We start from the raw sequence: 54828 nt of genomic DNA, 5'->3' as shown, positions 1-54828 counted from the left end.
GCACCCGCCCCGCACCCGCCCCGCCCCCGCTCCGCCCCCTCCGCATTCCTCTGCGGAAGGGACTTGACGCGCTAGTTATTGAGTAATAACTTACTTCACATGGCAGCCCCCACGAACCCCGCAGCCGGCACCGTCCGAATGAGCGCCGACGAGCGTCGCGCCGCAGTCATCCGGGCCGCCGTCGCCGAGTTCGCCAAAGGCGGTCTGAACGGCACGTCCACCGCGGCGATCGCGAAGCGCGTCGGCGTCTCGCAGCCGTACCTGTTCCGCCTGTTCGACGACAAGAAGGCGCTCTTCCTCGCCACGGTCGACTACGGCTTCGGCCGGGTCGAGGAGCGCTTCCGCCGCGCCACCGAAGGCCTCACCGGATACCCGGCGATGCATGCGATGGCGCACGCCTACCAGGACTTCCTCGACAACGACTCCGAACTGCTGCGCATCCAGCTGCAGGCCTACGTCGCGGCCGAGGACCCCGATCTCCGACCCGAGATCCGCGCGTACTGGGACCGGCTCGACTCGCTGGTCCGCGAGATCACCGGCGGCGACGCCGAGGACCTCACCAACTTCTTCGCACGCGGCATGCTGTGCAATGTCGTCGCGTCGCTCGACCTGCCGCGCGAGCGGTACTTCGGCGACACGCTGTCCGCGGACGGCAAGCTGCTCAGCTGCGAACTCTGCGCGGACCCCGAGCGCTACGGGGAGTACGAGGGTCGCCGGCCCTGGCCGCACTGAGCGCCCAGTCCCCGCCTCGACACAGCCCCGCCCCGAAACACCTGCCGGACGACCTGCCCCACCTGTCCACCCCCCGTCCACCCCGCGCGGCCCCGAGCCGCGTCCGGGGGAGGACTCCGTCCGGCAAAGTTAGTCATCGATAACTAAATGCGCAGCCAAAAGTTAGTAAGCAATCACTTCTTTACCTGCTCGTTCCCCACGACCGCCACGGCACCCCCATAACCTCAAGGGACCCTCATGAGTCAGCAGCAGCAGGCCCGCCCCGCCACCGGATCGCGCACGGTCCTGTGGACCTTCCTCGCCTCGAGCTTCGCCCTCTTCATGGCCTCGCTCGACAACCTCGTCGTCACCACCGCCCTGCCGTCCATCCGCGACGACCTCGATGCCGGGATATCCGAACTCGAATGGACGGTGAACGCCTACACGCTCAGCTTCGCCGTCCTGCTCATGCTGGGCGCCGCGCTGGGCGACCGGTTCGGCCGCCGCCGCGTCTTCGCGTTCGGCATCGGCATCTTCACCGTCGCGTCGGCCCTCGCCGCGATCGCCCCGAACTCCGAGACCCTGATCGCCGCCCGCGCCATCCAGGGCGCCGGGGCCGCCGCGATCCTCCCGATCTCGCTGACCATCCTGACCCGGGCGGTCGCCCCCGAGAAGCGCCCGATGGCGCTCGGCCTGTGGGGCGGCATCAACGGCCTCGCGGTCGCGCTCGGCCCGCTCGTCGGCGGGGCCGTCGTCGAAGGCGGCTCGTGGCAGTGGATCTTCTGGCTGAACGTCCCGCTCGGCCTGATCCTGGTCCCGCTCACGCTGACCAAGGTGGACGAGAGCCACGGCCCCAACAGCCGCCTCGACCTGATCGGCACCATCCTGGTCAGCCTCGGCATGCTCGGCCTGGTCTTCGGCCTGGTCCGCGGCGAGAGCCACGGCTGGTCCAGCACCGGCGTGGTCGCGCCGATCGCCGCCGGTGCCGTCCTGATCGCCGCATTCGTCGCGTACGAGCGCCGCGCCGCGCAGCCGATGCTCCCGATGACCATGTTCCGCAACCGCGCCTTCACCGCCCTGACCTTCTCCGGGCTGCTCATGTTCGCGGGCGTCTTCGGTTCGATCTTCCTGCTCACCCAGTACTTCCAGGGTGTGCAGGGCTACTCGCCGCTCGGCGCCGGCCTGCGGATCCTGCCCTGGACGATGATGCCGGTCATCATCGCCCCGCTGGCCGGCCCGCTGGCCGCCCGGATCGGCGGCCGCCCGCTGGTCGTCGCCGGCCTCGCGCTGAGCGCGGCAGGCCTGGCCTGGTTCGCCCTGACCGCCTCGCCCGACGTCACCTACGCCGAGCAGATCCCCGCACTGATCCTGAGCGGCCTGGGCATGTCGCTGTACTTCATCCCGACCGCCAGCCTGCTGATGTCGGTGGTCCGCGCCGACCAGCAGGGCGTCGCGTCCGGCGCGAACAACGCGATGCGCGAGCTCGGCGGCGTCCTCGGCGTCGCGGTCCTCGCCTCGGTCTTCACGGCCAACGGCGGCTTCACCTCGTCGCAGCAGTTCGTCGACGGCCTCATCCCGGCCCTGTGGGTCGGCGTCGGCCTCGCCGGCATCGGCTCGGTCACCGCCGCGCTGATCCCGCGCGGCCGCACCGAGGCCGCCCCGGACTCGGCGATGGGCGCCCCCGTCCAGAAGGTCCCGGCCGGAGTCTGACCCCCGGCGGCACCACCGCCGACCATGACAACATCACGCCCGCGGGCGCGCCCTCTCCGGAGGCCGCGCCCGCGGGCGACTGCGCTCCAGGGGCGGACGGACGCGCACCCGACCACCGTGGGAATCCCCACGCTGCTCTCGGCGCCGCACCGGCCCTCTGCCCGCATCGGTCAATTCGCCAGCCAGGCGTCCACACCGGCGAGAAGCTTCTCCCGCACCCCGTCCGGCGCCGTCGACCCGCGGATCGACTGCCGGGCCAGCTCCGCCAGTTCGGCATCGCCGAAGGCGTGCTCGGTCCGCGCGATCTCGTACTGCGCGGCCAGCCGCGACCCGAACAGCAGCGGGTCGTCCGCCCCCAGCGCGATCGGCACGCCCGCCTCGAACAACCTCCGCAGCGGTACGTCCGCCGCCCGGTCGTAGACCCCCAGGGCGACGTTCGACGCCGGACACACCTCGCACACCACGCCGCGCCGTGCCAGTTCGGCCATGAGCAGCGGATCCTCCGCCGCCCGCACGCCGTGCCCGAGCCGCCGCGCACCCAGCACATCCACGCACTCCCGGACGCTGCGCGGACCGTCGAGCTCCCCGCCGTGCGGGTTCGCGAACAGCCCGGACCGCCGCGCGATCGCGAAAGCCCGCTCGAACTCGAGCGCCCGCCCCCGCCGTTCGTCGTTCGACAGGCCGAAGCCGACGACCCGGCCGCCGGCGTACCGGGCCGCGAGCCGGGCCAGCGTGCGGGCTTCGAGCTGGTGCTTCGTGCGGTTTGCGGCGATGACCACCGCGATGCCCACACCCGTGTCGCGCTCGGCCTCGTCGACCGCGTCCAGGATGATCTCGACGGCCGGCGTCAGCCCGCCCAGCCGGGGCGCGTAGGACGTCGGGTCGACCTGGATCTCCAGCCAGCCCGAGCCCTCCGCGGCGTCGTCCTCGGCGGCCTCGCGCACCAGCCGCCGCACGTCGTCCTCGCTGCGCACGCACGAACGCGCGATGTCGTACAGCCGTTGGAACCGGAACCAGCCGCGCTCGTCGGTGGCCCGCAGCCGCGGGGGAGTGCCCGAGGTCAGCGCCGACGGCAAGTGGACGCGGTACCGGTCGGCGAGCTCGAGCAGCGTCGAGGTCCGCATCGAACCGGTGAAGTGCAGGTGCAGGTGGGCCTTCGGAAGCGCGCGCACATCGCGGACGGGGTGATCCATCTCCCCGATCATGGCCCACCTGCGGCCCGCCCGGGCGAACTCCGCGCACTTTGCCCCGTCCGGATGACGCCGTACCCCGGAAACGCCGGTGGCCCGGTCCGGAGGATCCGGACCGGGCCACCGCAAGGCCACTGCTCAGCTGCGCAACCGCACAGCCACGCCGCTGCTTCGCTACTTCGCTTCGCCCAGCAGCTTCGCGATCCGCGAGACGCCCTCCACCAGGTCGTCGTCGCCCAGCGCGTACGAGAGCCGCAGGTAGCCCGGCGTGCCGAAGGCCTCGCCCGGGACCACCGCGACCTCGACCTCGTCCAGGATCAGGCTGGCCAGCTCGGCCGAGCTCTGCGGCACGCGGCTGCGGATCTCCTTGCCGATCACGCCCTTGACCGACGGGTACGCGTAGAACGCGCCCTTCGGCTCGGGGCACTCCACGCCCGGGATCTCGTTCAGCATCCGCACGATGGTCCGGCGGCGGCGGTCGAACGCCACCTTCATCTCGTCCACCGCCGACAGGTCGCCGGACACCGCGGCCAGCGCCGCCGCCTGCGCCACGTTGCACACGTTCGAGGTGGCGTGCGACTGCAGGTTCGCGGCCGCCTTGATGACGTCCTTCGGGCCGATGACCCACCCGACGCGCCAGCCCGTCATCGCATACGTCTTCGCCACACCGTTGACGATGATCGTCTTGTCGAGGAGCTCCGGGACCACCGTCGGCATCGACACGAACTCCGCGTCGTCGTACACCAGGTGCTCGTAGATCTCGTCGGTCAGCACCCACAGGCCGTGCTCGGCGGCCCAGCGGCCGATCTCCTCGACCTGCGCGCGCGTGTAGACCGCACCGGTCGGGTTCGACGGCGAGACGAACAGCAGCACCTTGGTGTTCGGCGTACGGGCCGCCTCGAGCTGCTCGACGGACACCAGGTAACCGGTGGTCTCGTCGGCCACGACCTCGACCGGCACACCGCCCGCGAGCTTGATCGACTCGGGGTAGGTGGTCCAGTACGGCGCCGGCACGATGACCTCGTCGCCCGGGTCCAGGATGGCCGCGAAGGCCTCGTAGATCGCCTGCTTGCCGCCGTTGGTGACGAGCACCTGCGCCGGGTCCACGGTCAGGCCCGAGTCGCGCAGCGTCTTCTCGGCGATCGCCGCCTTCAGCTCCGGCAGCCCCCCGGCCGGCGTGTAGCGGTGGAACTTCGGGTCGTGGCACGCGGCCACCGCGGCGTCCACGATGTACGGCGGCGTCGGGAAATCGGGTTCCCCGGCGCCGAAGCCGATGACCGGGCGGCCGGCCGCCTTGAGGGCCTTGGCCTTGGCGTCGACCGCGAGAGTCGCGGACTCGGCGATCGCGCCGATGCGCGCGGAGACGCGGCGCTCGGTGGGGGAGCTGGACTGGGGGCTGGAGGAAGCAGCGGTCATGCCGCCCATGGTCCCACTGCCCCGCAGGGCCGGGCACGCCGGTTTCGCGATATGAACGCGGACGAGTGCACCCGACCCCGGGCGACCGTGTCCCGGCCGTCCGCGACCGCACTTGCACCCCTCCTGCACTGCTCTGCGACGGCAGTTGTCCGCCACCTGTCCGGTACCTGCACTGCGGCGGACGAGTGCCCGTCCGCGGCGACGGGTTCGACCTGGCGACGCGCAACCCGTACACTCATCGACTGGCGGATCAAACCTGCTCGCCGTCCTGCCCGGAAACCCGATGGTTCCAGGCCGGTGCGTCGGCTAGGTTTGAGACCACTTGAAGGGCACTAGCTCAATTGGCAGAGCACCGGTCTCCAAAACCGGGGGTTGGGGGTTCAAGTCCCTCGTGCCCTGCGATGTGCGACCCCGATGCGGATCAGTGGATCCCGCGGGGTCCGCATGCAGTCAGCGCCAGTCAATCAGCGCCGACGACACCGTCGGTGATCCAGTCAGACCGGATCCAGGTGAGGACGAGTGACGGAGGCCCACGGCTCCACTGCCACGCCCGAGGATGAGCGCTCGGACGAGCTCGGCGTGGACGAGACCCCTCCCGGCGGCAGGAACCGCAAGGGACGCAGGGCCGAGGCCGAGAAGCCCGAGCCGAAGAAGAAGAGCATCTTCGCGCGCCTCGCGCTGTTCTACCGGCAGATCATCGCGGAACTCCGCAAGGTCGTCTGGCCCACGCGCAACGAGCTCGTCACGTACACGACCGTGGTGATCGTGTTCTGCCTGATCATCATCGGCATCGTCTACACGCTCGACCTCGGCTTTGCCCGGGCGGCGCTGGAAATCTTCGGCTGATCCGGCTCCCTGCCGGTTAATGTGGTGTCCGGGGCCGCCGTGCCCCGGGCCCTGCCGGGTCGCGCCGTGCCGGTGCACCGCCGGGCCCAACCGATTGATCCCCATTCAGGAAGAAGCAGCCACCGTGTCAGACCCGAACCTGTTCCCCGACGAGGACGAGGCCGTCGAGGAGACGGGCGCCGTGTCGGAGCAGGCTGAGGAAGCCTCCGACGTGGCCGCCGCCGACACCGCCGACGAGGCGTACGACGGCGACGAGGTCGACGAGGCTGCCGACAGCGACGAGGCTGCCGACGACGAGGCCGAGCCGGCCGCTGCCCCGGCCGAGTCGGTGGACACCCTCGAGGAGTTCCGCGACGCCCTGCGCCGGGCGCCCGGCGAGTGGTACGTCATCCACTCGTACGCGGGCTACGAGAACCGCGTGAAGGCCAACCTCGAATCCCGCACGACCTCCCTCAACATGGAGGAGTACATCTTCCAGGTCGAGGTGCCGATGGAAGAGGTCGTCGAGATCAAGAACGGTCAGCGCAAGACCGTCAAGCGCAACAAGTTCCCCGGATACGTGCTGGTCCGCATGGACCTGACCAACGAGTCCTGGGGCGCGGTCCGCAACACCCCCGGCGTCACCGGCTTCGTCGGCAACGCCCACGAGCCCTTCCCGCTCACCCTCGACGAGGTCGCCAAGATCCTCGCCCCCGAGGAGGAGCAGGCCGCGGCCGGCGGCGGCACCGCCAAGGCGCCCGCCGAGGTCAAGGTCCTCGACTTCGAGGTCGGCGACTCGGTCACCGTCATCGACGGCCCGTTCGCGACCCTGCAGGCCACGATCAACGAGATCAACCCGGACTCGCAGAAGGTCAAGGGCCTGGTCGAGATCTTCGGCCGGGAGACCCCGGTCGAGCTCTCGTTCAACCAGATCCAGAAGAACTGAGCAGCACCCCACAGGCTTCCGAGACCCGGGGCGGCGACGCCGCCCCGGGGAGCGGATTAGGGCGCCTTCGCAACGGTGGTTATCGTTGTGGGGGCGCCACGCCGCGTCTGCCCCCCGAGAGGGACGGCGGCACATGGCGCTACACGTCGCACGAATCGGCCTCGCAGGTCTCCTGCGGAGCCGTGCGTACCGTGCGGCGACAGGTGAGTACATCTCGTCGAAGGACCCGGAAACATGCCTCCCAAGAAGAAGCTTGCAGCGATCATCAAGCTGCAGATCAAGGCCGGCGCCGCCACCCCGGCCCCGCCGGTCGGTCCGGCGCTGGGCCAGCACGGCGTCAACATCATGGAGTTCTGCAAGGCCTACAACGCGGCGACCGAGTCGCAGCGTGGCGACATCGTGCCGGTGGAGATCTCGGTCTACGAAGACCGCTCCTTCACCTTCGTCACGAAGACGCCGCCGGCCGCGCGCCTGATCCTCAAGGCCGCCGGTGTCGAGAAGGGCTCGGGCGAGCCCCACAAGACCAAGGTCGCCAAGATCACCCGCGACCAGGTCCGCGGCATCGCCGAGACCAAGATGGCGGACCTCAACGCGAACGACCTCGACGCCGCCGAGAAGATCATCGCCGGCACCGCCCGCTCCATGGGCATCACGGTCGAGGGCTGAGCACCAGCACCCCCGCCCGCTGACTCGTCCCGAGTCCGGGCCCCTGGCAATCCCGTGGCAGGGCCGTGCGTCGGCCCGATCCCACCACGACTCCTTCCGTACTTTCAGGAGCAGAAGTGACGCAGCGCAGCAAGACGTACCGCGAGGGTGCGGCCCAGGTGGACAAGGAGCGGCTGTACGCCCCGCTCGAGGCCGTCCGCCTGGCCAAGGCCACCTCGAAGACCAAGTTCGACGCGACCGTCGAGGTCGCCCTGCGCCTGGGTGTCGACCCGCGCAAGGCCGACCAGATGGTCCGCAGCACCGTCATCCTCCCGCACGGCACCGGCAAGACCGCCCGGGTCCTGGTCTTCGCGACCGGTGAGCGTGCCGAGGCTGCCAAGGCTGCGGGCGCCGACATCGTCGGCTCCGACGAACTGATCGACGAGATCCTCAAGGGCAACCTGCTCAACGAGATCGACTCGGTCGTCGCCACCCCGGACCTCATGGGCAAGGTCGGCCGCCTCGGCCGCGTGCTCGGTCCGCGTGGCCTCATGCCGAACCCGAAGACCGGCACCGTGACCCCGGACGTGGCCAAGGCCGTGAACGAGATCAAGGGCGGCAAGATCGAGTTCCGCGTCGACAAGCACTCGAACCTGCACTTCATCATCGGCAAGACCTCGTTCACCGACGAGCAGCTGATCGAGAACTACGGTGCCGCGCTGGACGAGGTCCTGCGTGTCAAGCCGTCCGCCGCCAAGGGCCGCTACGTCAAGAAGGTCGCCTTCACGACGACCATGGGCCCCGGCATCCCGGTCGACCCGAACCGCACCCGCAACCTCCTCGTCGAGGAGGACCCGGCCGCCGTCTGATCCGCCGCTCCCCGGAGCCCGATCGGACGCTGCCAGGCAGCGAACTCCCGTGGCCCGTACGCCCCTTCCCAGGGGTGTACGGGCCACGGCCGTTCCCGCCGGGCGACGGATCCGGCGACCAGGGGCCCGGCCGAAGGGACTTGGCCGCACGGATTTGGCGGATACGCCATGCGTGTCGTACCTTGGACCGAAGCCAAAGACCGCCGGTCGGCGCAAGCGTGTCGTTCACCCGACAACGTAAGTGCCCGAAGGCTCCGCGACACACAGCGGACGACCTGCGCAGGTGCCAGTGAGGTTCCCGCCCGCTCTTCGTGAGCAGGCAGTTTCCGCCCCGTGCGCCTACGCCGGGGCGTTTTCGTTTGTCCGGGCCCGTTGCCCCGCCGGTGGTCGTCCAGGCATCCGGTCGGTCCCCGACCGATCGTCGATTCACACGCGGAAGGAGGCCCGTCCCATGGCGAGGCCCGACAAGGCAGCCGGCGTTGCCGAGCTTGCGGACAAGTTCCGCGGCTCGAACGCTGCCGTGCTGACCGAGTACCGCGGGCTCACCGTGGCGAAGCTCAAGGAGCTCCGCCGTTCCCTCGGTGAGAACGCAGAGTACGCCGTGGTGAAGAACACGCTCACCAAGATCGCTGCCAACGAGGCGGGCATCACCGAGCTGGACGACCTCCTTGTGGGTCCGTCCGCCGTGGCCTTCGTCTCCGGCGACCCGGTCGAGGCGGCCAAGAGCCTGCGTGACTTCGCCAAGGCGAACCCCCTTCTCGTCATCAAGGGCGGTGTCCTCGAGGGCAAGGCCCTCAGCGCTGACGAGATCAAGAAGCTCGCGGACCTCGAGTCCCGCGAGGTGCTGCTCGCCAAGCTGGCGGGTGCCATGAAGGCGTCGATGGCCAAGGCCGCCGCGACCTTCCAGGCCCCGCTCACGGAGTTCGTCCGCACTGCGGAAGCCCTCCGGGTCAAGCTCGAGGCCGAGCAGGGCGGTGCCGGCGAGCCGGCTCCCGCCGCCGAGGCCGCCGAGGAGGCCGCGGCCGAGTAACTCGGTCCGCAGCACCTCGCGACTCCGGTCGCCGGGGGCCCTGCCCCCGCCACTCACACCACCCGGCACCTGCCGAACAGACTAGGAAGGACCGCCACCATGGCGAAGCTCAGCAACGACGAGCTCATCGAGGCGTTCAAGGAAATGACCCTCATCGAGCTCTCCGACCTGGTGAAGCTCTTCGAGGAGACCTTCGACGTCAAGGCTGCCGCCCCGGCCGCCGTCGTCGCCGCGGCCGGCCCGGCCGCCGCCGAGGCCGAGGTCGAGACCAAGGACTCGTTCGACGTCATCCTCGAGTCGGCCGGCGACAAGAAGATCCAGGTCATCAAGGAGGTTCGTGCCCTCACGAACCTGGGCCTGAAGGAAGCCAAGGACCTGGTCGACGGCGCCCCGAAGCCGCTGCTCGAGGGTGTCAACCAGGAGGCCGCGGACAAGGCGAAGGCCGCCCTCGAGGGTGCCGGCGCCACCGTCTCGGTCAAGTAAGTCCCGCACTTACTGACTTCTGCTTCACCTGCTTCACCGCGTCAGGCGGTCGTCCCCACGGGGGCGGCCGCCTGACGGCTTTTCCGGCCCGCGCACCGCCGGGCCCGGCCCGGCCCCGCCCTCATGGGCCCTGCGTCCCGCCCAGCCCGCGTACGGCCGCCCTGACCGCCGGTACGCTGCCGATCCCGCTCTGCGACTCCCGCCCCTCATGTCCCGCCGGCCGGCACTCCCACACCGGCCTCCGGCGCCCGTCCTGCGGCAGGCGACTCCCACCACCCGCCCCAAGCGCCCGTCCCCTGCGTCCTCCACCCTGCGAAACTCTGCGACCCTGCGACCTCGCGGCTCCCACCGACCCCATCCGGTCTTACCCACCTCGGCATGCCTGCCAATCCCGCCGGGCCCGACCGACCGGAATCCGCGGTTCCGAGGCCGCCGTACACGTCGCCGGGGGCACCTCCCGCAGCACCCGCGGCCGGCCCCGCCGACGTGCGTTCCGCCACTCCGACAAGCACATGACCCACACACCCGAGGCACACCCGAGACACACCCGGGACACCCCCGCTTCACCATTTCGGCTTCACTCTCCCGAGTGATTCTTCCGCCACGCTGTGGCATCTGCCACACCGCTCCGCACCCCCCGAAAACGGCGTCCGCACACCCGTGCGGCGGCACCCAGGCGGGTGTCCGACAACCGCCCCTCGGCCCGTTCCCGCACCGGCCCGGACCCCGGCCCAGTACCGCGCGCAGGGCCGTGACCTGCGCATGCATAGCGGATTCCGGCCGTTTTGCAACGCGCCGCCCAGCGTGCGCCCGGCTGTCGGTCGGCTGTGCAAGAGTGGTGCCCACGTCGCCGCCTCTTGACGAACCGGACGCGGCGCGCAATTCTTCGGACGCGTCCCGAAGAGCACTTGCCGGGTGGCAGAAGCCCCCGAGATGGCGAGCGCCCGTTCCAGGCGCTGGACAGCGGTGTGCCGTGTGGCTACACTGACCCTTTGCGCTGCCTGTTGACCCGTCCGCGGTACTCCCACCGAGGCTGTCCGGCATGCGCACAGTGAGTCCGAGCCCTCGGAAGGACCCCTCTTGGCCGCCTCGCGCAACGCCACGAACGCTACGAACCCCGGCGCCGCCAGTACCGCCCCGCTCCGCATCTCCTTCGCAAAGATCCGCGAGCCTCTTGAGGTACCGAACCTTCTCGCGCTGCAAACCGAGAGCTTCGACTGGCTGCTCGGCAACAGCGTTTGGAAGGCCCGGGTCGAGGACGCGCTCGCGTCGGGAGCAGACGTCCCCACCAAGTCCGGCCTCGAGGAGATCTTCGAGGAGATCTCCCCGATCGAGGACTTCTCCGGGTCGATGTCGCTCACGTTCCGCGACCACCGCTTCGAGCCGCCGAAGAACTCGATCGAGGAGTGCAAGGAGCGCGACTTCACGTACTCCGCGCCGCTCTTCGTCACGGCGGAGTTCACCAACAACGAGACCGGCGAGATCAAGAGCCAGACGGTCTTCATGGGCGACTTCCCGCTCATGACCAACAAGGGCACGTTCATCATCAACGGCACCGAGCGTGTCGTGGTGTCGCAGCTCGTGCGCTCGCCCGGCGTCTACTTCGACAAGCAGATCGACAAGACGTCCGACAAGGACATCTTCAGTGCGAAGGTCATCCCGTCCCGGGGTGCCTGGCTCGAGCTGGAGATCGACAAGCGCGACACCGTCGGCGTCCGTATCGACCGCAAGCGCAAGCAGTCGGTCACGGTGCTGCTGAAGGCGCTCGGCTGGACCGACTCGCAGATCCTCGAGGAGTTCGGCGAGTACGAGTCGATGCGCCAGACCCTGGAGAAGGACCACACCCAGGGCCAGGACGACGCGCTGCTCGACATCTACCGCAAGCTGCGTCCGGGAGAGCCGCCGACCCGCGAGGCCGCGCAGACGCTTCTGGAGAACCTGTACTTCAACCCGAAGCGCTACGACCTGGCCAAGGTCGGCCGGTACAAGATCAACAAGAAGCTGGGCGTCGAGCGCCCGCTGGACGCGGGGACCCTCACCGTCGAGGACGTCATCGCGACCATCAAGTACCTGGTCAAGCTGCATGCCTCCGAGACCGAGATGACCGGCCTGGGCGGCCAGGAGCTCGTCGTCGAGGCGGACGACATCGACCACTTCGGCAACCGCCGCCTGCGCAACGTCGGCGAGCTGATCCAGAACCAGGTCCGCACCGGCCTCGCGCGCATGGAGCGCGTCGTCCGCGAGCGCATGACCACCCAGGACGTCGAGGCGATCACGCCGCAGACCCTGATCAACATCCGGCCGGTCGTCGCCTCCATCAAGGAGTTCTTCGGCACCAGCCAGCTGTCGCAGTTCATGGACCAGACGAACCCGCTGTCGGGCCTGACCCACAAGCGCCGTCTGTCCGCGCTGGGCCCCGGCGGTCTGTCCCGTGAGCGGGCCGGCTTCGAGGTCCGCGACGTGCACCCGTCGCACTACGGCCGCATGTGCCCGATCGAGACGCCCGAAGGCCCGAACATCGGTCTGATCGGCTCGCTCGCCTCCTACGGCCGGGTCAACGCGTTCGGCTTCGTCGAGACCCCGTACCGCAAGGTCGTCGAGGGCGTCGTCACCGACGACGTCGACTACCTGACCGCGGACGAAGAGGACCGCTTCGTCATCGCCCAGGCGAACGCGCCGCTGAACGCGGACAACACGTTCGCCGAGGCCCGCGCGCTCGTCCGGCGCCGCGGCGGCGAGATCGACTACCTGCCCGGCGACGAGATCGACTACATGGACGTCTCGCCGCGCCAGATGGTGTCGGTCGCGACCGCGATGATCCCGTTCCTCGAGCACGACGACGCCAACCGCGCGCTCATGGGCTCGAACATGATGCGCCAGGCCGTGCCGCTCCTGAAGGCCGAGTCGCCGCTGGTCGGCACCGGCATGGAGTACCGCGCGGCGGTCGACGCGGCGGACGTCATCTCGGCCGAGAAGGACGGCGTCGTCACCGACGTGTCCGCGGACTACGTCACCGTCATGAACGACGACGGCACCTACACGACCTACCGCGTGCAGAAGTTCATGCGCTCCAACCAGGGCACGAGCTTCAACCAGAAGGTCATCGTCGACGAGGGCGCCCGCGTCGAGGCCGGCCAGGTCCTCGCCGACGGCCCCTGCACCGACGAGGGCGAGATGGCCCTCGGCAAGAACCTCCTCGTGGCGTTCATGCCGTGGGAAGGCCACAACTACGAGGACGCGATCATCCTGTCGCAGCGCCTCGTGCAGGACGACGTCCTCTCCTCGATCCACATCGAGGAGCACGAGGTCGACGCCCGCGACACCAAGCTGGGCCCCGAGGAGATCACCCGGGACATCCCGAACGTCTCCGAAGAGGTGCTGGCCGACCTCGACGAGCGCGGCATCATCCGCATCGGTGCGGACGTCGTGCCCGGCGACATCCTGGTCGGCAAGGTCACGCCCAAGGGCGAGACCGAGCTCACCCCCGAGGAGCGCCTGCTCCGCGCGATCTTCGGCGAGAAGGCGCGCGAGGTCCGCGACACCTCGCTGAAGGTGCCGCACGGCGAGCAGGGCAAGGTCATCGGCGTCCGGGTCTTCGACCGCGAGGCCGGCGACGAGCTGCCCCCGGGCGTGAACCAGCTGGTCCGCGTCTACGTCGCGCAGAAGCGCAAGATCACCGACGGCGACAAGCTCGCCGGCCGGCACGGCAACAAGGGCGTCATCGCGAAGATCCTGCCGGTCGAGGACATGCCGTTCCTGGAGGACGGCACCCCGGTCGACATCATCCTCAACCCGCTCGGTGTGCCGTCCCGCATGAACCCGGGCCAGGTCCTCGAGACCCACCTCGGCTGGGTCGCCAGCCGCGGCTGGACCGTCGAGGGCGACGACGAGGACTGGAAGGGCCGCCTGCGCGCCATCGGCGCCGACGCGGCCGACCCCGGCACCAACGTCGCCACCCCGGTCTTCGACGGCGCGCGCGAGGAGGAGATCACGGGTCTGCTCGACTCGACGATCCCGAACCGCGACGGCGTCCGGATGATCGACGGGTCCGGCAAGGCGCGGCTGTTCGACGGCCGCTCCGGCGAGCCGTTCCCGCACCCGATCTCGGTCGGCTACATGTACATCCTGAAGCTGCACCACCTGGTCGACGACAAGCTGCACGCCCGTTCGACCGGCCCGTACTCGATGATCACGCAGCAGCCGCTGGGTGGTAAGGCGCAGTTCGGTGGCCAGCGCTTCGGTGAGATGGAGGTGTGGGCGCTCGAGGCGTACGGCGCCGCCTACGCCCTCCAGGAGCTGCTGACCATCAAGTCCGACGACGTGCTCGGCCGCGTGAAGGTCTACGAGGCCATCGTCAAGGGCGAGAACATCCCGGAGCCTGGCATCCCCGAGTCCTTCAAGGTGCTCATCAAGGAGATGCAGTCGCTCTGCCTCAACGTCGAGGTCCTCTCGAGCGACGGCATGTCGATCGAGATGCGCGACACCGACGAGGACGTCTTCCGCGCGGCGGAGGAGCTCGGTATCGACCTGTCCCGGCGCGAGCCGAGCAGCGTCGAAGAGGTCTGATGTCCGGCCCGGCACCTGGCCACCGCCCTAGTACGGCGGCCAGGTGCCGGGGACCCCGGACCACAGACCTGATGAAGACACCCCCGGCACGGCGGCCTACCCCAGCCGCCACCGCCGGGACCAAACCCCGAAAGAGGGATTGACGAAACAGTGCTCGACGTCAACTTCTTCGACGAGCTGCGTATCGGCCTCGCCACCGCCGACGACATCCGCACCTGGTCCCACGGCGAGGTCAAGAAGCCCGAGACCATCAACTACCGCACCCTGAAGCCGGAAAAGGACGGGCTCTTCTGCGAGAAGATCTTCGGTCCGACCCGGGACTGGGAGTGCTACTGCGGCAAGTACAAGCGCGTCCGCTTCAAGGGCATCATCTGCGAGCGCTGCGGCGTCGAGGTCACTCGCGCCAAGGTGCGTCGTGAGCGGATGGGCCACATCGAGCTTGCCGCGCCGGTCACCCACATCTGGTACTTCAAGGGTGTCCCGAGCCGGCTGGGCTACCTGCTCGACCTGGCTCCCAAGGACCTCGAGAAGGTCATCTACTTCGCGGCGTACATGATCACGTACGTCGACGACGAGCGCCGCCAGCGCGACCTGCCCTCGCTCGAGGCCAAGATCTCGGTCGAGCGCCAGCAGATCGAGCAGCGCCGCGACGCCTCCGTCGAGGAGCGCCAGAAGAAGCTCGAGGCCGACCTGGCCGAGCTCGAGGCCGAGGGCGCCAAGTCCGACGTGCGCCGCAAGGTGCGCGAGGGCGCCGAGCGCGAGATGAAGCAGCTGCGCGACCGCAACCAGCGCGAGCTCGACCGCCTCGAAGAGGTCTGGACCCGGTTCAAGAACCTGAAGGTCCAGGACCTCGAGGGCGACGAGATCCTGTTCCGCGAGATGCGGGACCGGTTCGGCACCTACTTCCTGGGCTCGATGGGCGCCCAGGCGCTGCAGAAGCGCCTGGAGTCCTTCGACCTCGAGGCCGAGGCCGAGAAGCTCCGCGAGATCATCCGCACCGGCAAGGGCCAGAAGAAGACCCGGGCGCTCAAGCGCCTCAAGGTCGTCTCGGCGTTCCTGCAGACCCGCAACAGCCCGACCGGCATGGTCCTGGACTGCGTCCCGGTCATCCCGCCGGACCTGCGTCCGATGGTGCAGCTGGACGGTGGCCGCTTCGCGACCTCCGACCTGAACGACCTGTACCGCCGCGTCATCAACCGCAACAACCGCCTGAAGCGGCTTCTCGACCTCGGCGCGCCCGAGATCATCGTGAACAACGAGAAGCGCATGCTGCAGGAAGCGGTCGACGCGCTGTTCGACAACGGCCGCCGCGGCCGCCCGGTCACGGGCCCCGGCAACCGTCCGCTCAAGTCGCTGTCCGACATGCTCAAGGGCAAGCAGGGCCGGTTCCGCCAGAACCTGCTCGGCAAGCGCGTCGACTACTCCGGCCGTTCGGTCATCGTCGTCGGCCCGCAGCTCAAGCTGCACCAGTGCGGTCTGCCCAAGCAGATGGCGCTGGAGCTCTTCAAGCCGTTCGTGATGAAGCGCCTGGTCGACCTGAACCACGCGCAGAACATCAAGTCGGCGAAGCGCATGGTCGAGCGTGCCCGCCCGGTCGTGTGGGACGTCCTCGAAGAGGTCATCGCCGAGCACCCGGTCCTCCTGAACCGTGCGCCGACGCTGCACCGCCTGGGCATCCAGGCCTTCGAGCCGCAGCTCGTCGAGGGCAAGGCCATCCAGATCCACCCGCTCGTCTGCACCGCGTTCAACGCGGACTTCGACGGCGACCAGATGGCCGTGCACCTCCCGCTGTCCGCGGAGGCCCAGGCCGAGGCCCGCATCCTGATGCTGTCCTCGAACAACATCCTCAAGCCCGCCGACGGCCGTCCCGTCACCATGCCCACCCAGGACATGGTGCTCGGCCTCTTCTTCCTGACCTCGGACCGCGAGGACATGAAGGGCGTGGGCCGGACGTTCTCCTCGGTCGCCGAGGCGATCATGGCGTTCGACGCCCGCGAGCTGGACCTGCAGGCGAAGATCGACCTGCGCCTGCCGGCCGGCACCGTGCCGCCGCGCGGCTGGGTCGCGCCGGACAACGGTCCGGAGGGTCTGAACTGGGAGCCGGGTCAGCCGCTGCGGCTGAACACCACCCTCGGCCGCGCGCTCTTCAACGAGCTGCTGCCGTCGGACTACCCGTTCATCGACACCGAGGTCGGCAAGAAGCAGCTCTCCGCGATCGTCAACGACCTCGCGGAGCGCTACCCCAAGGTCGAGGTCGCCGCGACCCTGGACAACCTCAAGTCCGCGGGCTTCCACTGGGCCACCCGTTCCGGTGTCACGGTGTCGATCTCCGACGTCGTGGTGCCGCCGAACAAGGCGCAGATCCTCGAGGGCTACGAGGCGCAGGCCGACAAGATCCAGAAGCAGTACGAGCGCGGCCTCATCACGAAGTCCGAGCGTGCGCTGGAGCAGATCCAGATCTGGACCAAGGCGACCAACGAGGTCGCCGAGGCGATGAACGCGAACTTCCCGAAGACGAACCCCATCTTCATGATGGTCGACTCGGGTGCGCGCGGAAACATGATGCAGATGCGTCAGATCGCGGGTATGCGCGGTCTGGTGTCGAACGCGAAGAACGAGACCATCCCGCGGCCGATCAAGGCGTCGTTCCGTGAGGGTCTGTCCGTGCTGGAGTACTTCATCTCCACGCACGGTGCCCGCAAGGGCCTCGCGGACACCGCCCTGCGTACCGCCGACTCGGGTTACCTGACCCGTCGTCTGGTGGACGTCTCGCAGGACGTCATCATCCGCGAGGAAGACTGCGGCACCGACCGCGGCCTGGCCCTCGACATCGCGGTCCGCGGCGCCGACGGCGTGCTGCGCAAGACCAACGACGTCGAGACCAGCGTGTACGCGCGCAGCCTGGCCGAGGACGTCACGGTGGACGGCAAGGTCGTCGCCCCCGCCGGCGCCGACCTGGGCGACGTCATCATCAACGCGCTCGTCGCCCACGGCGTCGAGCAGGTGAAGACCCGCTCCGTGCTGACCTGCGAGTCCAAGGTCGGCACCTGCGCGATGTGCTACGGCCGTTCGCTGGCCACCGGCAAGCTGGTCGACATCGGCGAGGCGGTCGGCATCATCGCCGCCCAGTCCATCGGTGAGCCCGGCACCCAGCTGACGATGCGTACCTTCCACACCGGTGGTGTGGCGGGTGACGACATCACGCAGGGTCTGCCGCGTGTCGTCGAGCTCTTCGAGGCCCGTACCCCCAAGGGTGTGGCCCCGATCAGCGAGGCGGCCGGCCGGGTCCGCATCGAGGACACCGACAAGACCCGCAAGGTCGTCGTGGTCCCGGACGACGGTACCGAGGAGCTGGCGTACGCCGTCTCCAAGCGCGTCAAGCTGATGGTCGAAGAGGGACAGCACGTCACCGTCGGCCAGAAGCTGACGCTGGGCGCCACCAACCCGCACGACGTGCTGCGCATCCTCGGTCAGCGCGCGGTCCAGGTCCACCTGGTCGCCGAGGTCCAGAAGGTGTACAACTCGCAGGGCGTGTCGATCCACGACAAGCACATCGAGATCATCATCCGGCAGATGCTGCGCCGCGTGACGATCATCGAGTCGGGCGACGCCGAGCTGCTTCCGGGCGAGCTCGTCGAGCGCGGCCGGTTCGAGAGCGAGAACCGCCGCGTGGTGTCCGAGGGCGGCCAGCCCGCCTCCGGCCGTCCGCAGCTGATGGGTATCACCAAGGCGTCGCTGGCCACCGAGTCGTGGCTGTCGGCGGCCTCCTTCCAGGAGACGACCCGGGTGCTCACCGACGCGGCGATCCACGCCAAGTCGGACCCGCTGCTCGGCCTGAAGGAGAACGTCATCATCGGCAAGCTGATCCCGGCCGGTACGGGCATGCCCCGCTACCGCAACATCCGGGTGGAGCCCACCGAGGAGGCGAAGGCCGCGATGTACTCGATGTCCGGGTACGACGAGGCGGACTACTCGGCGTTCGGCACCGGCTCCGGCCAGGCCGTCCCGCTGGAGGAGTACGACTTCGGCGGATACCAGGGCTGAGTCCCGCAGCAGCACCGCAGCACCGCAGGGCCGCCATCATGGAGACATGGTGGCGGCCCTGCCGCTTTCCGCCGCCGGGACGGCGCTGATGTAGGGTGCGCGCCGATGCGACAGCAAGCACCGAGGCAAGCGGCAGCATGAGCAACGGGGGGACCGGCATGAGCACGCCAGGGGATCCGTGGGGGCACAACCCGTACGACCAGCAGCCCGGCGGCTACCCTCCCGGCGGCTATCCGCCCCCCGGCTACCTGCCGCCCGGGTACCAGCAGCCCGGCTACGGCGGCTACGGATACGGCCCGCAGCCCGGCACCAACGGCATGGCCATCGCCTCGCTGGTGCTCAGCATCGTGTGCCTGTCCGGCGTGGGTTCGGTCCTCGGCGTCATCTTCGGCCACATCGCGCTGGGCCAGATCGAGCGCACCGGCCAGCAGGGCCGGGGGATGGCCATCGCGGGCCTGGTGATCGGCTACGTCGGGCTGGCCGTCGTGGCGCTCGTCATCATCATCGCGATCGCCAACCCCAGTGCGTTCGACGAGGAAGAGATGCTGCGTACGTACTTGACCGCACTCGCCGGGCGGATCTGAGTACCCGAGCGGACAGCGGGGGCCGGTTTCCCGGTGCACCATGAAGGTCAGGACTCTGAACCCGAGGGGGGCCTTGATGGGCGGCGACGGCTGGGGCGGCGACGGCCGGCAGCACGGGATGCGCTGCGCGCAGGCGGACCGCGACCGCTGCTCCGACGTCCTCAAGGCCGCCTGGGCCGAGGGCCGGCTCGCCGACGACGAATACCGCCAGCGCCTGGAGGACGCGCTCTCCGCGCAGACCTACGGGCAGCTGGCCGAGCTCGTGCAGGACCTCCCGGTCGGCCCCATGGGCTCCGTACCGCCGCCCGCCGCGGTGCTGCCCGCCGCGCCGCCGCCTTTCCCGCGACCGCACCCCGGCTGGTACGGCTACCCGCCGCACCTGGTGCCGCGCCCCGCGCCGCCGCACACCAACGGCGTGGCGATCGCCTCGCTGGTCATCGGGATCGTGTCGCTGCTGGTGGCCTGGCCGGTCACCGAGGTCGCGATGATCGGCCGGTTCAACCCGTTCCCGTACGCGTTCGGCGCGATCGCCGCGGCCACCGGCCACGTGGGCCTGCACCAGGCCCAGACGCGCCCCTACCCGCACAACGGCGGCACGGGGCCGGCGGTGGCCGGCCTGTCGCTGGGCTGGCTGATCGTGGTGCTGTCCCTCGTCATCGACCTGGGCGGCTGACCCGACGGCTGACCCGGCGGCTGACTCGGCGGCCGACCGGGCGGGCGAGCCCGGCGCGAAGGTGCCGGCGCGGGCCGCGGCCCGCGTGGCGGCCCTGCGGAGGCGGCGGTACCGTGGCTTCGGCAAGGGCTTGGGCAGTGGCCTCGGTAAGAGTGTGAAAAGCGCCGACGACCCGGGAAACCGGTGGTCGGAAGGCACTTAGAGGCCCGAATCCATGGCGGCGACGGGGGCCGGGGCTTTCGCTTTGACCTCTGCTCGTGTGGTAGGTACTCTCTTTCCTTGTGCCTGGGGTGTCCCCGGGTTCTTGCGCCTGCACTCAGCGCCATCCGGCTCGGATGCGTCCAGTGCGAGGGTGCAGGAGACCGAAACACATACCTCCCGATTCCGTACTGCCGCTGAAGACTGGGCGACACGCCCGACCGCGGGGGCCGGATAGCGAGGTAGGAGATGGCCCTCACACCCAGGGATTCAGGCCATCCAGCAGCACATTGAAGATGCAGTCGTATTTCAGACCGCTTGGCACGAACGAAGACGGAGACGCGGTGCCCACGATCCAGCAGCTGGTCCGAAAGGGCCGCCAGGACAAGGTCGACAAGGCCAAGACTCCTGCGCTCAAGGGGAGCCCGCAGCGTCGCGGCGTGTGCACCCGTGTTTACACGACCACGCCCAAGAAGCCGAACTCTGCGCTTCGCAAGGTAGCTCGTGTTCGCCTGACGAGTGGCATTGAGGTCACGGCGTACATCCCCGGTGAGGGTCACAACCTGCAGGAGCACTCGATCGTGCTCGTTCGCGGTGGCCGTGTGAAGGACCTCCCGGGTGTCCGCTACAAGATCATTCGCGGTTCGCTCGACACGCAGGGCGTCAAGAACCGCAAGCAGGCGCGCAGCCGCTACGGCGCGAAGAAGGAGAAGAGCTAATGCCTCGCAAGGGCCCGGCCCCGAAGCGACCGGTCATCATCGACCCGGTCTACAACTCGCCGCTCGTCACCTCCCTGGTGAACAAGGTCCTGCAGGACGGCAAGCGCTCCACTGCCGAGCGGATCGTCTACGGCGCTCTTGAAGGCTGCCGCGAGAAGACCGGCACCGACCCGGTCATCACGCTGAAGCGCGCGCTCGAGAACGTCAAGCCGACCCTCGAGGTCCGCAGCCGCCGCGTCGGCGGCGCGACCTACCAGGTCCCGGTCGAGGTCCGCCCCGGCCGCTCCACCACGCTTGCTCTCCGCTGGCTCGTCGGCTACTCCCGCGCCCGTCGCGAGAAGACGATGACCGAGCGTCTGATGAACGAGCTGCTGGACGCCAGCAACGGTCTTGGCGCTGCTGTGAAGAAGCGCGAGGACACCCACAAGATGGCCGAGTCCAACAAGGCCTTCGCGCACTACCGCTGGTAGTCGTCACCCCGTCGAACGAGATACGAGAGAGAAAGCCACATGGCTACCACTGCTCTTGACCTGGCCAAGGTCCGCAACATCGGGATCATGGCTCACATCGACGCGGGCAAGACCACGACGACTGAGCGGATCCTTTTCTACACCGGTGTGAACTACAAGATCGGCGAGGTCCACGAGGGCGCCGCCACGATGGACTGGATGGAGCAGGAGCAGGAGCGTGGCATCACGATCACGTCCGCTGCGACCACCTGCCACTGGTCCCTCGAGGGTGTAGAGAACACCATCAACATCATCGACACCCCGGGCCACGTGGACTTCACGGTCGAGGTGGAGCGTTCGCTCCGCGTCCTCGACGGTGCGGTCACCGTGTTCGACGGTGTCGCGGGTGTGGAGCCGCAGTCCGAGACGGTGTGGCGTCAGGCCGACCGTTACGGCGTCCCGCGCATCTGCTTCGTGAACAAGCTGGACCGCACCGGCGCGGAGTTCTTCCGCTGTGTCGACATGATCGTCGACCGCCTGGGCGCGACCCCGCTGGTCATGCAGGTGCCGATCGGTGCCGAGATGGACTTCCAGGGCGTCGTGGACCTGGTCCGCATGAAGGCCCTGGTGTGGTCCGCCGAGGCGGCTAAGGGCGAGATGTACGACGTCGTCGACATCCCGGCCACGCACACCGAGATCGCCCAGACCTGGCGCGAGAAGCTGGTCGAGACCATCTCCGAGCACGACGAAGAGATGATGGAGCTCTTCCTCGAGGGCACCGAGCCCACCGAGGAGCAGCTGTACGCGGCGATCCGCCGCGCCACCATCGCCTCGACGAGCGAGGAGAAGGCCGGCGAGGCCACCTTCACCCCGGTGTTCTGCGGCACCGCGTTCAAGAACAAGGGCGTCCAGCCCCTGCTCGACGCGGTGGTGCGCTACCTGCCGTCGCCGCTCGACCGCGAGGTCATCACCGGCCACAAGGTCGGCGACGAGAGCGTCGTCGTCGAGCGCAAGCCGGCCGACTCGGAGCCGTTCGCGGGTCTTGCCTTCAAGATCATGAGCGACCCGCACCTCGGCAAGCTCACCTTCGTCCGGGTTTACTCGGGCCGCATGGAGTCGGGCTCTGCAGTCCTCAACTCCGTGAAGGGCAAGAAGGAGCGCATCGGCAAGATCTACCGCATGCACGCGAACAAGCGTGAGGAGATCCCGAGCGTGGGCGCCGGCGACATCGTCGCCGTCATGGGCCTCAAGGACACGACCACCGGCGAGACGCTGAGCGACTCGTCGAACCCGGTCATCCTCGAGTCGATGACCTTCCCGGCCCCCGTCATCCAGGTCGCCATCGAGCCCAAGTCGAAGGGCGACCAGGAGAAGCTCGGCGTCGCTATCCAGCGGCTCGCCGAAGAAGACCCCTCGTTCCAGGTGCACACCGACGAGGAGACCGGCCAGACCATCATCGGCGGCATGGGCGAACTGCACCTCGAGGTGCTGGTCGACCGCATGAAGCGCGAGTTCAAGGTCGAGGCCAACGTCGGCAAGCCGCAGGTGGCTTACCGCGAGACGATCCGCCAGGCTGTCGAGCGCGTGGACTACACGCACAAGAAGCAGACTGGTGGCTCGGGTCAGTTCGCCAAGGTGCAGATCGGCATCGAGCCGCTCGACGCCGGCGGCGACGACAACTACGAGTTCGTCAACAAGGTCACCGGTGGCCGCATCCCCCGGGAGTACATCCCGTCGGTGGACGCAGGCTGCCAGGAGGCCATGGAGTTCGGCGTGCTGGCCGGCTACCCGCTGGTGGGCGTCCGCGTCTACCTGCTCGACGGTGCCGCGCACGACGTCGACTCCTCGGAGCTCGCCTTCAAGATCGCCGGTTCGATGGCGTTCAAGGAAGCGGCCCGCAAGGCGAGCCCGGCGATCCTCGAGCCCATGATGGCCGTCGAGGTCATCACGCCCGAGGACTACATGGGCGATGTGATCGGCGACCTCAACTCGCGTCGTGGCCAGATCCAGGCCATGGAAGAGCGTAGTGGCGCCCGCGTCGTCAAGGCGCTGGTCCCGCTGTCGGAGATGTTCGGCTACGTCGGCGACCTCCGGAGCAAGACCTCGGGTCGGGCCAGCTACAGCATGCAGTTCGACTCTTACGCCGAGGTTCCCCGGAACGTCGCGGAAGAGATCATTGCCAAGGTTCGCGGCGAGTAAATAGCTCACCGGGAATTTGGGGGCCCGGGATTCGTCAGGATCCCGGGCCGTCGGCCCGCCCCATCTGACTACCCGACGTCGTACGGCGTAAAGAACCAGTCCACAGGAGGACTCAGTGGCGAAGGCGAAGTTCGAGCGGACTAAGCCGCACGTCAACATCGGCACCATCGGTCACATCGACCACGGTAAGACGACCCTTACCGCGGCGATCACCCGTGTGCTGCACGACGCGTACCCGGACCTGAACCCCTTCACGCCGTTCGACCAGATCGACAAGGCGCCGGAAGAGCGTCAGCGCGGTATCACGATCTCGATCGCGCACGTGGAGTACCAGACGGAGAACCGTCACTACGCCCACGTCGACTGCCCGGGTCACGCGGACTACATCAAGAACATGATCACGGGTGCCGCCCAGATGGACGGCGCCATCCTCGTGGTCGCCGCCACCGACGGCCCGATGCCGCAGACCAAGGAGCACGTGCTCCTGGCCCGCCAGGTCGGCGTTCCGTACATCGTCGTCGCGCTGAACAAGGCCGACATGGTGGACGACGAGGAGATCCTGGAGCTCGTCGAGCTCGAGGTCCGTGAGCTGCTCTCCGAGTACGAGTTCCCGGGCGACGACCTGCCGGTCGTGCGCGTCTCGGCGCTGAAGGCGCTCGAGGGCGACGCCGAGTGGGGCGCGAAGCTGCTCGACCTCATGAAGGCCGTCGACGAGTCGATTCCGACCCCGGAGCGCGACGTCGACAAGCCGTTCCTCATGCCGGTCGAGGACGTCTTCACGATCACCGGTCGCGGTACGGTCGTCACCGGCCGCATCGAGCGTGGCGTGGTCAAGATCAACGAGACCGTCGACATCGTCGGTATCAAGGAGACCAAGACCACCACCACGGTCACCGGCATCGAGATGTTCCGCAAGCTGCTCGACGAGGGCCAGGCCGGCGAGAACGTCGGTCTGCTCGTCCGCGGCATCAAGCGCGAGGACGTCGAGCGCGGCCAGGTCATCATCAAGCCGGGTTCGGTCACGCCGCACACCGACTTCGAGGCCCAGGTCTACATCCTCTCGAAGGACGAGGGCGGCCGTCACACGCCGTTCTTCAACAACTACCGCCCGCAGTTCTACTTCCGTACCACGGACGTGACCGGCGTGGTTACCCTTCCCGAGGGCACCGAGATGGTGATGCCCGGTGACAACACCGGCATGACCGTCGCCCTGATCCAGCCGATCGCGATGGAGGAGGGCCTGCGCTTCGCCATCCGCGAGGGCGGCCGCACCGTCGGCGCCGGCCAGGTCGTCAAGATCCTCAAGTGATCAATGTCCCGCCCGCCGACCCACTCGGGTCGGCGGGCGGGGCCTTGTTCCCCTTGAGACCCCACCCCCGTCAGGTGGGGGTTCAAACCTCGATTGGCCAAGGCAGTACTCCGTACTGCATACTGGTTCAGTTGCCTGTTCGGCCAAGGGATTCTTGTGTGCCTTGATGGTGCATGAGGTTCCGGGCCCGGGCAGCAGAGGATTTGCCTCCCCCGCCGCCCACCGCAGTTGATGCGCGTGGACAGCCTGGTGGTCGCATCGATGTCCCGTCACTTGCCGCAGTGACCGGGGACAGTGCGATCCGCTACTCGGCGCCTATGGACCCCGCAAGGGGCTTTCAAGGGTGCCTTGTGAGTAGCAGGGCGACACGCCCGACCGCGGGGGTCGGTCGCAAGACGTCAGTCCCGCGCCACGGCGGGGGTGATCCGCAGCGGTACGAGAGAAGGAATTCGAAGCAGCCATGGCGGGACAGAAGATCCGCATCCGGCTCAAGGCCTACGACCACGAGGTCATCGACTCCTCGGCGCGCAAGATCGTCGAGACGGTGACCCGTACGGGCGCGCAGGTCGCGGGCCCGGTGCCGCTGCCGACCGAGAAGAACGTGTACTGCGTCATCCGCTCGCCGCACAAGTACAAGGACTCGCGCGAGCACTTCGAGATGCGCACTCACAAGCGGCTCATCGACATCCTCGACCCGACCCCGAAGACCGTTGACTCGCTGATGCGTCTCGACCTTCCGGCCGGCGTCGACATCGAGATCAAGCTCTGAGGGACGCACCGACGATGACGAAGCAGATGAAGGGCATTCTGGGCACCAAGCTCGGCATGACCCAGGTCTGGGACGAGAACAACCGCGTCGTTCCGGTGACCGTCGTCCAGGCCGGGCCGTGCGTCGTGACCCAGGTCCGCAGCGGCGACACGGACGGCTACAGCGCCGTCCAGATCGCCTTCGGCCAGATCGACCCGCGCAAGGTCAACAAGCCGCTGTCCGGGCACTTCGCCAAGGCCGGCGTGACCCCGCGCCGCCACCTGGTGGAGCTCCGCACCTCCGACGCGTCCGAGTACACGCTCGGCCAGGAGATCACCGCGGACGTCTTCGAGGCCGGCCAGAAGGTCGACGTCGCAGGCACCAGCAAGGGCAAGGGCACCGCCGGTGTCATGAAGCGCCACGGCTTCAAGGGCCTCGGCGCCTCGCACGGCACGCAGCGCAAGCACCGCTCGCCCGGCTCCATCGGTGGCTGCGCCACCCCGGGCCGCGTGTTCAAGGGTGTGCGCATGGCGGGCCGCATGGGCAACGTGCGCGTGTCCACCCAGAACCTGACCGTCCACGCTGTCGACGCCGAGAAGGGTCTCATCCTGGTCAAGGGTGCGATCCCCGGTCCGAACGGCGGCCTCGTCCTGGTCCGCACCGCGGCCAAGGGGGCGTGAATTCATGACCAGCATCGACGTTCTCTCGCCGGCCGGCGAGAAGACCGGGACCGTTGAGCTCCCCGAGGAGATCTTCAACGTCCAGGTCAGCATCCCGACGATCCACCAGGTCGTCGTGGGCCAGCTGGCCGCGGCCCGCCAGGGCACGCACAAGGTGAAGACCCGCGGCGAGGTCCGTGGCGGCGGCAAGAAGCCGTACCGCCAGAAGGGCACCGGCCGGGCCCGCCAGGGCTCGACCCGCGCGCCGCAGTTCGCCGGCGGCGGCGTGGTCCACGGCCCCGTGCCGCGCGACTACGAGCAGCGCACCCCGAAGAAGATGAAGGCCGCCGCCCTGCGCGGTGCCCTCACCGACCGGGCCGTGCACTCGCGCATCCACTGCGTGTCCGCCCTGATCGACGGCGACGCGCCGTCCACCAAGGCCGCCCGCACCCTGATCGGCAAGATCTCCGAGCGCAAGCACGTGCTCCTGGTCGCCGAGAAGGACGACACCGCCGCCTGGCTGAGCGCCCGCAACCTCCCGCAGGTGCACGTGCTCGAGCCCGGGCAGCTGAACACCTACGACGTGCTCGTCTCCGACGACGTGGTCTTCACGAAGGCTGCTCTGGAGCGGTTCATCGCCGGTTCGCCCAAGGGCAAGACCGCGACCGCCGTTGCCACTTCGAGCGAGCTCGAAGGGAGCGACGAGGCGTGAGCGAGACCACGCAGGTCACCAGCAAGACCTTCACCGACCCCCGCGACGTGCTGCTGAAGCCGGTGATCTCGGAGAAGTCCTACGGGCTGCTCGACGAGAACAAGTACACCTTCATCGTGGCTCCGGGCGCGAACAAGACCCAGATCAAGCAGGCAGTCGCTGCGATCTTCGGGGTCACGGTCACGAACGTGAACACGATCAACCGGCAGGGCAAGCGCAAGCGCTCGAAGACCGGTTTCGGCAAGCGCAAGGACACGAAGCGAGCGATCGTCACCCTGGCCGAGGGCGAGCGGATCGACATCTTCGGTGGACCCGTCGGCTGACGGCCGCTGATACGGACGAGGACTAAGAGAAGCCATGGGCATCCGCAAGTACAAGCCGACGACTCCGGGCCGTCGTGGCGCCAGCGTCGCCGACTTCGTCGAGATCACGCGGTCCACGCCGGAGAAGTCGCTGGTCCGCCCGCTGCACAGCAAGGGTGGTCGTAACAACCACGGCCGCGTGACGACTCGCCACCAGGGTGGCGGTCACAAGCGCGCGTACCGTGTCATCGACTTCCGTCGCAACGACAAGGACGGCGTGCCGGCCAAGGTCGCTCACATCGAGTACGACCCCAACCGCACCGCGCGCATCGCGCTCCTGCACTACGCAGACGGCGAGAAGCGCTACATCCTCTGCCCGAACAAGCTGCGTCAGGGCGACCGCATCGAAAACGGTCCGACCGCTGACATCAAGCCGGGCAACAACCTCGCGCTCCGCAACATCCCGGTCGGTACGGTCGTGCACGCGATCGAACTGCGTCCGGGTGGCGGCGCCAAGCTGGCCCGCTCCGCGGGTGCCAGCGTCCAGCTGCTGGCGAAGGAAGGCGCGTTCGCGACCCTCCGCATGCCGTCGGGTGAGATTCGGATGGTCGACGTCCGCTGCCGCGCCACCATCGGCGAGGTCGGCAACGCCGAGCAGTCGAACATCAACTGGGGCAAGGCCGGCCGCATGCGCTGGAAGGGCAAGCGCCCGACCGTCCGCGGTGTGGCGATGAACCCGATCGACCACCCGCACGGTGGTGGTGAGGGCAAGACCTCCGGTGGCCGTCACCCGGTGTCGCCGTGGGGCCAGAAGGAAGGTCGCACGCGCCGGCCGAAGAAGGCCAGCGACAAGCTGATCATCCGCCGCCGCAAGACGAACAAGAAGCGCTAGGAGCAGTCTCGATGCCGCGCAGTCTGAAGAAGGGACCCTTCGTCGACGGCCACCTCATCAAGAAGGTGGACGTGCAGAACGAGAAGGGCACCAAGAACGTCATCAAGACCTGGTCCCGTCGCTCGATGATCGTCCCGGCGATGCTGGGCCACACCATCGCGGTGCACGACGGCCGCAAGCACGTCCCGGTGTTCGTCACCGAGGCGATGGTCGGCCACAAGCTCGGCGAGTTCGCCCCGACCCGGACCTTCCGTGGCCACGAGAAGGACGACCGCAAGTCGCGTCGTCGCTGACCGGCGAGCTACAAGGAAACCGAACTGAGATGAACACGGAGACTTCAATGGAAGCCAGGGCCCAGGCGCGGTACATCCGCGTCACGCCCATGAAGGCTCGCCGGGTTGTCGACCTGATCCGCGGCATGGACGCGGCCGAGGCGCAGGCCATCCTGCGGTTCGCGCAGCAGGCCGCGAGCGAGCCGGTCGGGAAGGTGCTCGACAGCGCCATCGCGAACGCCGGGCACAACCACAACCTGGACACGAACAACCTGTACGTGTCGCAGGCTTACGTGGACGAGGGGCCGACCCTCAAGCGGTTCCGGCCGCGTGCCCAGGGGCGTGCGTACCGCATCCGCAAGCGCACCAGCCACATCACCGTGGTTGTCGCCGAGAAGGAGAGGACCCGCTAGTGGGCCAGAAGGTTAACCCGCACGGGTTCCGCCTCGGTATCACCACGGACTTCAAGTCGCGCTGGTACGCCGACAAGCTTTACAAGGACTACGTCAAGGAAGACGTCGCCATCCGCCGGATGATGACGACGGGCATGGAGCGGGCCGGCATCTCCAAGGTGGAGATCGAGCGCACCCGCGACCGCGTCCGCGTCGACATCCACACCGCCCGGCCGGGCATCGTCATCGGCCGCCGCGGCGCGGAGGCCGACAAGATCCGCGGCAACCTCGAGAAGCTGACCGGCAAGCAGGTCCAGCTGAACATCCTCGAGGTCAAGAACCCCGAGGTCGACGCCCAGCTCGTCGCGCAGGGCGTGGCCGAGCAGCTGTCGTCGCGCGTCTCGTTCCGCCGTGCCATGCGCAAGGCGATGCAGACCGCGATGAAGTCGGGTGCCAAGGGCATCAAGATCCAGTGCGGTGGCCGGCTCGGCGGCGCGGAGATGTCGCGCTCCGAGTTCTACCGCGAGGGTCGCGTCCCGCTGCACACGCTGCGCGCGAACGTCGAGTACGGCTTCTTCGAGGCCCGCACGACCTTCGGCCGCATCGGCGTCAAGGTGTGGATCTACAAGGGCGATGTGAAGAACATCGCCGAGGTCCGCGCCGAGAACGCCGCTGCGCGTGCCGGCAACCGCCCGTCCCGTGGCCCCGCCGGTGACCGCCCCCGTGGCGGCGCCCGTGGCGGCGAGCGCGGCGAGCGCGGCGGCCGCGGCGGAGCCCGTGGCGGACGTCCGCAGAACGAGGCGCCGGCTGAGTCCGCCGCCCCGGCTGCCGAGGCCCCGGCTTCGGCGCCCGAGACCGGAACGGAGGCCTGACCCCGATGCTGATCCCCCGCAGGGTCAAGCACCGCAAGCAGCACCACCCCAAGCGCGGTGGTCGGGCCAAGGGCGGTACCGAGCTCGCGTTCGGCGAGTACGGCATCCAGGCCCTGGGCCAGGCGTACGTGACCAACCGGCAGATCGAGTCCGCCCGTATTGCCATCACCCGGCACATCCGCCGTGGTGGCAAGGTCTGGATCAACATCTACCCGGACCGTCCGCTGACCAAGAAGCCGGCCGAGACCCGCATGGGTTCCGGTAAGGGCTCGCCCGAGTGGTGGGTCGCGAACGTCAAGCCCGGTCGGGTGATGTTCGAACTGTCGTACCCGAACGAGAAGGTGGCTCGCGAGGCGCTTCTGCGCGCCACGCACAAGCTGCCGATGAAGTGCCGGATTGTCCGGCGCGAGGCAGGTGAGGCGTGATGGCGGCCGGGACCAAGGCGTCCGAGCTGCGCGACCTGGCGGACGAGGAACTCGTCGCCAAGCTGCGTGAGGCCAAGGAGGAGCTGTTCAACCTCCGTTTCCAGGCGGCGACCGGGCAGCTCGAGAACCACGGGCGGCTCAAGGCGGTCCGCAAGGACATCGCCCGCATCTACACGCTGATGCGTGAGCGCGAGCTCGGCATCGTCAGCGTGGAAGAGGACGGAGGCGCGGCGTGAGCGAGAAGACTGAGATGACTGAGCAGAGCCGGGGATTCCGCAAGACCCGTGAGGGTCTCGTGGTCAGCGACAAGATGGACAAGACCGTCGTCGTCGCTGTCGAAGACCGCGTGAAGCACCCGCTCTACGGCAAGGTCATCCGCCGCACGAGCAAGCTGAAGGCTCACGATGAGCAGAACGCCTGCGGCGTCGGCGACCGCGTCCTCCTGATGGAGACCCGGCCGCTGTCCGCCAGCAAGCGGTGGCGCATCGTAGAGATCCTCGAAAAGGCCAAGTAGCGAGCGCTGGGCAGGCCCACTGTGAAGTGGGCCTGCACCGCGACGTGATGATCAGGAGTTAGACGTGATCCAGCAGGAGTCGCGACTGCGAGTCGCCGACAACACGGGTGCCAAGGAGATTCTTTGCATCCGTGTGCTCGGCGGATCCGGCCGGCGCTACGCGGGCATCGGGGACGTCATTGTGGCCACCGTGAAGGACGCGATCCCCGGTGGCAACGTGAAGAAGGGCGACGTCGTCAAGGCTGTCGTCGTGCGGACCGTCAAGGAGCGCCGCCGTGTCGACGGCTCCTACATCCGCTTCGACGAGAACGCCGCCGTCATCCTCAAGAACGACGGTGAGCCCCGTGGCACCCGTATCTTCGGCCCGGTCGGCCGTGAGCTGCGCGAGAAGAAGTTCATGAAGATCATCTCGCTCGCGCCGGAGGTGCTGTAACCCATGGCGAAGAGCATGAAGATCAAGAAGGGTGACCTGGTCCAGGTCATCACGGGCAAGGACCGCGGCAAGCAGGGCAAGGTCATTGCGGCCTTCCCGGCGGACAACCGCGTCCTCGTCGAGGGTGTCAACCGGATCAAGAAGCACACCAAGGTCGGCCAGTCCGCCAAGGGTGCCAAGACCGGCGGCATCATCACCCAGGAAGCCCCTGTGCACATCAGCAACGTGATGCTGGTCGTGGAGCAGAACGGCAAGAAGGTTCCCACGCGCGTCGGCTACCGTTTCGACGACGAGGGCAACAAGATCCGGATCGCCAAGCGGACCGGTGAGGACATCTGATGACTGTCACCACTGAAGCGAAGGCGCTGCCGCGCCTGAAGCAGCGCTACCGCGACGAGATCAAGGGCAAGCTGCAGGAGGACTTCTCGTACGAGAACGTCATGCAGATCCCGGGTGTCGTCAAGGTCGTCGTCAACATGGGTGTCGGGGACGCGGCTCGCGACTCCAAGCTCATCGAGGGTGCGATCAAGGACCTGATGGCCATCACCGGCCAGAAGCCCCAGGTCACCAAGGCCCGCAAGTCCATCGCGCAGTTCAAGCTGCGCGAGGGCCAGCCGATCGGTGCGCACGTCACGCTGCGCGGCGACCGCATGTGGGAGTTCCTGGACCGCCTGGTCTCGATCGCCCTGCCCCGTATCCGCGACTTCCGCGGTCTGTCGCCGAAGCAGTTCGACGGCAACGGCAACTACACCTTCGGTCTGACCGAGCAGTCGATGTTCCACGAGATCGACCAGGACAAGATCGACCGTGTTCGCGGCATGGACATCACTGTGGTGACCACCGCCAAGAACAACGACGAGGGCCGCGCTCTGCTGCGTCACCTCGGATTCCCGTTCAAGGAGAGCTGACGTGGCGAAGAAGGCCCTGATTGCCAAGGCCGCTCGCAAGCCGAAGTTCGCGGTGCGCGGTTACACGCGCTGCCAGCGGTGCGGTCGTCCGCACTCGGTGTACCGCAAGTTCGGTCTGTGCCGTGTGTGCCTGCGCGTGATGGCGCACGCCGGCGAGCTGCCCGGCGTCACCAAGAGCAGCTGGTAAGCGAACCCCGCTTCCCGGCACTCATCCTCGCTTCGGCGAGGGTGTCCGTTTCAAACGCTGTAGGTCCCGTACCGCAGTCGTCCTGTGTGCCGCCCCTCCTTCGGGAGGGGCGGCCCCGGGACCGATCGCATTTCGGGAAACCGCGGCGAGAAAGGCCCTGAGGCCGTCATGACCATGACCGACCCCATCGCAGACATGCTCACGCGTCTGCGGAATGCCAACTCGGCATATCACGACGATGTCGTGATGCCGTTCAGCAAGATCAAGTCGCACATCGCGGAGATCCTCCAGCAGGAGGGTTACATCCAGGGCTGGCGCGTCGAGGACGCCGAGGTCGGCAAGAACCTCGTCATCGACCTGAAGTACGGCCCGAACCGCGAGCGCTCGGTCGCCGGCATCCGCCGCGTCTCGAAGCCCGGTCTGCGGGTGTACGCAAAGTCCACGAGTCTGCCGAAGGTGCTGGGAGGCCTCGGCGTCGCGATCATCTCGACGTCGCAGGGTCTGCTCACCGACCGTCAGGCCGCCAAGAAGGGCGTGGGCGGGGAAGTCCTCGCCTTCGTCTGGTAACGGGAAAGGAGGATAGGCAATGTCGCGAATCGGACGGCTGCCCATCCCGGTTCCCGCCGGCGTGGACGTCACCATCAATGGCCGCGAGGTCGTCGTGAAGGGCCCCAAGGGCACCCTGTCGCACAATCTCGCAGCTCCGATCGAGATCGCTCTCGAGGACGGCACCCTTGCGGTGACCCGCCCCAACGACGAGCGCCTCTCGAAGGCCCTCCACGGGCTGTCCCGGACGCTGGTGGCGAACATGATCACCGGTGTGACCCAGGGATACGTGAAGAAGCTCGAGATCAGCGGTGTCGGTTACCGTGTCGCAGCGAAGGGCTCCTCGCTGGAGTTCGCGCTGGGATACAGCCACCCCATCGTCGTCGACGCCCCCGAGGGCATCACCTTCGTCGTCGAGAGCCCGACCAAGTTCGAGGTCCAGGGCATCGACAAGCAGAAGGTCGGCGAGGTCGCCGCGAACATCCGCAAGCTTCGCAAGCCCGACCCGTACAAGGCCAAGGGCGTGAAGTACGCGGGTGAGGTCATCCGCCGCAAGGTCGGAAAGGCTGGTAAGTAGGCATGGCCGTCGGTGTGAAGGCCGGCAAGGGAGTGGCGAAGAAGTCCACCTCCCGGAAGCGTCGGCACATCCGGGTCCGGAAGCGTGTTTCCGGTACCCCCCAGCGGCCTCGTCTGGTCGTGACCCGTTCCACGCGCCACATCGTGGCGCAGGTGATCGACGACCTGGCCGGTGTCACCCTGGCCTCCGCCTCGACGATGGACGCGTCCATCCTCGGCGGAGAGGGCGACAAGACCGCGAAGGCGCGCAAGGTCGGCGAGCTCGTCGCTGAGCGGGCCAAGGCTGCGGGCATCGAGACCGTGGTGTTCGACCGTGGTGGCAACAAGTACCACGGCCGTATCGCCGCGCTTGCCGATGCCGCGCGCGAGGGCGGGCTGGCGTTCTGAGCCCGCTGGTCCGGACAAGCTTCGTACGACAGATGAGGAATTTCTGATGGCTGGACCCCAGCGCCGCGGTGGCGGCGCCGGCGGCGGCGAGCGTCGGGACCGGCGGGATCGGCGCGACGGCGGCGCCGCCGCCGAGAAGACCGCCTACGTCGAGCGCGTCGTCGCGATCAACCGTGTGGCCAAGGTAGTCAAGGGTGGTCGCCGCTTCAGCTTCACCGCGCTGGTCGTGGTGGGCGACGGCGACGGCACCGTGGGTGTCGGTTACGGCAAGGCCAAGGAGGTGCCGGCCGCCATCGCCAAGGGTGTGGAGGAGGCCAAGAAGCACTTCTTCAAGGTCCCCCGTATCCAGGGCACCATCCCGCACCCGATCCAGGGTGAGGCGGCGGCCGGTGTCGTGCTGCTCAAGCCGGCTTCCCCCGGTACCGGCGTCATCGCCGGTGGCCCGGTGCGTGCCGTGCTCGAGTGCGCGGGCATCCACGACGTGCTGAGCAAGTCGCTCGGCTCGGACAACGCGATCAACATCGTTCACGCGACGGTGGCGGCCCTCAAGGGCCTCCAGCGTCCCGAGGAGATCGCGGCTCGCCGCGGGCTCCCGCTGGAGGACGTGGCCCCGGCCGCGCTGCTGCGGGCCCGCGCGGGAGTGGGTGCGTAATGGCACGTCTCAAGGTCACGCAGACCCGATCGAAGATCGGCAGCAAGCAGAACCAGCGGGACACTCTCCGTTCGCTCGGTCTCAAGCGCGTCCACGACGTGGTCGTCAAGGAAGACCGTCCGGAGATCCGCGGCATGATTTTCACGGTGTCGCACCTCGTCACCGTCGAGGAGGTGGACTGACATGGGTGCTGAGAACCCGCTGAAGGTGCACCACCTGCGGCCCGCCCCCGGTGCCAAGACCGCCAAGACCCGCGTGGGTCGTGGTGAAGGCTCCAAGGGCAAGACCGCCGGTCGCGGCACCAAGGGCACCAAGGCCCGCTACCAGGTTCCGGCCCGCTTCGAGGGTGGGCAGATGCCCCTCCACATGCGGCTGCCGAAGCTGAAGGGCTTCAAGAACCCGTTCCGCACCGAGTTCCAGGTCGTGAACCTGGACAAGATCAGTGCCCTGTACCCCGAGGGCGGCGTCGTGACCGTCGACGACCTCGTGGCCAAGGGTGCGGTTCGCAAGAACCAGCTGGTCAAGGTGCTCGGCCAGGGCGAGATCACCGTCGCGGTGCAGGTGCAGGCGCATGCCTTCTCCGGCTCCGCGAAGGACAAGATCGCCGCGGCCGGCGGCTCGGCCGACGAGCTCTAAGAGCGCCAACGGCTTCTTTGCAGGGGCGCCACGCCGGTAAGGTGGTGGCGCCCCTGCGTCGTATGCGGCCAGGCCGCGCGAGCACCGTAGGGATGCCGGTGCGGGACGGTGGGATGTCGAGTCCACGTCCACGCAGCAAATCTCGCGGTCCGTGCGAACTTTCTGCCGACCGACGCTGTTATTGTCCGTGAGGTTCCATACCGGGACCGGCCCGTGGCCTACGGGACCGATCGATCAAACGACTCGCCCGACGGGCGAGGCGCAGGAGGCAGTGTGCTCACCGCGTTCGCACGGGCGTTCCGCACGCCCGACCTGCGCAAGAAGCTGCTCTTCACACTGGGGATCATCGTCCTTTTCCGGATCGGGTCGCACATCCCGGTCCCGGGCGTGTCCTTCCAGATGGTCCGCAAGTGCGTCGACGCCGCGGACCAGGGCGGCCTCTTCGGCCTGGTGAACATGTTCAGCGGCGGTGCGCTGCTCCAGCTGACGATCTTCGCGCTCGGGATCATGCCGTACATCACGGCGAGCATCATCCTGCAGCTGCTGACGGTCGTCATTCCGCGTCTGGAAGCCCTCAAGAAGGAGGGCCAGGCGGGCACCGCCAAGATCACGCAGTACACCCGATACCTCACCATCGCGCTGGCGATCCTGCAGTCCACCGCGCTGGTGGCGACCGCGCGCAGCGGCGCGCTGTTCAACAGCTCCGGCGGCGAGTGCCAGCCGGACCAGATCGTCCCCGACCAGAGCCTGTTCCGCATCCTCGTCATGGTGATGGTCATGACCGCGGGCACCTCGGTGATCATGTGGCTGGGCGAGCTGGTGACCGACCGCGGCATCGGCAACGGCATGTCGATCCTGATGTTCGTCTCGGTGGCGGCCGGCTTCCCGGCGGCGCTGTGGAACATCAAGCAGACCGGCACCCTGGGCGGCGGCTGGGTCGCCTTCTTCACCGTCATCGCGGTGGGCCTGCTGATGGTCGGCCTGGTCGTCTTCGTCGAGCAGGCGCAGCGCAGGATCCCCGTGCAGTACGCCAAGCGGATGATCGGGCGCCGTGCTTACGGCGGCACGTCGACCTACATCCCGCTGAAGGTCAACCAGGCGGGCATCATCCCCGTGATCTTCGCCTCTTCGCTGCTGTACATCCCGGCTCTGATCGCGCAGTTCAGCGGAAGCACTTCCGGCTGGGCCGTGTGGATCGAACGCAACTTCGTGCAGGGTGACCACCCGCTTTACATGGCGACCTACTTCCTCCTGATCGTGTTCTTCGCCTTCTTCTACGTGGCGATCACGTTCAACCCCGAGGAAGTTGCCGACAACATGAAGAAGTATGGTGGTTTCATCCCGGGCATCCGCGCCGGCAGACCGACTGCGGAGTACCTGAACTACATCCTTACCCGGATCACCTGGCCCGGATCGCTCTACCTGGGCATGATCGCGCTCGTACCCATGATCGCGCTCGTGCTCTTCAACGCCACCAACAACTTCCCGTTCGGCGGCACGAGCATCCTGATCATCGTGGGAGTGGGTCTGGAAACCGTGAAGCAGATCGAGAGCCAGCTCCAGCAGCGCAACTACGAAGGCTTCCTCCGCTAAATGCGTATCGTTCTTGTGGGCCCTCCCGGCGCGGGTAAGGGAACCCAGGCCCAGTACATCGCCGCAGACCTGTCGATCCCCGCGATCTCGACGGGCGATCTCTTCCGCTTCAACGTCTCGCAGATGACGCCGCTGGGCATCGAGGCGAAGAAGTACATGGACGCGGGCAACCTCGTCCCCGACGAAGTCACCATCGGCATGGTCCGGGACCGCCTCGCGCAGCCGGACGCCGCCGACGGGTTCCTGCTCGACGGGTTCCCGCGCAACACGGCGCAGGCCAAGGTGCTGGACGAGATATTGGCCGAGCACGGCACCAAGCTCGACGCCGTCCTCGAGCTCGAGGTCCCGGCCAAGGAGATCATCCAGCGGCTGTCCGGCCGCCGGCAGTGCCGTGCCCACGGGCACGTGTGCCACGTCTTCTTCGACCGGCCGAAGGTCGAGGGCATCTGCGACGAGTGCGGCAGCGAGCTCTACCAGCGCGACGACGACCGCGAAGAGACGGTCAAGCACCGTCTCGACGTGTTCAAGGAGCAGACCGAGCCGCTGATCGGGTACTACTCCGAACAGGGCATTCTCGTGGTGATCGATGCTCTCGGGCGGGTGCCCGAGGTCACCGAGCGCGCGAAGACCGCACTCAAGGCCTTCACCGAGGACTGAGGCGTTCTCCGGCGGCACCCGTCGAACAGCGCAGCACCGAGCAGTACGAGGCAGCACGGCAAGACCCGCACATGGGCGATCCGGGATCACTCCCGGGTCGCCCATGTTCGTTGCGGCGAGCGGGTACAGGAAGGCAGCCCGGGCACCTGCCCGGACGACGAGGACGCCGACGAGGCGCGGAAGGAACAGCAGGCCGGTGATCAAGAGGCGGCGCAGCAAGATCGAGCGCAAGACCCCGGAGCAGATCGAGAAGATGCGGCTCGCGGGTGCGGTGGTCGCCGAGACCCTGCAGAAGCTGCGCGCGGCCGCGGTGCCGGGCATCAGCACGCGCGAGCTGGACGCGCTGGCCGAGCGCAGCATCCGGGAGGCCGGGGCGATCCCGTCGTTCAAGGGCTACCACGGGTTCCCGGCGTCGATCTGCGCGTCGGTCAACGACGTGGTGGTGCACGGCATCCCGGACGACGTGCCGCTGCGCGAGGGCGATCTGATCTCGATCGACTGCGGGGCGATCCTGGCCGGCTGGCACGGCGACTCGGCGATCACCGTCGCGGTCGGCGCGGTGCCCGACGAGCTGGCCGAGCTCAGCCGGGTGTGCGAGGAGTCGATGTGGGCCGGCATCGCCGCGGCGAAGCCGGGCGGGCGGCTGACCGACATCAGCCACGCGATCGAGCAGGCCATCCGGGCCAACACGCCGGCGAGCGGCGGCAAGTACGGCATCGTCCAGGACTACGGCGGCCACGGCATCGGCACCGAGATGCACCAGGACCCGCACATCCTCAACTACGGGAAGCCGGGGCAGGGCCCCGAGCTGCTGCCCGGGGTGTGCCTGGCGATCGAGCCGATGGTGACGCTGGGCCGTCCGGACACGTACACGATGCCGGACGACTGGACGGTGAAGACCACGGCCGGCGGGTACGCGTCGCACTGGGAGCACTCCATCGCGGTCACCGAGGACGGCCCGGTCGTCCTCACCGCGCTGCCGAAGTAGCCCTGCCCGTAGGCCGGCCGGCAGTCCGGCCGGCAGCCCGGCCGCGCAGGAGTCCCGCCGGGGCGCCCGCTGTCCTACGCTGTGCCGGTGGACAGTGACGCTACGCGCCCGGCGGGCGCCGCGGACCGGGCGCGCGTGACCGACGCGCTGCGCGAGGAGATGGCCGCGGGCCGGCTGCCGCTTGCCGACTACCAGGCCCGGCTCGGCCGCGTGAAGCGGGCCGCGACGGTCGGCGAGCTGGATGCGGTGCTGCACGATCTGCCGTCCCGGCGGGACCGGGCGGACGACGATGCGGAGCGGCCCGGCGGCGGCGCCGCCGGGCCGCCGGGGGAGTCCGGGACCGCGGCCGGACGGGTGCCGAAGGCGACACGCGGGGGCTGTGCGGGCGTACTCTTGTTGACGGTCGCCGCTGCTTATGCGGTAAGGTCCGCCGCCCGGTTTCCCATCTCGCGGGTGCGTGCCTTAGACTGACTCGTCGGCTTGTCTGTAGCCGCTTTTTGCCGCGCCTCTCGGCGCCGGCCCGCGGTGGACACAGAAGCCGAAGGTAGACGATTCCCGAGTAGACGAAACGCGGAGGACATGCCGAAGAAGCAAGGGGCCATCGAGATCGAGGGCACTGTCATCGAATCTCTCCCCAACGCCATGTTCCGCGTCGAACTGCAGAACGGGCACAAGGTCCTCGCTCACATCAGCGGAAAGATGCGGATGCACTACATCCGGATCCTCCCGGACGACCGCGTGGTCGTCGAGCTGAGCCCGTACGACCTGACCCGCGGTCGGATCGTCTACCGCTACAAGTAGGCGAGCTCCGCGCCTCGTCCCGTTCCCCGGGCAGGCCGCGGCTGCGAACCGATAACCGCCTCGGCGACGAGGGTGCCCACGGGTGCCCTTGTCAGCACGTACCGGAGAGATCATGAAGGTCAAGCCGAGCGTCAAGAAGATCTGTGACAAGTGCAAGGTGATCCGCCGTCACGGCCGGGTCATGGTGATCTGCGAGAACCTGCGCCACAAGCAGCGCCAGGGCTGATCGCAGCACCGCGCACGCGGCACGAGATCGTCGCGCGACGCACCACGTAAATGTCGTAGCACCCGACCCCCGCAGCAGCTAGGCGCGGGACGCCACCCCCGGTTGGAGGCCGGGGACCGAAGGATCCAGAGCGAGCCTTCCGGACCGGTGCTGCGCATCACCTCCAACGAACCCAGGAGCCACATACATGGCACGCCTCGTCGGCGTAGACCTGCCCCGCGACAAGCGGGTCGAGGTCGCACTCACCTACATCTTCGGCGTCGGTCGCACCCGCGCGCTGGAGACCCTGAGCAACACCGGCGTCAACGCGGACACCCGCGTGCGCGACCTGACCGAGGACGACCTGGTCAAGCTGCGTGACTGGATCGACGCGAACTACCGCGTCGAGGGCGACCTGCGCCGCGAGGTGCAGGCCGACATCCGCCGCAAGGTCGAGATCGGCTGCTACGAGGGCCTGCGCCACCGTCGTGGCCTGCCCGTCCGCGGTCAGCGCACGCACACCAACGCGCGTACCCGCAAGGGCCCGCGCCGCGCCATCGCCGGCAAGAAGAAGCCCGGCAAGAAGTAGTCCGCTTTCGCCGGATCAGACGGTCCCCGTCGCTAGCAGCGGACCGACGACCTCAGGAGTTTCCAGCAGATGCCTCCCAAGAGCCGCACCGGCGCCAAGAAGGTGCGCCGCAAGGAAAAGAAGAACGTCGCTCACGGGCACGCCCACATCAAGAGCACGTTCAACAACACGATCGTGTCGATCACCGACCCGAACGGCAACGTGATCTCGTGGGCCTCCGCGGGCCACGTGGGCTTCAAGGGTTCGCGCAAGTCGACCCCGTTCGCCGCGCAGATGGCCGCCGAGTCGGCTGCCCGCCGTGCCCAGGAGCACGGCATGCGCAAGGTCGACGTCTTCGTCAAGGGCCCGGGTTCCGGTCGTGAGACCGCCATCCGCTCGCTCCAGGCGACCGGCCTTGAGGTGGGTTCCATCCAGGACGTCACCCCCGTGCCGCACAACGGCTGCCGCCCCCCCAAGCGCCGCCGCGTCTGACCTGAAGCCGAGTAGGAGTTAAAGAACCATGGCGCGTTACACCGGCGCTGACTGCAAGCGCTGCCGTCGCGAGAAGATGAAGCTGTTCCTCAAGGGCAGCAAGTGCGAAGGGCCGAAGTGCCCGATCGAGATCCGTCCTTACCCGCCGGGTGAGCACGGTCGCGGCCGCACCAAGGACAGCGAGTACCTGCTGCAGATGCGCGAGAAGCAGAAGTGCGCGCGCATCTACGGCGTCCTCGAGAAGCAGTTCCGCGGCTACTACGAGGAGGCGAACCGCAAGCAGGGCAAGACCGGCGAGAACCTGCTCCGCATCCTCGAGTCGCGTCTGGACAACGTGGTCTACCGCGCGGGCTTCGCCAAGTCGCGCGACCACGCCCGCCAGCTGGTCCGCCACGGCCACATCCTGGTCAACGGCGTCAAGACCGACATCCCGTCGGCCCGCGTCTCCGAGGCCGACATCATCGAGGTCCGCAAGGAATCGCTCGAGCTGACCCCGTTCGTGGTCGCTCGTGCGGAGGCCGGCGAGCGCCCCGTTCCCGCGTGGATCGAGGTCATCCCGAGCAAGATGCGCATCCTCGTGCACTCCCTGCCCGCGCGTCAGGTCATCGACACGCAGGTCCAGGAGCAGCTCATCGTCGAGCTCTACTCCAAGTAAGCGAGTAGAAGTACGACAAAAAGGGTCGGGCGGGACGGTTTTCCACCGTTCCGCCCGTACCCTTGCCATAGCCGTCGGTGTCATATAGCGGGCACCGAAGACATGGAGGAAAACCATGCTTATCGCACAGCGTCCCACTCTGACCGAGGACGTCGTCGACGAATTCCGGTCCCGGTTCGTCATCGAGCCGCTGGAGCCGGGCTTCGGCTACACCCTCGGCAACTCGCTGCGCCGTACGCTCCTCTCCTCGATCCCGGGTGCTGCCGTCACGAGCATCCGCATCGACGGTGTCCTGCACGAGTTCACCACCGTGCCGGGCGTCAAGGAGGACGTCACCGACCTCATCCTCAACATCAAGCAGCTGGTCGTCTCCTCGGAGCACGACGAGCCGGTCGTGATGTACCTGCGCAAGCAGGGCCCGGGTGTGGTCACCGCCGGCGACATCGCGCCCCCGGCCGGTGTCGAGGTGCACAACCCCGAGCTGGTCCTGGCCACGCTGAACGCCAAGGGCAAGCTGGAGATGGAGCTGACCGTCGAGCGCGGTCGCGGCTACGTCTCCGCGGTGCAGAACAAGCAGGCGGGCCAGGAGATCGGCCGTATCCCGGTCGACTCGATCTACTCGCCGGTCATGAAGGTCACGTACAAGGTCGAGGCCACCCGTGTCGAGCAGCGCACGGACTTCGACAAGCTGATCGTGGACGTCGAGACCAAGCCGTCGATGCGTCCGCGCGACGCGATGGCGTCGGCCGGCAAGACCCTGGTCGAGCTGTTCGGTCTGGCCCGCGAGCTCAACGTCGACGCCGAGGGCATCGACATGGGCCCGTCGCCGACGGACGCCGCGCTCGCGGCCGACCTGGCGCTGCCGATCGAGGAGCTCGAGCTCACGGTCCGCTCGTACAACTGCCTCAAGCGCGAGGGCATCCACACCGTGGGCGAGCTCGTCGCGCGCAGCGAGGCGGACCTGCTGGACATCCGCAACTTCGGTGCGAAGTCCATCGACGAGGTCAAGGCGAAGCTGGCCGGCATGGGCCTGGCCCTCAAGGACAGCCCGCCCGGATTCGACCCGACCGCCGCTGCGGACAGCTTCGGCGACGAGGACGACCACGGCTTCGCGGAGACCGAGCAGTACTGATACTGCCCGGACACGCTGCGGGGGTCCGGGGGTCGTCCCCCGGATAAGCGCAGTGCGGAGACCGAGCAGTACTGATACTGCCCGGACACGCTGCGGGGGTCCGGGGGTCGTCCCCCGGATAAGCGCAGTGCGGAGACCGAGCAGTACTGATCCGCTCCGCGGATCGCAACGCACGTCGTGCGTAACGGCTTTCGGGCCGATACGTGCGGACCGCCCCGGGCATTTTCGCTCGGGGCTCGCGTCCGGGCCGACCGGCCCGGGCGGACTGACACCGGTACCTGACACGGCCGGTGCAGGGCTATCAAGGAGAAAGCAATGCCCCGTCCCGCAAAGGGAGCCCGCCTCGGCGGCGGCCCGGCCCACGAGCGTCTGCTCCTGTCGGGTCTCGCGACCGCGCTGTTCGAGCACGGCCGCATCACCACCACCGAGGCCAAGGCGCGCCGCCTGCGCCCGGTCGCGGAGAAGCTGATCACCAAGGCGAAGCGCGGCGACCTGCACGCGCGCCGCCAGGTGCTCACCGTCGTCCGCGACAAGAGCGTCGTGCACACCCTGTTCGAGGAGATCGGCCCGCGTTACGCGAACCGTCCCGGCGGCTACACCCGTATCACCAAGATCGGGAACCGCAAGGGCGACAACGCGCCGATGGCCGTGATCGAGCTGGTCGAGGCCCTCACCGTCGCGCAGACCGCGGTCGGCGAGGCCGAGGCCGCCACCAAGCGCTCCGTCAAGGAGCAGGAGGCGGCGAAGGCCGAGGAGACCAAGGTCGAGGCCGCCGAGGCCGAGACCGAGGCCGTCGAGGAGGCCCCCGAGGCCGCCGCCGACGAGGCTGTCGACACGGAGAAGAAGGACGCCTGATCCGGCGCCCGACTGATCTTGTGCGGGCCCGCTACCGCCCTTCGGGGTGGGAGCGGGCCCGCGCTGTTTCCTGAGAGCGGATGGGGAAGACAGGCGTGACCGACCTGACAGCGCCGCCCGAGCCGGTCCGGTTGCGGATCGATCTGGCGTACGACGGCACGGATTTCTCCGGGTGGGCCAGGCAGCCCGGCCTGCGGACCGTGCAGGGCTGCCTGGAGGAGGCCCTGACGACGGTGCTGCGGCTGCCGGAGCCCGCCCAGCTGACCGTGGCCGGGCGGACCGACGCAGGCGTGCACGCGCGCGGGCAGGTGGCGCATGTGGACATCCCGGCGGACAAGTGGACGATGGACGGCCACCAGCTGGTGCGCCGGCTGTCCGGGACACTGCCGCGCGATGTGCGGGTGCGCTCGGTGTCGGTGGCGCCGGAGGGCTTCGATGCGCGGTTCGCCGCCGAGTGGCGGCGCTACGCGTACCGGATCAGCGACACGCCGGGCGGGGTCGACCCGCTGCGGCGTACGCATGTGGTGTGGCACGACCGGCCGTTGGACGTGGACGTCATGAACGAGGCGGCCGGGCTGATGCTCGGCGACCACGACTTCGCGGCGTACTGCAAGCGCCGCGAGGGGGCGTCGACGGTGCGCTGCCTCAAGGAGTTCCACTGGGTCCGCGAGACCCCGGGCGAGGCCGATGCCGGGCCCGGTTTCACGCCGCTGGTGATCGCCTCGGTGCGCGCCGACGCGTTCTGCCACAACATGGTCCGCTCGCTGGTGGGCGCGATGATGGCGGTCGGCTCCGGCCGGCGGCCGGTGCGCTGGCCCGCCGAGATACTGGCGCGCGGCGTGCGGGACTCGTCGGTGCACGTGGCGCCGGCGCACGGGCTGGTCCTGGAGGAGGTCGCGTACCCCTCGGACGAGCGGCTCGCGGAGCGCGCGGCGAAGGCCAAGCGGCACCGGCTGGACCTGGTCTGACCTGCGCAGACCCGGTCCTGCCGGGGTCTCGTCGATGATGCTCCGCCGGGCGGCGGCGCCGCCCGCGGGTCAGCCCTGGAGCTGCTTCTCGGCGTCCGCCTTGGCCTTCTCGTAGATGGCCTGCGAGGTCTTCTCGCCGCGCTTCTCCAGGACCGCGCGCACCCAGGCGTCGACGTCGTTGCCGAGCTGGTCGACCTTGGGGTCGGGGCCGGTGAGCTTGTTCTCGGTGCCCGGGTAGCCGACGACCGCGAAGATGCCGTAGCGGCCGTACGAGTTCGTCTGCCGGGCGCACTGCACGCCGGGCTTGCCGGGGGTCGGCTCGGGGCAGAGCGCCTTCACCGGGCCGCCGGGAAGGCCGGTCACCGCGGCCACCTGGTACTTCTCGTTGCCCTGTACGGCAGCGGCCTTGGCGTCCTCGGGTGTGGCGAACGCGCCGAGGGCGACGGTCGCCGCGGTGCCGTCGGCGGCGGTCACCGTGACGCGGATCATCTGCGCGCACTGGTTGTTGCGCAGGATCTTGGCGAGTTCGGCGTTCACCGCGTTCGCGCAGGTGTTGTCGAGCTGGGTGCCGACCACGGTGTAAGTGCGGCCGCCCTGGGTGACCTTGGCGTCCGGGAAGAGCTCCGCGGCGGTGAACGGGGCGGTGTCCAGGGCCGGATCGGCGAGCACTTTCGCGGCACCGGGTGCGGGCGGGATGGACGGCGCCGGCTTGAACGTGGGCTTGGGGGCTGCCGGGGCGGAAGTCGCCGGTGCCGCGCTGCCGCTGCCGGTGTTCGCGGCGGGCTTGGCGTCGTCGCCCTCGGAGATCTTGATGGAGGCGAAGGCTATGCCGGCGCCGATCGCCAGCACGCCGACCACGGCGCCCGCCCAGATGGCCACGCGCCGCCGCCGGTTGCTGCGGCCGGCCTCCTCGGCGAGGGCGCCCCAGTCGGGTTCGCCGTCCCGGTTGCCGTGTGCGGCGGCCGGGAACGGGCTTGCTGGGGCGGCCTGCGTCGGCTGCTCGTACGCCTGCCGGCCGTACTGCCCTTGCTGCCCGTACGGCGCGGACTGCGTTGCCCCGTAAGGGTCTTGGGGCGCTTCCTGGCCGTATCCGGGCGCTCCGCCGTAGTTCTGCCCGGGCGGCGGCCCGTACGGGTCCGCACCGGGGCTGCCGGGGCCCTGGTAGACCGGCGGCCCCGGTCGCACACTCCACGGCGACTGCGCGGGTTCACCGGGTTCTCCCGGATGTCCCTGACCGCGGTTGTAGCCGTTGCTGTCCCCACTCACGGCAGCCTCCCCACCGTTCGAGCCCCCAGTCTCGGGCGCAGCATACTGGCGTGGTCGGATCTGCTCCGCGGGGCGGATACGATGGAGAGCAGGGGAGGGGGCTCGGGGAGCACAGCCCCCCGAAGCTCGTTTTGACCGGCACCCCGTAAACCCGGTATTCTGCCGGTTCGTTGTGCGTATTGGCTTGCTTGAGTGAAGTCGGTACGCCGGGCGCCGCAAGAGGCCCACCGGCAGCACCCCGCATTGGTTTCCACACCAGTTATTGCGTGGGAGTCGCCGGAACCGGCCAGAGCGCCATCCCGTCAGCACACACTCACGAAGAAGCGAAGGCTATCGACCGTGCGCACGTACAGCCCTAAGCCCGGCGACGTCCAGCGTCAGTGGCACGTCATCGACGCGACCGATGTCGTGCTCGGCCGTCTGTCCACCCAGGCCGCTGCCCTGCTCCGGGGCAAGCACAAGCCGGTGTACGCGCCGCACGTCGACACCGGCGACTTTGTCATCATCATCAACGCCGACAAGGTTCACCTGTCCGGCAACAAGCGGACCCAGAAGATGGCGTACCGCCACTCTGGCCACCCGGGCGGTCTCCGCGCGGTCCGCTACGACGACCTGCTCTCCAAGAACCCGGAGAAGGCCGTCGAGAAGGCCATCAAGGGCATGCTCCCCAAGAACACCCTGGGCCGGCAGATGCTGTCGAAGCTCAAGGTGTACGCGGGTTCGGAGCACCCGCACCAGGCGCAGCAGCCGGTGCCGTTCGAGATCACCCAGGTCGCGCAGTAGTCACGGCCACAAGTCGGCCGCTTCGTGCGGTCGAGGATTGCTAAAAGGAGAATCGTGGCCGAGACCACCGCTGAGGCCCCCATCGAGGAGACGACCGAAGAGGTCACCCTCGAGAGCTACACCTCGGAGTCCCTTGCCGGTCGTTTCACCGACCCGCAGCCGGGCAACGCCACTGGCCGCCGCAAGGAGGCCATCGCCCGCGTGCGCATCGTGCCGGGCACCGGCAAGTGGAAGATCAACGGGCGGACGCTCGAGAACTACTTCCCGAACAAGGTCCACCAGCAGCTCGTCAACGAGCCGTTCAAGATCCTTGAGCTGGACGAGAAGTACGACGTGGTCGCGCGCATCTCCGGCGGCGGCGTCTCCGGCCAGGCCGGCGCGCTGCGCCTGGGCGTGGCCCGTGCGCTGAACGAGGCGGACGTCGAGCTGAACCGTCCGGCGCTGAAGAAGGCCGGCTTCCTGACCCGTGACGCGCGCGCCACCGAGCGCAAGAAGCCGGGTCTGAAGAAGGCCCGCAAGGCTCCGCAGTACAGCAAGCGCTAAATCTGCGCGGCGCTGCCTGCATTTTGCATCGGGCCCCGGGGCACAGTCTGTGCCTCGGGGCCCGATGTTTTTGTTGCTTCCATACTCTGCGTGCGTTGTGCTCGAAGTTGTCGTGGTGCGACTGTGCGTGTTCTGTTCTTTTCATATCCAGGTCTTGTCCGCAGCCATGCGGTGACGATGCGGGAGGTCCGAAGGTGGGACGACTCTTCGGTACGGACGGGGTACGCGGGCTGGCCAACGGCCGCCTGACCGCCGAGCTGGCGCTGGACCTGGCGGTCAGTGCCGCCCGGGTGCTGGGCTCGCAGGGGCGGTCCGGCGGGCATGGCCGGCGTCCTTTCGCGGTGGTCGGCCGCGACCCCCGTGCTTCGGGCGAGTTCCTGGAGGCCGCTGTCGTCGCGGGCCTCGCGGGTGCCGGCGTCGACGTGTACCGGGCCGGAGTCCTGCCCACGCCCGCGGTGGCGTACCTGACCGGTCTGCTGGGTGCGGACCTGGGCGTCATGCTGTCCGCCAGCCACAATGCGATGCCGGACAACGGCATCAAGTTCTTCGCGCGCGGCGGGCACAAGCTGCCGGACGATGTCGAGGACAAGATCGAGTCGCTGCTCGGCACCGACTGGGACCGCCCCACGGGCGCGCAGGTCGGCCGCGTGCAGGACCACCCCGAGGGCCACGCCCGCTACGTCGACCATCTGCTGGCCACGCTGCCGCACCGGCTGGACGGCCTCAAGGTGGTCCTGGACTGCGCGAACGGCGCGTCCTCGCGGGTCGCTCCGGATGCGCTGCGGCAGGCCGGCGCCGAGGTCATCACGATCCACGGCGAGCCGGACGGCCTCAACATCAACGACGGCTGCGGGTCGACCCACCTGGCCGACCTGAAGGCCGCGGTGGTCGAGCACGGTGCCGACGCGGGCATCGCGCACGACGGCGACGCGGACCGCTGCCTCGCGGTGGACGCGCAGGGCGTCGAGGTGGACGGCGACCAGATCCTCGCGGTGCTGTCGCTGGCCATGCGCGATGCGGGCAAGCTGCACGACGACACGCTGGTCGCGACGGTCATGTCGAACCTGGGCCTCAAGCTGGCCATGCAGGCGGCCGGCGTGAAGATCGTGGAGACCGCGGTCGGCGACCGCTATGTGCTGGAGGCCATGCAGGCCGGCGGCTTCACGCTGGGCGGCGAGCAGTCCGGGCACGTGGTCATGCTGGACCACGCGACCACCGGCGACGGCACCCTGACCGCGCTGCACCTGCTGGCCCAGGTCGCCAAGACCGGGCGTCCGCTGCACGAGCTGGCCGCGGTGATGACGCGGCTGCCGCAGGTGCTGCTGAACGTGGGCGGTGTGGACCGCACCGGGGTGCAGGCGTCCGTCGGGCTGGCCACCGCGGTGGCCGAGGCGGAGGCGCGCCTGGGCGGCGGCGGCCGGGTGCTGCTGCGCCCGTCCGGCACCGAGCCGCTGGTGCGCGTGATGGTCGAGGCGCAGACGCACGAGCAGGCCGAGCACGAGGCCGGGCTGCTGGCCGAGGTCGTCCGCGCCGAGCTGGCGGTCTGACGCACGGGACACGAGGCGGCCCCGACCCGGGAACGGGTCGGGGCCGCTTTGTCGTGCTCGGCCGGATGCGTGTGCGGCCGGTCCGGGGCCGGTCAGTCCTTGGTCCGCCCTGCCTGGGGCCAGCGCTGGGCCGGCGGCCGGCTGGCGGCCAGGGTCTCGTGCCGGGACCGGCTGCCGTGGGTGCGGTTCCAGTAGAGGCGCTGGCCGAGCAGCGTGAGGCTGCCGGACAGCACGATCGCGCAGAGGTTGAGCAGCAGTTGGCCGAGTGAACCGGCGGCCTGCTCCAGGTCGCCGTAGGCGATGGCCACCGCGGTATTCGCGGCCGCCGGCACGGTGGTCACCGAGATGAGCACGCCGATGAGTGCGCCGGACTTCGACGAGGTCAGCGACATCATCCCGGCGATGCCGGCCAGGAAGGCCACCCAGAAGGACAGCCAGTCGGGCTGGTAGATGAACGCGGTGAGCGGCCGCTCGGCCTCCAGCATCGCCTTCTCGAATTCGCCGCTCCAGGTCAGCAGCCAGGTGAAGACCATGGTGAGGGCCATGGCGATCGGGAAGCCGGCCAGCAGCGCGAAGGCGGACCGCGCGGCGAGCCGGGGGCGCCGCTGCACCACCGCGACGCACAGGCCGGCCAGCGGGCCGAACTCGGGGCCGACGACCATGGCGCCGACGATGAGGATCGGGTTGTCGAGGAGCACGCCGCAGGCGGCGATCATGGTGGCCAGTGTCAGGAACGCCAGGAAGGTCACCGAGATGGTGGACTCCTCGGAGGTCACCTCGGTGATCTGCTCCCACACCACCGCGTCGGCGCCTTCGCCCGGTGCCGCCAGCTCGGCCTCGCGGGCCGAGCGGGACAGCACGACGTCGAGGTCCTCCAGGACGATGGCGCCGTCGTCGTCGATGCCGAGGTGGCGCAGGTCCTCCAGCACGGTGTTGGCGGCTTCGCGGGCGACGTCGCAGGACATGACGTCGCCGGGCGGCGAGACCGCGGCGCCCGGCCACACGACCAGATGCGTGACCCCCGCCTCGGCCTCCAGCAAGCGCCGCACGGCGTCCGACTTCTCGCGCGGCACGATGACCCTCAGATGCAGCATGCTTCGGACGCTACGCGGTCACAGCTTCCGCAAACGCAGACGACTCACCGTGTGGTCCGCGCCCTTGCGCAGGACCAGCGTCGCGCGGCCGCGGGTGGGCAGCACGTTCTGCACGAGGTTCAGCTCGTTGATGTCGCGCCACACGCCCTGGGCGTAGGCCACCGCTTCCTCCTCGGTCATCGCGGCGTAGCGCCGGAAGTACGAGGCGGGGTCCCGGAATGCGGTCTGACGCAGCTTCAGGAAGCGTTCCAGGTACCAGTGCCGGATGTCCGAGGTGCGGGCGTCGACGTACACGCTGAAGTCGAAGAAGTCCGAAACCGCAAGGCGGGGGCGGCCGTCCGGGCCGATGCGGGCCGGCTGCAGGACGTTGAGGCCCTCCACGATGAGGATGTCGGGCTGCCGGACGACGAGGCGCTCGTCGGGCACGATGTCGTAGCTCAGGTGCGAGTAGACCGGCGCGCTCACCTCGGGTTTCCCGGCTTTGACGTCGGCGACGAAGCGCACCAGGGCGCGCTGGTCGTACGACTCCGGGAAGCCCTTGCGGTGCATGATGCCGCGGCGTTCCAGCTCGGCGTTGGGATAGAGGAAGCCGTCGGTGGTCAGCAGCGCCACGTGCGGGTGGTCCGGCCAGCGGGCCAGGAGTTCGCGCAGGATGCGGGCCGTGGTGCTCTTGCCGACCGCGACGCTGCCCGCGATGCCTATGACGAACGGCGTGGTGCGGCGCTCGTCGTTGCCGAGGAAGGTGGTCAGCGCCGAGTTGAGGCCGCGTGTCGCCGCGACATAGAGGTTGAGCAGCCGGGACAGCGGCAGGTAGACGTCGCTGACCTCGTCGAGGTCCACGACGTCGCCGAGGCCCCGCAGCCGCTCGAGCTCGTCGGCGGTCAGCGGCAGCGGCGTACTTGCCCGGAGCCGGCTCCACGCCTCACGGTCCAGTTCCACGTACCGGGAGAGGTCGCGTGCCGCGCCAGGAGTGACGATGGTGTGCACAGCACACATTCTCTCCGGCGGTGCTGCGCCGCCGCCCGCCGGGATGCCCTCAAGCCCCCGCGGAGCGCACCTGGAGCCCGGCCGTGACGTACCCGGAGCTCCCCGGGCCGCCGCGGACCGGCGAACCCTTTAGGCTGGCCGTCCAGTGCGGCATCGTGGGACAGCTCCCACGGAAGGGATCCAGTCTGTGTGTGGGATTGTCGGATACGTAGGTGAGAAGTCGGCCCTCGACGTGGTGATCGAGGGGCTGCGGCGGTTGGAATACCGCGGGTACGACTCGGCAGGCGTGGCAGTGCTCGCCGACGGTGCCCTGGTCAGCGACAAGAAGGCGGGCAAGCTCGCCAACCTCGAGAAGTCGCTGAACGAGAACCCCCTGACGGTCGGCACGACCGGTATCGGCCACACCCGGTGGGCCACGCACGGCGCGCCGACGGACGCCAACGCCCACCCGCACCTGGACAACGCGGCCAAGGTCGCGGTGGTGCACAACGGCATCATCGAGAACTTCGCGGCACTGCGCGCCGAGCTGACCGAGCGCGGCCACACCCTGCTGTCCGAGACGGACACCGAGGTGGTCGGCCACCTGCTCGCCGAGCACTACGAGCCGGCCGGCGGCGACCTCGCCGAGGCGATGCGCCGCGTGTGCCGCCTGCTGGAAGGCGCGTTCACCCTGGTCGCCGTGCACGCGGATGCCCCGGACGTGGTGGTCGCGGCGCGCCGCAACTCGCCCCTGGTGGTCGGCCGCGGCGAGGGCGAGAACTTCCTGGCCTCGGACGTGGCGGCGTTCATCGCGCACACCCGCGAGGCCATCGAGCTGGGCCAGGACCAGGTCGTGGAGCTGCGCCGGGACGGCGTGACGATCACCGACTTCCTGGGCAACCCGGGCACGTTCCGCGAGTACCACGTGGACTGGGACGCGTCGGCCGCCGAGAAGGACGGCTACGACTACTTCATGCTCAAGGAGATCGCCGAGCAGCCCAAGGCGGTCGCCGACACCCTGCTGGGCCGCATCGGCACCGACGGGCGCCTGCACCTGGACGAGGTGCGCATCCCGGACCAGGTGCTGCGCGAGGTCGACAAGGTCGTCATCATCGCGTGCGGCACCTCGTTCCACGCCGCGATGATCGCCAAGTACGCGATCGAGCACTGGACCCGGGTGCCCTGCGAGGTCGAGCTCGCCAGCGAGTTCCGCTACCGCGACCCGATCCTCGACAAGCAGTCGCTGGTCGTCACCATCTCGCAGTCCGGCGAGACGATGGACACCCTGATGGCGCAGCGGCACGCGCGCGAGCAGGGCGCCAAGGTGCTGGCGATCTGCAACACCAACGGTTCGACGATGCCGCGCGAGGCCGACGCCGTGCTGTACACGCACGCCGGCCCCGAGGTCGCGGTCGCCTCGACCAAGGCGTTCCTGACCCAGCTGGTGGCGTGCTACCTGGTGGCGCTGTACCTGGGCCAGGTGCGCGGCACCAAGTGGGGCGACGAGATCACCGAGGTGATCGAGCAGCTGGCCGCGATGCCGGAGCAGGTCGAGAAGGTCCTCGACACGATGGAGCCGGTGCGCGAGCTGGCGCACTCGCTCAAGGACGCCAATTCGGTGCTGTTCCTGGGCCGGCACGTGGGCTTCCCGGTCGCCCTGGAGGGTGCGCTCAAGCTCAAGGAGCTGGCGTACATGCACGCCGAGGGCTTCGCGGCGGGCGAGCTCAAGCACGGGCCGATCGCGCTGATCGAAGAGGGCCTGCCGGTCGTCGTCGTGGTGCCGTCGCCGCGCGGGCGCAGCGTGCTGCACGACAAGATCGTGTCGAACATCCAGGAGGTCCGGGCGCGCGGTGCGCGGACCATCGTGATCGCCGAAGAGGGCGACACCGCGGTCGAGCCGTACGCCGACCACCTGATCCGCATCCCGGCCACCCCGGTGCTGCTGCAGCCGCTGGTCGCCACGGTGCCGCTGCAGGTGTTCGCGTGCGAGCTGGCCACGGCCAAGGGCCACGAGGTGGACCAGCCGCGCAACCTGGCGAAGTCGGTCACGGTCGAGTAGTTCCCGCGCAGTCGCTGCGGGATGTGCATGTGCGGGCCGGGCGCCGGGTGGCGTCCGGCCCGCAGTGCGAGGCGGCGCGCCCGGCCGGCCGGGGTGGCAAGATCGCGGGCATGGCACGCATACAGCCCGGCGTCGAGCTGGTCGATCTGGCGGTTCCCGACGGGGTGGCCGAGGCGGACGCCGAACCCCGGGTGCGCGCGCTGCGGACCGCGGTGCTCGGTCTGGCGCCGCGGGCCGACCAGGAGGAGTTCTGCGGGCGGGCCCGCGAGACGCTGCCGGTGGCCGACCAGGACCCGTTCCGTACGCCGTTCGCGATCGTGCACGACGGCGAGGCGGTCGGCTTCGGGGTGCTCGACGTGCAGGGGTATCTGGACGAACTGGCCCGCGAACCGCGGCCTGCGGTGCTGCTGCGCGGCTTCTACGTGGGGGCGGCGTACCAGGGGCGCGGTTTCGGCGGTGCGGCGATCCGGGCGCTGCCCGAGGCGGCCCGCAAGGTGCGGGCGGACGCGGATGTGCTGCTGCTGACCGTGAATGTGCGCAACGCCGGCGCGGTGCGGGCCTATCTGGCCGGCGGCTTCGTGGACGACGGGGACCTGTATCTGGGCGGCGACGCGGGGCCGCAGCACATACTGCGCCGGGAGCTCGCCTCGGTGTGAGGCGGGCGCGTCAGGCAGGCGCGTGCGGCTGAGGGGCGCGTGCCCCGCGTGCGGCGTACGACTCAGGACGACTCGGTGCGGCTCAGGTCTGCGGCGAGCCTTCCTTGGCGATGAGCAGCTTGCGCAGCAGGCCGTCGAGCGTGACGCGTTCCTCGGGGGTCAGCGCACTCATGACGTTCTCCTCGTTGCGGACGTGCCCCGCCACGGTGCGGTCGATGAGCTCCTTGCCGGCCGGGGTCAGCCGGATGAGGACCGCGCGGCGGTCGGTCGCACACGGGCGGCGTTCCACCAGGCCCTTGGCGGAGAGCTTGTCGACCCGGTTGGTGATGGCTCCCGAGGTGACCATCGCGGACTTGAGCAGGGCCCGGGCGTTGAGCTCGTACGGCTCGCCGGACCGGCGGAGCGTGGCCAGCACGTCGAACTCGGAGAAGTCCAGGCCGTGCAGGGAGAAGTACTCGCGCAGCGCGCTTTCCACATGGGACTGGAAGCGGTTGTAGCGGCCGACCAGGGCCATGGCCCACAGGTCGAGGTCGGGGCGCTCCCGGGCCCACTGGTCGACGATGTCGTCCACGGCGTCGCGCGCCTGGACCTGCGCCTGGGGCTGCTCTGGGGTCTGCTCCTGCATGGTTCCGCCTCTCTCGTCTGCCGGACCGTCGCGGGCTGTTCGCCCATCATTCATTATCTCAATGCTCAGATACTTGACGTTCGTAGGTCTCTTGCGTAAAACTTATCTCAACGTTCAGATAGTAAGCGCTGAGGGGATCGGGTCATGGGCGTCTTGGGTGCAGGCAAGGGATCGGCCGGGCGGTTCGGCGTCGCGGCGGCTGCGGCGCTGGCGCCGGCCGCCTGGGGCACGACGTACCTGGTGACCACGGAGCTCCTGCCGGACGGCCGCCCGATGCTGCTGGCCGCGATGCGCGCGCTGCCCGCCGGCCTGCTGCTCCTGCTGCTCGGCCGCAAGCTGCCGAAGGGCAAGTGGTTGGGGCGGGCCGCGATCCTCGGCATGCTGAACATCGGCTTCTTCTTCCCGCTGATCTTCCTGGGCGCCTACCACCTGCCGGGCGGCGTCGCGGCCACCATCGGGGCCATCCAGCCCCTGCTGGTCATCGGGTTCTCCGCGATGATCCTGGGAGCGCGGCCGACCCGCCGTGCGGTGATCGCCGGCCTCGTCGGCGTGGCGGGCGTGGCGCTGCTGGTCCTCAAGGGCAGCGCGAAGCTGGACGGCCTGGGCATCGCCGCGATGCTGGTGGCCATCCTGATCATGGCGCTGGGTACCGTCCTGACCCGCAAGTGGGGCAAGCCCGAGGGCGTCACCATGGTCGACCTGACCGCCTGGCAGCTGGTCGCGGGCGGCCTGTTCCTGGCCCCGCTGGCCCTGGTCACCGAAGGCGCGCCGCCCGCGTTCACCGCGCAGAACTGGATCGGCTTCGCGTACCTCGGCCTGTTCGGCACCGCGCTGGTCTACGTCCTGTGGTTCCGCGGTATCGAGCGCCTCGGCGCCGGCCCGGTCTCCTTCCTCGGTCTGATCAACCCCGCGGTGGCCACCATCGGCGGCATCGTGGTCCTGGGCCAGACGCTGACCGCCTGGCAGGTGCTCGGCCTGGCGCTGGCGCTCGGCGCGATGTTCGCCGGCCAGGCGCCGGCCAAGCCCAAGACGACCGTGGTCGCGGAGGGCGGCGGCAAGGGCGGCCCGGCCCCCGTCGAGGGCGAGCCGGCCGCGGACGCCGCGGGCACCGGGCCGGCTCCGCACGCCGAGGCGGCGGAGGGCACCGAGGCCGAGGGCCGGCGGGAGGTGCTCGCGGTCGGGCGCTGAGCAGCGGATCCGAGCGGATCTGAGCGGATCTGAACGGGCAAGTACGTGGACGGCGGGGCCTCTTCGGCCCCGCCGTTCCGCATGTGCGGGCCGGTTCCCCGGAGTTGCGAGGGTCTGAACGGCACTGTGCGCGGCGGTTAACAAAAACGTTCCTGTTGGCTATGGCCATGAGACCTCTACGCGAGTAGCGTCTCAGCGGTTTCCACGCATCCGCGTCCGGCCGCGCCGGACCCCGAGGGAGGACGTACGCCTGTGGACCGTCGCCGATTCCTGTCCCGCAGCGCCGCCGTCGCGGCCGGCACCGCCGTCGTCGGCGGACCGTTCCAGGGCCTTGCGGCCGGTACCGCGCACGCCGGCACGAACCGCGCCCCCGGCGCGGACGCCGCGCGGGGCCGTCCCGGCGCGGGCGGCTACGGCCCGCTGCTGCCCACCCCGGACGAGCGCGACGGCGCGGTCCGCCTGCACCTGCCCGAGGGCTTCCGCTACCGGTCCTTCAACGAGGCCGGCT

At 69.0% G+C, this 54828-nt stretch carries 62 protein-coding genes and 1 tRNA gene (1 of these 63 only partly in view); 57 read left to right on the top strand and 6 right to left on the bottom strand.

Annotation, left to right across the window (positions count from 1 at the left end):
* The first annotated feature begins 99 nt into the window (after positions 1–99).
* A complete protein-coding gene (locus LZ495_RS23515) occupies positions 100–732 on the top strand; it encodes a TetR/AcrR family transcriptional regulator (RefSeq protein WP_235054829.1) in 633 nt (210 codons plus the stop codon).
* Positions 733–969: 237 nt separating this feature from the next.
* Positions 970–2421, top strand: coding sequence for a DHA2 family efflux MFS transporter permease subunit (locus tag LZ495_RS23510; RefSeq protein ID WP_235054828.1), 1452 nt, complete (start codon positions 970–972; stop codon positions 2419–2421).
* Positions 2422–2591: 170 nt separating this feature from the next.
* On the opposite strand, the gene LZ495_RS23505 is transcribed toward LZ495_RS23510, so the two are convergent.
* Positions 2592–3614 (bottom strand): adenosine deaminase, encoded by a 1023-nt coding sequence (locus LZ495_RS23505; RefSeq protein WP_235054827.1) that lies wholly within the window; start codon positions 3612–3614, stop codon positions 2592–2594.
* 171 nt (positions 3615–3785) lie between these two features.
* A complete protein-coding gene (locus LZ495_RS23500) occupies positions 3786–5027 on the bottom strand; it encodes a pyridoxal phosphate-dependent aminotransferase (RefSeq protein WP_235054826.1) in 1242 nt (413 codons plus the stop codon).
* A 326-nt stretch (positions 5028–5353) separates the two neighbouring features.
* Between LZ495_RS23500 and LZ495_RS23495 the strand changes: the two genes are divergently transcribed.
* From LZ495_RS23495 to truA, 48 genes are all read left to right on the top strand, one after another.
* Positions 5354–5426: transfer RNA gene (locus tag LZ495_RS23495), tRNA-Trp, on the top strand.
* Between the two features lie 120 nt (positions 5427–5546).
* Positions 5547–5873, top strand: coding sequence for a preprotein translocase subunit SecE (secE, locus tag LZ495_RS44975; protein WP_235054825.1), 327 nt, complete (start codon positions 5547–5549; stop codon positions 5871–5873).
* Positions 5874–5997: 124 nt separating this feature from the next.
* Positions 5998–6798: a transcription termination/antitermination protein NusG gene (gene nusG, locus LZ495_RS23485; protein WP_235054824.1), complete on the top strand. Its 801-nt coding sequence runs from the start codon at positions 5998–6000 to the stop codon at positions 6796–6798.
* 234 nt (positions 6799–7032) lie between these two features.
* Complete coding sequence (gene rplK, locus LZ495_RS23480; protein ID WP_235054823.1) at positions 7033–7464, top strand: 50S ribosomal protein L11; 432 nt, start codon at positions 7033–7035, stop codon at positions 7462–7464.
* 116 nt (positions 7465–7580) lie between these two features.
* On the top strand, positions 7581–8312 hold the full coding sequence (gene rplA, locus LZ495_RS23475; RefSeq protein WP_235054822.1) for a 50S ribosomal protein L1: 732 nt from the start codon (positions 7581–7583) through the stop codon (positions 8310–8312).
* 451 nt (positions 8313–8763) lie between these two features.
* Complete coding sequence (gene rplJ / locus LZ495_RS23470; RefSeq protein ID WP_235054821.1) at positions 8764–9342, top strand: 50S ribosomal protein L10; 579 nt, start codon at positions 8764–8766, stop codon at positions 9340–9342.
* Between the two features lie 99 nt (positions 9343–9441).
* Positions 9442–9825 carry a 50S ribosomal protein L7/L12 gene (gene rplL, locus LZ495_RS23465; RefSeq protein ID WP_235054820.1) on the top strand — a complete coding sequence of 128 codons (384 nt, stop codon included), beginning with the start codon at positions 9442–9444 and terminating at the stop codon, positions 9823–9825.
* A gap of 1080 nt (positions 9826–10905) precedes the next feature.
* Complete coding sequence (gene rpoB, locus LZ495_RS23460; protein ID WP_235054819.1) at positions 10906–14391, top strand: DNA-directed RNA polymerase subunit beta; 3486 nt, start codon at positions 10906–10908, stop codon at positions 14389–14391.
* Between the two features lie 150 nt (positions 14392–14541).
* Positions 14542–18435, top strand: a complete 3894-nt coding sequence (locus tag LZ495_RS23455) for a DNA-directed RNA polymerase subunit beta' (RefSeq protein WP_235054818.1) — start codon at positions 14542–14544, stop codon at positions 18433–18435.
* Positions 18436–18593: 158 nt separating this feature from the next.
* Complete coding sequence (locus LZ495_RS23450; protein WP_235054817.1) at positions 18594–19019, top strand: DUF4190 domain-containing protein; 426 nt, start codon at positions 18594–18596, stop codon at positions 19017–19019.
* Positions 19020–19095: 76 nt separating this feature from the next.
* Entirely contained in the window at positions 19096–19692 is a 597-nt protein-coding gene (locus LZ495_RS23445; protein ID WP_235054816.1) for a DUF1707 and DUF4190 domain-containing protein, read from the top strand.
* Positions 19693–20234: 542 nt separating this feature from the next.
* Entirely contained in the window at positions 20235–20609 is a 375-nt protein-coding gene (gene rpsL / locus LZ495_RS23440; protein WP_020549242.1) for a 30S ribosomal protein S12, read from the top strand.
* The gene (rpsG, locus tag LZ495_RS23435; protein ID WP_235054815.1) at positions 20609–21079 is read left to right on the top strand and encodes a 30S ribosomal protein S7; all 471 of its coding nucleotides are present in this window, start codon (positions 20609–20611) and stop codon (positions 21077–21079) included. The genes rpsL and rpsG overlap by 1 nt, the downstream gene beginning before the upstream one ends.
* Positions 21080–21118: 39 nt before the next feature.
* Positions 21119–23257, top strand: coding sequence for an elongation factor G (fusA, locus tag LZ495_RS23430; protein WP_235054814.1), 2139 nt, complete (start codon positions 21119–21121; stop codon positions 23255–23257).
* A gap of 115 nt (positions 23258–23372) precedes the next feature.
* Positions 23373–24566 carry an elongation factor Tu gene (tuf, locus tag LZ495_RS23425; RefSeq protein WP_235054813.1) on the top strand — a complete coding sequence of 398 codons (1194 nt, stop codon included), beginning with the start codon at positions 23373–23375 and terminating at the stop codon, positions 24564–24566.
* 460 nt (positions 24567–25026) lie between these two features.
* On the top strand, positions 25027–25335 hold the full coding sequence (gene rpsJ / locus LZ495_RS23420; RefSeq protein WP_066889903.1) for a 30S ribosomal protein S10: 309 nt from the start codon (positions 25027–25029) through the stop codon (positions 25333–25335).
* Between the two features lie 14 nt (positions 25336–25349).
* Complete coding sequence (rplC, locus tag LZ495_RS23415; protein WP_235054812.1) at positions 25350–25994, top strand: 50S ribosomal protein L3; 645 nt, start codon at positions 25350–25352, stop codon at positions 25992–25994.
* A 4-nt stretch (positions 25995–25998) separates the two neighbouring features.
* Entirely contained in the window at positions 25999–26685 is a 687-nt protein-coding gene (gene rplD / locus LZ495_RS23410; protein WP_235054811.1) for a 50S ribosomal protein L4, read from the top strand.
* Entirely contained in the window at positions 26682–27008 is a 327-nt protein-coding gene (gene rplW, locus LZ495_RS23405) for a 50S ribosomal protein L23 (protein WP_235054810.1), read from the top strand. The genes rplD and rplW overlap by 4 nt, the downstream gene beginning before the upstream one ends.
* Positions 27009–27042: 34 nt before the next feature.
* A complete protein-coding gene (gene rplB / locus LZ495_RS23400) occupies positions 27043–27879 on the top strand; it encodes a 50S ribosomal protein L2 (protein ID WP_235054809.1) in 837 nt (278 codons plus the stop codon).
* Positions 27880–27890: 11 nt separating this feature from the next.
* Positions 27891–28172, top strand: a complete 282-nt coding sequence (gene rpsS, locus LZ495_RS23395; protein ID WP_235054808.1) for a 30S ribosomal protein S19 — start codon at positions 27891–27893, stop codon at positions 28170–28172.
* A 47-nt stretch (positions 28173–28219) separates the two neighbouring features.
* The gene (gene rplV / locus LZ495_RS23390) at positions 28220–28564 is read left to right on the top strand and encodes a 50S ribosomal protein L22 (RefSeq protein WP_235054807.1); all 345 of its coding nucleotides are present in this window, start codon (positions 28220–28222) and stop codon (positions 28562–28564) included.
* The gene (rpsC, locus tag LZ495_RS23385) at positions 28564–29415 is read left to right on the top strand and encodes a 30S ribosomal protein S3 (RefSeq protein ID WP_235054806.1); all 852 of its coding nucleotides are present in this window, start codon (positions 28564–28566) and stop codon (positions 29413–29415) included. The genes rplV and rpsC overlap by 1 nt, the downstream gene beginning before the upstream one ends.
* A gap of 5 nt (positions 29416–29420) precedes the next feature.
* A complete protein-coding gene (gene rplP / locus LZ495_RS23380) occupies positions 29421–29840 on the top strand; it encodes a 50S ribosomal protein L16 (protein WP_235054805.1) in 420 nt (139 codons plus the stop codon).
* Entirely contained in the window at positions 29840–30076 is a 237-nt protein-coding gene (rpmC, locus tag LZ495_RS23375) for a 50S ribosomal protein L29 (RefSeq protein ID WP_235054804.1), read from the top strand. Before rplP ends, rpmC begins: the two co-directional genes overlap by 1 nt.
* A 14-nt stretch (positions 30077–30090) precedes the next feature.
* Entirely contained in the window at positions 30091–30354 is a 264-nt protein-coding gene (gene rpsQ / locus LZ495_RS23370) for a 30S ribosomal protein S17 (RefSeq protein WP_235054840.1), read from the top strand.
* Between the two features lie 64 nt (positions 30355–30418).
* On the top strand, positions 30419–30787 hold the full coding sequence (gene rplN, locus LZ495_RS23365; protein ID WP_235054803.1) for a 50S ribosomal protein L14: 369 nt from the start codon (positions 30419–30421) through the stop codon (positions 30785–30787).
* 15 nt (positions 30788–30802) lie between these two features.
* A complete protein-coding gene (rplX, locus tag LZ495_RS23360) occupies positions 30803–31126 on the top strand; it encodes a 50S ribosomal protein L24 (protein ID WP_235054839.1) in 324 nt (107 codons plus the stop codon).
* Positions 31126–31695, top strand: coding sequence for a 50S ribosomal protein L5 (gene rplE, locus LZ495_RS23355; protein WP_235054802.1), 570 nt, complete (start codon positions 31126–31128; stop codon positions 31693–31695). Before rplX ends, rplE begins: the two co-directional genes overlap by 1 nt.
* A 1-nt stretch (position 31696) precedes the next feature.
* Entirely contained in the window at positions 31697–31882 is a 186-nt protein-coding gene (locus LZ495_RS23350) for a type Z 30S ribosomal protein S14 (protein ID WP_179814568.1), read from the top strand.
* A gap of 168 nt (positions 31883–32050) precedes the next feature.
* Positions 32051–32449, top strand: a complete 399-nt coding sequence (gene rpsH, locus LZ495_RS23345) for a 30S ribosomal protein S8 (RefSeq protein ID WP_235054801.1) — start codon at positions 32051–32053, stop codon at positions 32447–32449.
* 19 nt (positions 32450–32468) lie between these two features.
* The gene (gene rplF / locus LZ495_RS23340) at positions 32469–33005 is read left to right on the top strand and encodes a 50S ribosomal protein L6 (RefSeq protein WP_235054800.1); all 537 of its coding nucleotides are present in this window, start codon (positions 32469–32471) and stop codon (positions 33003–33005) included.
* 2 nt (positions 33006–33007) lie between these two features.
* Positions 33008–33391 carry a 50S ribosomal protein L18 gene (rplR, locus tag LZ495_RS23335; protein ID WP_235054799.1) on the top strand — a complete coding sequence of 128 codons (384 nt, stop codon included), beginning with the start codon at positions 33008–33010 and terminating at the stop codon, positions 33389–33391.
* A gap of 46 nt (positions 33392–33437) precedes the next feature.
* Positions 33438–34043 carry a 30S ribosomal protein S5 gene (gene rpsE / locus LZ495_RS23330; RefSeq protein ID WP_231778751.1) on the top strand — a complete coding sequence of 202 codons (606 nt, stop codon included), beginning with the start codon at positions 33438–33440 and terminating at the stop codon, positions 34041–34043.
* Positions 34043–34225, top strand: a complete 183-nt coding sequence (gene rpmD, locus LZ495_RS23325; RefSeq protein ID WP_235054798.1) for a 50S ribosomal protein L30 — start codon at positions 34043–34045, stop codon at positions 34223–34225. The genes rpsE and rpmD overlap by 1 nt, the downstream gene beginning before the upstream one ends.
* Before the next feature lies 1 nt (position 34226).
* On the top strand, positions 34227–34679 hold the full coding sequence (gene rplO, locus LZ495_RS23320) for a 50S ribosomal protein L15 (protein ID WP_235054797.1): 453 nt from the start codon (positions 34227–34229) through the stop codon (positions 34677–34679).
* A gap of 273 nt (positions 34680–34952) precedes the next feature.
* Positions 34953–36272 carry a preprotein translocase subunit SecY gene (gene secY / locus LZ495_RS23315; RefSeq protein WP_235054796.1) on the top strand — a complete coding sequence of 440 codons (1320 nt, stop codon included), beginning with the start codon at positions 34953–34955 and terminating at the stop codon, positions 36270–36272.
* Entirely contained in the window at positions 36273–36929 is a 657-nt protein-coding gene (locus LZ495_RS23310) for an adenylate kinase (protein ID WP_235054795.1), read from the top strand.
* A gap of 199 nt (positions 36930–37128) precedes the next feature.
* Entirely contained in the window at positions 37129–37917 is a 789-nt protein-coding gene (gene map, locus LZ495_RS23305; RefSeq protein ID WP_308268590.1) for a type I methionyl aminopeptidase, read from the top strand.
* Between the two features lie 87 nt (positions 37918–38004).
* Positions 38005–38388, top strand: coding sequence for a DUF1707 SHOCT-like domain-containing protein (locus tag LZ495_RS23300; RefSeq protein ID WP_235054794.1), 384 nt, complete (start codon positions 38005–38007; stop codon positions 38386–38388).
* A 108-nt stretch (positions 38389–38496) separates the two neighbouring features.
* A complete protein-coding gene (gene infA, locus LZ495_RS23295; RefSeq protein WP_018382544.1) occupies positions 38497–38718 on the top strand; it encodes a translation initiation factor IF-1 in 222 nt (73 codons plus the stop codon).
* A gap of 112 nt (positions 38719–38830) precedes the next feature.
* Complete coding sequence (rpmJ, locus tag LZ495_RS23290; protein ID WP_009740505.1) at positions 38831–38944, top strand: 50S ribosomal protein L36; 114 nt, start codon at positions 38831–38833, stop codon at positions 38942–38944.
* Positions 38945–39131: 187 nt separating this feature from the next.
* Positions 39132–39512 (top strand): 30S ribosomal protein S13, encoded by a 381-nt coding sequence (rpsM, locus tag LZ495_RS23285; RefSeq protein ID WP_235054793.1) that lies wholly within the window; start codon positions 39132–39134, stop codon positions 39510–39512.
* Positions 39513–39581: 69 nt separating this feature from the next.
* Positions 39582–39983 (top strand): 30S ribosomal protein S11, encoded by a 402-nt coding sequence (rpsK, locus tag LZ495_RS23280; RefSeq protein WP_235054792.1) that lies wholly within the window; start codon positions 39582–39584, stop codon positions 39981–39983.
* A gap of 28 nt (positions 39984–40011) precedes the next feature.
* Complete coding sequence (gene rpsD / locus LZ495_RS23275) at positions 40012–40638, top strand: 30S ribosomal protein S4 (RefSeq protein WP_235054791.1); 627 nt, start codon at positions 40012–40014, stop codon at positions 40636–40638.
* 115 nt (positions 40639–40753) lie between these two features.
* A complete protein-coding gene (locus LZ495_RS23270; RefSeq protein ID WP_235054790.1) occupies positions 40754–41770 on the top strand; it encodes a DNA-directed RNA polymerase subunit alpha in 1017 nt (338 codons plus the stop codon).
* Positions 41771–42085: 315 nt separating this feature from the next.
* A complete protein-coding gene (gene rplQ, locus LZ495_RS23265) occupies positions 42086–42625 on the top strand; it encodes a 50S ribosomal protein L17 (protein WP_235054789.1) in 540 nt (179 codons plus the stop codon).
* Positions 42626–42705: 80 nt separating this feature from the next.
* On the top strand, positions 42706–43593 hold the full coding sequence (truA, locus tag LZ495_RS23260) for a tRNA pseudouridine(38-40) synthase TruA (RefSeq protein WP_372498633.1): 888 nt from the start codon (positions 42706–42708) through the stop codon (positions 43591–43593).
* A 69-nt stretch (positions 43594–43662) separates the two neighbouring features.
* On the opposite strand, the gene LZ495_RS23255 is transcribed toward truA, so the two are convergent.
* A complete protein-coding gene (locus LZ495_RS23255) occupies positions 43663–44859 on the bottom strand; it encodes a hypothetical protein (protein ID WP_235054787.1) in 1197 nt (398 codons plus the stop codon).
* 339 nt (positions 44860–45198) lie between these two features.
* Here LZ495_RS23255 and rplM point away from each other — a divergent pair, with 339 nt between their 5' ends.
* The 3 genes from rplM to glmM all read left to right on the top strand — a co-directional run bounded on the left by rplM (position 45199) and on the right by glmM (position 47732).
* Entirely contained in the window at positions 45199–45642 is a 444-nt protein-coding gene (rplM, locus tag LZ495_RS23250; protein ID WP_235054786.1) for a 50S ribosomal protein L13, read from the top strand.
* 54 nt (positions 45643–45696) lie between these two features.
* Positions 45697–46185, top strand: a complete 489-nt coding sequence (gene rpsI / locus LZ495_RS23245; RefSeq protein ID WP_235054785.1) for a 30S ribosomal protein S9 — start codon at positions 45697–45699, stop codon at positions 46183–46185.
* 194 nt (positions 46186–46379) lie between these two features.
* Entirely contained in the window at positions 46380–47732 is a 1353-nt protein-coding gene (glmM, locus tag LZ495_RS23240) for a phosphoglucosamine mutase (RefSeq protein ID WP_235054784.1), read from the top strand.
* Between the two features lie 92 nt (positions 47733–47824).
* Here glmM and LZ495_RS23235 read toward each other — a convergent pair whose 3' ends face one another.
* Both LZ495_RS23235 and coaA read right to left on the bottom strand, forming a co-directional pair.
* Positions 47825–48826 carry a DUF389 domain-containing protein gene (locus LZ495_RS23235; RefSeq protein WP_235054783.1) on the bottom strand — a complete coding sequence of 334 codons (1002 nt, stop codon included), beginning with the start codon at positions 48824–48826 and terminating at the stop codon, positions 47825–47827.
* Positions 48827–48844: 18 nt separating this feature from the next.
* Positions 48845–49822, bottom strand: a complete 978-nt coding sequence (gene coaA, locus LZ495_RS23230) for a type I pantothenate kinase (protein WP_372498632.1) — start codon at positions 49820–49822, stop codon at positions 48845–48847.
* 178 nt (positions 49823–50000) lie between these two features.
* On the opposite strand from coaA, the gene glmS reads away from it, so the two are divergent.
* Positions 50001–51851, top strand: coding sequence for a glutamine--fructose-6-phosphate transaminase (isomerizing) (gene glmS / locus LZ495_RS23225; RefSeq protein ID WP_235054782.1), 1851 nt, complete (start codon positions 50001–50003; stop codon positions 51849–51851).
* Positions 51852–51961: 110 nt separating this feature from the next.
* On the top strand, positions 51962–52507 hold the full coding sequence (locus LZ495_RS23220; protein WP_235054781.1) for a GNAT family N-acetyltransferase: 546 nt from the start codon (positions 51962–51964) through the stop codon (positions 52505–52507).
* 82 nt (positions 52508–52589) lie between these two features.
* Here the strand turns inward: LZ495_RS23220 and LZ495_RS23215 are convergent, their stop codons facing one another.
* Entirely contained in the window at positions 52590–53132 is a 543-nt protein-coding gene (locus LZ495_RS23215; RefSeq protein WP_235054780.1) for a MarR family winged helix-turn-helix transcriptional regulator, read from the bottom strand.
* 144 nt (positions 53133–53276) lie between these two features.
* On the opposite strand from LZ495_RS23215, the gene LZ495_RS23210 reads away from it, so the two are divergent.
* Together LZ495_RS23210 and LZ495_RS23205 are read left to right on the top strand one after the other, a co-directional pair.
* Positions 53277–54320 carry an EamA family transporter gene (locus tag LZ495_RS23210; protein WP_235054779.1) on the top strand — a complete coding sequence of 348 codons (1044 nt, stop codon included), beginning with the start codon at positions 53277–53279 and terminating at the stop codon, positions 54318–54320.
* 252 nt (positions 54321–54572) lie between these two features.
* A protein-coding gene (locus LZ495_RS23205) for a PhoX family protein (protein WP_235054778.1) crosses the window boundary here: on the top strand, positions 54573–54828 show its start. It continues 1205 nt past the right edge of the window; the window shows 256 of its 1461 coding nt (coding positions 1–256); it begins with the start codon at positions 54573–54575; the stop codon falls past the right edge of the window.

The organism is Yinghuangia soli (assembly GCF_021502675.1).
Taxonomy (GTDB): Bacteria; Actinomycetota; Actinomycetes; order Streptomycetales; family Streptomycetaceae; genus Yinghuangia; species Yinghuangia soli.
This window is presented reverse-complemented; position numbering and strand designations above follow the sequence as displayed.

Coding starts and splice junctions, on each gene's coding strand:
- LZ495_RS23215 (WP_235054780.1), bottom strand. CDS start 53,132: ATGCAGGAGCAGACCCCAGAGCAGCCCCAGGCGCAGGTCCAGGCGCGC.
- rplR (WP_235054799.1), top strand. CDS start 33,008: ATGGCCGTCGGTGTGAAGGCCGGCAAGGGAGTGGCGAAGAAGTCCACC.
- rplL (WP_235054820.1), top strand. CDS start 9,442: ATGGCGAAGCTCAGCAACGACGAGCTCATCGAGGCGTTCAAGGAAATG.
- rpsH (WP_235054801.1), top strand. CDS start 32,051: ATGACCATGACCGACCCCATCGCAGACATGCTCACGCGTCTGCGGAAT.
- LZ495_RS23510 (WP_235054828.1), top strand. CDS start 970: ATGAGTCAGCAGCAGCAGGCCCGCCCCGCCACCGGATCGCGCACGGTC.
- LZ495_RS23220 (WP_235054781.1), top strand. CDS start 51,962: ATGGCACGCATACAGCCCGGCGTCGAGCTGGTCGATCTGGCGGTTCCC.
- LZ495_RS23500 (WP_235054826.1), bottom strand. CDS start 5,027: ATGACCGCTGCTTCCTCCAGCCCCCAGTCCAGCTCCCCCACCGAGCGC.
- LZ495_RS23270 (WP_235054790.1), top strand. CDS start 40,754: ATGCTTATCGCACAGCGTCCCACTCTGACCGAGGACGTCGTCGACGAA.
- rpsD (WP_235054791.1), top strand. CDS start 40,012: ATGGCGCGTTACACCGGCGCTGACTGCAAGCGCTGCCGTCGCGAGAAG.
- rpsQ (WP_235054840.1), top strand. CDS start 30,091: ATGACTGAGCAGAGCCGGGGATTCCGCAAGACCCGTGAGGGTCTCGTG.
- rpsM (WP_235054793.1), top strand. CDS start 39,132: ATGGCACGCCTCGTCGGCGTAGACCTGCCCCGCGACAAGCGGGTCGAG.
- rpsS (WP_235054808.1), top strand. CDS start 27,891: ATGCCGCGCAGTCTGAAGAAGGGACCCTTCGTCGACGGCCACCTCATC.
- rplP (WP_235054805.1), top strand. CDS start 29,421: ATGCTGATCCCCCGCAGGGTCAAGCACCGCAAGCAGCACCACCCCAAG.
- rpmJ (WP_009740505.1), top strand. CDS start 38,831: ATGAAGGTCAAGCCGAGCGTCAAGAAGATCTGTGACAAGTGCAAGGTG.
- rplV (WP_235054807.1), top strand. CDS start 28,220: ATGGAAGCCAGGGCCCAGGCGCGGTACATCCGCGTCACGCCCATGAAG.
- LZ495_RS23505 (WP_235054827.1), bottom strand. CDS start 3,614: ATGGATCACCCCGTCCGCGATGTGCGCGCGCTTCCGAAGGCCCACCTG.
- rpmC (WP_235054804.1), top strand. CDS start 29,840: ATGGCGGCCGGGACCAAGGCGTCCGAGCTGCGCGACCTGGCGGACGAG.
- rpmD (WP_235054798.1), top strand. CDS start 34,043: ATGGCACGTCTCAAGGTCACGCAGACCCGATCGAAGATCGGCAGCAAG.
- rpsK (WP_235054792.1), top strand. CDS start 39,582: ATGCCTCCCAAGAGCCGCACCGGCGCCAAGAAGGTGCGCCGCAAGGAA.
- rplJ (WP_235054821.1), top strand. CDS start 8,764: ATGGCGAGGCCCGACAAGGCAGCCGGCGTTGCCGAGCTTGCGGACAAG.
- rpsG (WP_235054815.1), top strand. CDS start 20,609: ATGCCTCGCAAGGGCCCGGCCCCGAAGCGACCGGTCATCATCGACCCG.
- LZ495_RS23310 (WP_235054795.1), top strand. CDS start 36,273: ATGCGTATCGTTCTTGTGGGCCCTCCCGGCGCGGGTAAGGGAACCCAG.
- LZ495_RS23445 (WP_235054816.1), top strand. CDS start 19,096: ATGGGCGGCGACGGCTGGGGCGGCGACGGCCGGCAGCACGGGATGCGC.
- rplX (WP_235054839.1), top strand. CDS start 30,803: ATGAAGATCAAGAAGGGTGACCTGGTCCAGGTCATCACGGGCAAGGAC.
- LZ495_RS23450 (WP_235054817.1), top strand. CDS start 18,594: ATGAGCACGCCAGGGGATCCGTGGGGGCACAACCCGTACGACCAGCAG.
- LZ495_RS23235 (WP_235054783.1), bottom strand. CDS start 48,826: ATGCTGCATCTGAGGGTCATCGTGCCGCGCGAGAAGTCGGACGCCGTG.
- rplQ (WP_235054789.1), top strand. CDS start 42,086: ATGCCCCGTCCCGCAAAGGGAGCCCGCCTCGGCGGCGGCCCGGCCCAC.
- truA (WP_372498633.1), top strand. CDS start 42,706: ATGGGGAAGACAGGCGTGACCGACCTGACAGCGCCGCCCGAGCCGGTC.
- rplD (WP_235054811.1), top strand. CDS start 25,999: ATGACCAGCATCGACGTTCTCTCGCCGGCCGGCGAGAAGACCGGGACC.
- rplC (WP_235054812.1), top strand. CDS start 25,350: ATGACGAAGCAGATGAAGGGCATTCTGGGCACCAAGCTCGGCATGACC.
- coaA (WP_372498632.1), bottom strand. CDS start 49,822: ATGTGTGCTGTGCACACCATCGTCACTCCTGGCGCGGCACGCGACCTC.
- LZ495_RS23210 (WP_235054779.1), top strand. CDS start 53,277: ATGGGCGTCTTGGGTGCAGGCAAGGGATCGGCCGGGCGGTTCGGCGTC.
- rpsJ (WP_066889903.1), top strand. CDS start 25,027: ATGGCGGGACAGAAGATCCGCATCCGGCTCAAGGCCTACGACCACGAG.
- rpsE (WP_231778751.1), top strand. CDS start 33,438: ATGGCTGGACCCCAGCGCCGCGGTGGCGGCGCCGGCGGCGGCGAGCGT.
- LZ495_RS23515 (WP_235054829.1), top strand. CDS start 100: ATGGCAGCCCCCACGAACCCCGCAGCCGGCACCGTCCGAATGAGCGCC.
- infA (WP_018382544.1), top strand. CDS start 38,497: ATGCCGAAGAAGCAAGGGGCCATCGAGATCGAGGGCACTGTCATCGAA.
- rplE (WP_235054802.1), top strand. CDS start 31,126: ATGACTGTCACCACTGAAGCGAAGGCGCTGCCGCGCCTGAAGCAGCGC.
- rplO (WP_235054797.1), top strand. CDS start 34,227: ATGGGTGCTGAGAACCCGCTGAAGGTGCACCACCTGCGGCCCGCCCCC.
- rplK (WP_235054823.1), top strand. CDS start 7,033: ATGCCTCCCAAGAAGAAGCTTGCAGCGATCATCAAGCTGCAGATCAAG.
- rplB (WP_235054809.1), top strand. CDS start 27,043: ATGGGCATCCGCAAGTACAAGCCGACGACTCCGGGCCGTCGTGGCGCC.
- rplF (WP_235054800.1), top strand. CDS start 32,469: ATGTCGCGAATCGGACGGCTGCCCATCCCGGTTCCCGCCGGCGTGGAC.
- fusA (WP_235054814.1), top strand. CDS start 21,119: ATGGCTACCACTGCTCTTGACCTGGCCAAGGTCCGCAACATCGGGATC.